Genomic DNA, 54,364 nt, shown 5'->3' with positions numbered 1-54,364 from the left:
CGTCCACCAGGCGCACGGTGACGCCCTTGTACTGGCTCATCACGACCAGCCCGGTCCCGGCGAGGGTCTTGAGCGCCTCGCGCACCGGGGTCTTCGACACCCCGAACTGCGCGGCGAGCTCGGTCTCGACCAGCGCCTGACCGGGCGTCAGCTGCCCGGTGAGGATGCGGTGTTTGATCCCCTCCAGCACGTACTGCGTGCGGGAGGGGATCGGCGTGGGCACAGAGGTCATGCGCGCCTCTCGGATCTCGCGTCTCGCTGGATCGCGTATCGGATCTCGCGTATCGCGTCTCATATATGACGTATGAAGTACGACGCGATGACGGTAGGAGGGCGCGTGGGGTTCGTCAATGCTTTCGACCAAGAAACAGCAATCGCTTTCTACCCCCTGCTGGGCCACCCCGGGTCCCGGCCGCTCAGTCCCACCGCCCTGGCCAGCAGGGACGCGTCCGCGTCGACGCTGACGACCGGCCCGAAGATGGCACCGCGCTGGGGGTCGTCGGCGGAAGCGGCGAGGAACGCGTGGCAGGCCCGGAGCGCGGCCGGATCGGGAAGGTAGGACCGACCGGTGGCGCGGGCCAGGTCCCAGCCGTGGATCACCAGTTCGTCGACGGCGACCAGGCCCGCGATCTCGCCGGGGAGGTCGACGCCCCCGGCCCGGGTCATGCCGGTCCAGGCGGCCGGGTCGCGCCAGGCCTCGGCCAGTTCGGCGAGGACCTTGGGCAGGTCCTCGCGCCAGCCGGGCGCGAGGTCGGGGCGTGCGGAGTCCGGGCTGGTGTCGGTCGTGGCGCCGAGATCCTTACGGGCGGCGTCCCTGAAGGCGGCTGCCAGCCCGGCCAGGTGGCCGAGCAGGTGGCGCACCGCGTACTCGGGGCAGGGTGTCGGGCCGTCCAGCTGTTCGTCACCGACACCGGCCACGAGCTGCGCGAGGGTCTCCGTCTGCGGTCCGAGGTCGAGGGCCGGGCCGGTCGGGCCGGTGGTGCTGTCGGTCATGGGGCTGCTCCTCCGGGTGTCCTTTGGAAGGCAGACCGCCGCCGACCGCGGAACTCATCGCCCACCCGACGTTTTCCCGCTCTCCGCCTCCGGCCCCGCGTCGCACGGGCCGGCCGGTGTGACGCGCGTGCCGCGACGGCCCACCGGCCGGGATGACGCCCCCGGAGGCCCGGGCAAGATGTGCGTCGACCCGCCCACCGGCTGCCGGGCGCTCATCGGCGTTGCCGGCCCGGAGGTGCCTCAGCGGTAGCGGACGACGTGCAACCGATGAACTCCCGCCGGGTCCAGGACGGCCGGCTCGCCCGACGCGCCGTCGACCAGGACGACGCCGTCCTCCAGGCGGAGCGCGTTCACCAACTGGCCGACGGCCTCGCGGCCCCGGCCGTCCGTACGGCGGGCCCAGATCAAGGCGCGGGCCGCGACCGGCAGCGCGGAAGCCGCCTCGACCGCCGCCGCCCAGTCCTGGTGCTCCGACACGGACAGCACCGGACCGAGCTCGGCGAGCGTCGAGGGGAACCACGCGGCGCGGGCGGGGGGCGGTGGCTTCGGAAGGCCCGCACCTCCGAGGGTGCCGCCCGCGTCCCAGCGGGCAAGCCAGCCCCACGGGTCGATGTTGGGCAGGCCGAAGGGCGCGGTCTCGTCCTTCGGGACCACGACGGTCGCGTCGAGCATGCAGTCCTGCCAGTGACCCTCTCGCAGGAAACGGCTCGTGTTGCAGGAGAAGACCCAGCCGCGAGTGGTCTCGTCGCGCGCCGTCGGGGCGTGCAGTTCCACTTCCCCGTGGTAGGTGTCCTGAAGCCAACGGCGTGCCTTGTCGACCGCGGAGGCGAAGTCGGGTGCCGCGTGCTCCCACGGGGTGAGGCCCGGCGTGAACGCGCCGGGCAGCGCGCGGAGCAGCACGAGCTCACGGACCTGGGACGGGTCGAGGCGGGCCAGGGAGGAGGTCAGTGCGTCGAGGAGGACCACCTGCCCCTTGTGGTTGTGCGCGTAGAGCAGGTTGCCGGTCGCCTCGTGGCCACCGACCTCCCGGCGGACCCAGACCAGGCCACGGGTGTCCGGGCCGGTCTCGGTGACCGCCCGGATCACGTCGTCCCAGCCGCCGGCCTCGACGCGCGTGAACTCGGGGAAATAGCGGCGCGTCAGCCGTTCCCACCAGCCCGGCGCCTCGTCCGACGGCTGCCAGGGCAGGGGTGTGGACGGGGCGCCGTTGATCGCGGAGTGCAGAGTCACGACACATCCGCGGATGTTGATCCGGCGGGGCTGCGTCTCGACCCGGCGAGCCGCGTCCTCCGGTGCCACGGGCTCCAGATCCGCGAGTGGGGCACTGGGCGCCGGGTGGAACGGGGTCCCACCGTCCTTCGGCACGACGACCGACGCCGCCATCATCGGCGTCTCCGGAAACCCCGGCTGCGGCAACGGCCGGCAGGCCATCAGCCACGCGGCGGCCGTCTCGTGCACGGGGTGCCCCACGGCCAGCCGCACGAGGCCACCGTAGGTGGCGTTCAGCCAGGCGGTTGCCCGCGCGTCAGGCCCCGGCATGTCGGTTCCCCTTGTTCGGAGGCCAGTTGCCGGATGCCCGCATCTCCATGTACTGCTCGGTCGGCGGAAACGTCGGCGCCATGTGGGCGGGTGAGCCGTCGTGCGGAACAACGACGACGGGGCTGAACGGCTTCTTGGTGAAATCCCCGGTCTCGATGTGTTCCTTCAGGTCGAAGCACACTGTCCAGCCGTATGGAAATTCGACCGCTGTATCCGGGAGCATGACCACGGATTCCGCTTGCTCTCGGTACGGACCCGACTTCACGAACTCGGCGGCAGAAACGACTGCCTCATCCTTGGTCACCATCCTATTTGACTCCATCGCGATACGGAATGTGCCCGATACTCGAGACGTTCTTTTCCAAAAGTCCCAAAGTGCCACTTTGTCCATCCAGGAATACAACGCCGTGTGGGGTGTTCACCGCGTTGAACACGTGTGCCGTGTTGTTGGGGCGACTGATATAGACGACGCTTCTGGACCCTTCTCCCCGGTTCTGAAGATCCTTGATGATGTCATCGTAGCTGTCCACCCAGTCATAGTGACCTGCGGCCCTGTCCTTCATGCCCAGTTGCTCGGGCGGAATGTGACCGCCGGCTTGCTTGGGAGCGGCGCTCGCCTCGATTCCATCCATCCTGCGGTCCACCGTGACGGAGTTGTGGCTGCAGTTGTCCGTGTACCCGGGCATGCCGGTGTTGTTTACGTCCTTGAGCCACGGATACTGGTCGTCCAGGAACTCCTGGGCCTTCTTCGGGTCAACGGAATCGGCGTGAATTGCCTTTTCCTTGACATGGTCCGTCGACCGGGCGAGGTCGCTCCAGTCCTTCGGCGCCGCGCCGGCGGCCTCGTCCGCGACCTTCGCACCGTTGGGTACGGCTTTCGCGGCTCCGGCTCCCGTCTCCATTCCCTCCTTCATCGCGGCCCGCAGACCGCCCCGCGCCAGCCCGGCGCCCTTCGTGCCGATGAGCTCGGGTACCAGGCGGCCGATGAACTCCGACGGGTCCTTCTTGAAACCGTCCACCGCGGCGTTCAGCGCACGCTCGGGCTGGGCCGCGGTCGAGACCAGGCCGGAGAGCGTCAGGGAGATGTTCTGGAGGTACTCCGCCGGGTGGGTCAGGTTGTACGGGTCGACCGGATTCAGGCCGCGGGCGAAACTGACCAGGCCCGCCGTGCCCTTGACGACACCGCCCACGACGTGGTTGAGCTCGACGCCGGTCGCCACGAGTCCGTCGACCACGTTGCCGGTCAGGCGGTCCAGCGGCGGCGGCTCCGCCGGAGCGTGGGCGAGCGCCTTCTTGATGCCCGCCTCGGCGTCACCGGCGGCGGTGTTCCGCTGAGCACGGGCCCTGGCCAGCTTCTCCCGCGCCTGCCGGATGGTCTCCCTGCCGGGGTCGTGGAACGGCCCGGGAATGGGGCCGGGGTCCTGGTCCGCCCGCACCTTGGCGTTGTAGGCGTCGACCTTCTGGTTGTACTCCCCGATGGCCTTCTCTGACGCGCTCTTGCCCCGTGCGTACAGCTCGATGGCCTCCTGCGCCTGCTGCTGCGCCCACTTCACCGTGCCCGCGTAGGCGTCCAGCGCGGTGGCGGCGGTTTCGCATGCGTCGGCGGCCCGGAGCCACTTCGAGGGGTGGACGCCGAACTTCTCACGGAAGGTGTCCCCGGCTTCGCCGCGCCAGGCGGAGGAGTCGACCTTCTTCATCCCCGAACCGACCTTGTCAAAGGCGGCGGAGAAGTCCCGCAGGTGCTTGGCACTGCTCTGGATCTTCTCGGGGCGGCCGTGGATCAGCTCGTCGGCGTCCTCCGTCTGGCCGAGCTGCTGCTCGCCCGGTGTGGCGCCGAGGTCGGACGCGACCTCGTCGCCCCAGTCCTCCACGGCGTCCGCGGCACCCTGCAGGCCGACCCGGTCGAGGCCGTCACCGAGCCGGTCGGTCCCCCAGTCGATGCCCTCGCCGACGACTTTCTTGCCGGCGTCGACACCGTCCTCGAGAGCGTTCAGGCCGTCGTTGACACCGTCCTTCAGCCTGCCCAGTCCGCTGCCGAGGTCGTCGAGGACGCCCATCAGCCCTCACCTCCGCCGCCCTGCGTACGGGCGCGCTCCTCCGGCGAGGGGCCGAACTGCTCGTCCAGCACCTGCTCCCATGTGGCATCCGAGACCCCCGCGCGCTCGCGGATGTTCTCGGGCGCCAGCGACCCCATGCCGGCCAGGTTCTCGGACGTCATGATGTCCCGGCCCGCGTCGCGCCAGCCCTGGGCGCTGGTCTCCCAGGCCCGGTCGAAGGACTCCTTGCTGTAGTCGGCGTCCCTGACCTGGGTGACCGGATTGTTCGCCCAGACCTCGCCCCAGTCCTTGCCGGTGATCTCGTCCTCGGAGGCGTGCGGATTGCCGATCACCGAGTTGACGCCGACCTTCATCGCTCCTTCGACGTACTGATCGGTCTCGTAGTACGTCCCGGCCGCGAGCCCCGTCTTGAGCGCGAACAGGTTGCCCTCCTGGACCAGTGAACGGACGCCCCATTCCCACCGCTCACAGAAGGAGCCGAAGGTGCCGGTGAGGCCCTCCGCCCCCAACTCCAGTCCGGACAGCGCGATGTCGCCGAAACCACGGCCCGCGCCGGCCTCACCGACCATGCCGAGCTCTTTCAACTCGCCGAGCGCCGCGGTCAGTCCCTTGGCAATCTCGTCGAGACCGGTCGCCGTCAGATCCTTGCCGTCACCGCCCCCCGTCATCGAGGCGTCCCTCCTTGCTGTACACGGTCCACTGCGAACGCGTCGGGCACGATTCCGGTCAACGGGGGCAGCAGCAGCGCGTGTTCGGCACCGTCGGCCGCGTCCAGAGCCACCCCGCACGGCACACCAGCCTCCGGTACCGCCACGTCCAGCAGCCGGGCGCCGAGAACCGTCTGGTACGTCCACTCCCGATCGGCCTCGTCCCGGGCGAGCGCGTACCGGGACAGCGCCGACTCGTCGGAGAAGGCCAGGATCCAGCGGATGCCGCCGAAGTCGGCGGTGAGCCAGCCTCCGTCGCGCAGCGGCACCAGCACTGCCGTGTCCCGGAACGCCTCCAGCAGCACGGCGAACTCACGGGTACGGGCAGCCACTTCTTCCTCGGCGGGCTCCGGCATCTCCTTGAACAACGGTCCCTCGGCGTTGCCCGGTGTCACGGGTGGCCTCGGGGCACCATCCGGTTCAGCCGGCCGAGTCCCCTCGCCGGGGCCGGACTTGTCGGCGACAGGCTGCCGACCGGGTGACTCGGGCCGTTGGGTCATCTCTGCGTACTCGGCAAGTCGGGAACGCCGTAACGGCGTCTCCGTGCCGCCCCCGAAATCTGTCACGACGCAACCTTTGCATATGACGCACCCACGGTTCTCCTCGGCCTCGTGGGCCACTTGAGCCACGCGCGAGATCGATGCCTGGCGGTCACGGTTCTCGGTCCGGTCGTGGCGTGGAGGACAAGCCGACATGGCGGGGCCCACGAACAGGCAGCCCGGTCCGGCGGAAACGGCTCATAAGGCACCTGCCCGATCCGCTCCCCAGGGCCTTAGCGCCACGATGGCCGGACATGACGACCAAGAAGACCTGGCCCCTCGTGCGCGTCCTGCGGGACCGCGACGCCGGGCTCTGCCTCTCCGGCGTGGTGGTATCCGGCTTCGGGACCTCCGCCCTGTGGCTGGCGTCCGGCGTGTGGGTCAAGGACCTGACCGGCTCGGACGGCCTGGCCGCACTGTGCATGCTCGCCATGTGGCTGCCGGCCCTGGCCGGACCGCTGCTGGGCCCCCTCGCCGACCGGGGCCGCCGCAAACCGCTGCTGACGGGTATGAACCTGGTGCTCGCCGCACTGCTGCTCACCCTCGTGAGCGTCGACGACCCGGGGGATCTGTGGCTGCTGTACGCGGTGCTGTTCCTGTACGGCGCGGCGGGCGTCGTGCATGACGCGGCCGAGTCCGCGCTCGTGGCGACCGCGATCGAGCCGTCCCTGCTCGGTGACTTCAACGGCCTGCGCATGACCGCCACCGAGAGCATGAAGCTCCTGGCCCCGACGGCCGGCGCCGGCCTCAGCGCGGCGTACGGCGGCGCGAGCGTCGCCCTTCTGGACGCGGCGACGTTCGTGCTGGCCGCGGGGCTGTACGCGCTGCTGCGGGTGAGGGAGGAAAGGCCGCCCACGCCCCCGGCCGGCGGCCGTGGGCAGCGGACCACCGAGGGCGTCCGGATCCTGTGGGAGCATCCGGTGCTGCGCCCCCTGGTGCTGGCGGGCGGCGCCACGATGCTGTGCGCCGGCCTGAACGGGACGATGGTGTACGCCGTGGTCGACGGCCTCGGGCACTCCCCCGCGTACGCCGGCGTGCTGTACGCCGTGCAGGGCGCCGGTTCGGTCGCGGCCGGCCTGCTCGGCGGTCCCGCCCTGCGCCGGCTGGGAGCGGGGCGCTTCGCGGCGTCGGGCATCGCCCTGCTGGCTCTCGGGGTGGCGCTTCGGGCCGTGCCGTCCGACCCGGTGGCGCTGGTGTGCAGCGCGGCGATCGGCCTGGGGCTGCCCGCGGTGCTGATCGCCGCGCTGACGTCCGTGCAGCGCGAGACGCCCGGTGCGCTGCTGGGCCGGGTCACGGCCACAGCCCACACCACGGTGTACGCGCCGAACGTGGTCGGGCTGGCCGCCGGAGCGGCCCTGGTCGAGCTGGTGAGCCACCGGCTGGTGCTGGTGGCCCTGGGCGTGGCCCTGCTGGTGACGGCCGTCGCGCTGGGTCAGAGCCCGGCGAGGGCGGAGCGGACCGCCGCCAGGTCGTCGTCGGACGCCAGCCCGGCGTGATACAGCCGCAGCTCGGTGGCGCCCCGCCGGCGTGCCTCGGCGGCGTCGGCGGCGAGGGTGCCGGGGCTGCCGCCCATCCCCGAGACGACGGGGAAGTTGGCGGCGACGACGGCGCCCTCGCGACCCTGGCGCGCGAACGGCGTCAGCGTGCCGGTGCCGCCCGCGCACGGCACGACCACACCGTCCGCGACGGACAGGATGTGCGCCGGGTCGACCCCGGGATTGGCGCCGACGTGGTAGGACACGGGGTCCGCGTGCAGCAGCACCTGGAAGCCGTCGGGAGCGGCCGCCCGGACCGCCGCGACGGCCTGCTCCTGGAGGGTGCGGGCGGTTTCGTCGCGGTACGCGCGCGTGGTGGTGGCGAGCGTCTCGCCTAGGAGCTTCTCGATGCCCGCCCAGCCGCCGTCGGAGGGCGCCCCTTGCCAGACCGGCTCCAGCGCGGTCCGTACCGCGGCCGCCAGCTCGTCGGCGTCCAGGCCGTGCCGGCCGTAGCCCTCGCGGCAGGACGGGCAGAAGCACAGCGCCATCAGGTACTGCCCGGCCTCCCCGAGGCCGACGCCGCCGGTCTTGTCGTGGGCGTGCAGATGCTCCAGGCCGTACCAGCCGAGGGACTCCAGCTCGGTGCCGCTCGCCCCGGGCCGCACGGCCGCCTCGGCCGCCAGATCGACGAGGTACGCGCGCGTGGCGGGCTGCGCGATGCACGGCGCCCAGGGGTAGCGGTCGCCGTAGGCGTTGACGACCGAGGTGCCGGGGTGTTCGGCGCCGAGGCGGGAGTTGTGCGCGAGGACGACCCAGGTGTGCACCTCGAGGCCCGCCCCGGCGAGGGCGGTGGCGGCCTCGCCGAAGGCGTCCCCCGGGGCCCAGGGGCCGGCGGCGTAGGGGCGCAGCTCGCGACCGGTCCAGCGGTCGTCCGCGGGGTACAGCACGGCGGCGTGCTCGGCGGTGACGATGCGGTGGCGCGGGTGGCGGGGTGTGAGGGCGCGCGTGGAGTGGTAGGCGGCGGCGAGCGTCACCTGCTCCACGCCGAGCGCGGCGATCCTGGCGGGTGCCTCCGGATCCCCGTCGACGTCCCAGGGGTAGACGAATGTCGACGCCTTCACTTGGTCTCCTCCAGCAGCGCGTAGCCGCGCTCGATCACTTCGGCGAGCTGCTTGACATGATCCTCGCTCGGCTCGTGCAGCGGTGGCCGTACCTCCCCTACGTCCAGGCCGCGCAGCCGTACACCGGCCTTGACCAGCGAGACCGCGTATCCGCGGCCCTGGGCGCGCAGTTCGACGAACGGGCGGTAGAAGCCGTCCAGCAGCTTCGCCACCAGGGCGTCGTCACCGGCCCTGAGGGCCTGGTGGAAGGCGAGGGCGATCTCCGGCGCGAAGCAGAACACGGCGGACGAGTACAGCGTGACACCGAGGGCGCGGTAGGCGAGCTGGGTCTGCTCGGCGGTCGGCAGGCCGTTGAAGTAGAGGAAGTCGCCCGGGGCCTCGGAGCGGACGGCGCTGACGACGCGCTGCATGAGGTCGAGGTCGCCGAGCCCGTCCTTCAGGCCGATGATCCCGTCCGTGCGGGCGAGTGCGACGACGGTCTCGGGGGTGAACACGGCGTTGTCGCGCTGGTAGACGATGACCGGCAGGGCGGTCGCGGCGGCCACCTCGCGGTAGTGCCGCAGGAGCCCCTCCTGCCCGGCGACGACGAGGTACGGCGGCATGGCGAGCAGCCCGTCCGCCCCCGCGGCCTCGGCGAGGCGGGCGTAGCGCACGGCGAGCGCGGTGCCGTACCCGGCACCGGCGACGACCGGCACCCGCCCCTCGGCGGCCTCGACGGCGGCCCGCACGCAGGCTTCGAACTCCTCGGGCGTCAGGGCGTGGAACTCGCCGGTGCCGCAGCAGGCGAACACGGCGGCGGCTCCGGCCTCCACCCCGCGCCGGACGTGGGTCCGGAAGGTGTCGAGGTCCACGGAGCCGTCGGGGCCGCAGGCGGTGACCGGGAAGAACAGCGGCCCGCTGGGAATGTCGAGTCGAGCGGCGAGAGGGGCTGGCGTCACAAGCTCTCCCGGTTCCATATTCATGATTGGCGTCTATATTTCTGAACGAGTCCACGCTAAGGCGCCCCCTTGGTGCCGGTCAAGCACGCGCACCCCCGACGCACCTGCGGATTCACCCCCTCCGCGGCATACTTGACGGGCTCCGTCCCGGATCCTTAGCGTGTCCACGCATATGAATGCCGTGCGCTCATGTGCACGGTTGGCGATCAAGGAGACCCGAGGATGCCCGCTCCCCGCACCGTCCTGCTCACCGGCGCCGCCGGGGGCCTCGGCACCCTGATGCGGGAGCTGCTCCCGGCCTACGGCTACGACCTGCGCCTGCTGGACCTGCGCCCGATCGAGGGCGAGCCCGACGCGATCGTCGCCGACCTCGCCGACCGGGACGCCGTGCGCGAGGCGGTCCGGGGCGTCGACGCGATCCTCCACCTCGCCGGCATCTCCCTGGAAGCCCCCTTCGAGAAGATCCTCAGGGCGAACATCGAGGGCACCTACCACCTGTACGAGGCCGCCCGCGAGGAGGGTGTGGGCCGGATCGTCTTCGCCTCCTCCAACCACGCCGTCGGCTACACCCCGCGCCCCCGCGGCGACGACCCCCTCATCCCGGTCGACACCCCCCGCCGCCCGGACACCTTCTACGGCCTGTCCAAGTGCTTCGGCGAGGACCTCGCCCAGCTCTACTGGGACAGACACGGCCTGGAGACCGTCTCGGTACGGATCGGCTCCTGTTTCCCCGAGCCGACCAGCGTGCGCATGCTCTCGGTGTGGATGAGCCCCGCCGACGGCGCCCGCCTCTTCCACGCGGCCCTGACGGCCGAGCACGTCGGCCACACCGTCGTCCACGGCTCCTCCGCCAACACCCGGCTGTGGTGGGACCTCGGAACCGCCCGGGCGCTCGGCTACGAGCCGCAGGACGACTCCGAGCCGTACGCCGAGAAGCTCATCGCCGAGCAGGGCGAACTGCAGGAAGGCAACGAGGCGCACGCCTACCTGGGCGGCCAGTTCGTGACGGACCCGCCGATCTGGCCGTACTGACCGGAACCAGTCGCCACCGAGGCGGGCGGGCAGAGAACGGGCCCGCCCGCTCGGGCATTCGGGCACGGTCCGGAGCAGTCGGGCAACGCCGCCAGGGGCGCGGGGAACTGCGCGACCAGCCACAACGCACCCGCAGACGGCCACGGCCACCCCGCGGCGCCCCGCGTATCCGCACGACCGAACGGGCACACCCGGGCAGGATCGCGCCCGCAACAGACCTGGCCACCGCAGAGCACCCCCTGTAGAACTTCCCCCAAGGCCCGACCAAGGGCCCGAACGGGCAGCAGAGCAGGAAGGCGGGTGACGGCCATGAACAGGACCGCGGAAGAACGCCAGCGCGAGATCGTGCTGGCCGCTCGCCGGGACGGCGCCGTCGACGTCACCGCCCTCGCCACCGAACTGGGCGTCGCCAAGGAGACCGTACGGCGGGACCTGCGCGTCCTTGAGGACCACGGCCTGCTCCGCCGCACCCATGGCGGCGCCTACCCCGTGGAGAGCGCCGGCTTCGAGACCACGCTCGCCTTCCGCGCCACCAGCCACGTCCCGGAGAAGCGCCGGGTCGCGGCCGCCGCGGCCGACCTGCTCGGCGACGCCGAGACCGTCTTCGTGGACGAGGGCTACACCCCGCAGCTCATCGCCGAGGCGCTCCCCCGTGACCGGCCGCTGACCGTGGTCACCGCGTCCCTGCCGGTCGCCGGCGCCCTTGCCGAGGCCGAACACGTCTCCGTCCTGCTGCTCGGCGGCCGGGTGCGGCGCGGCACCCTCGCCACCGTCGACCACTGGACGACGAAGATGCTCGCCGGCTTCGTCCTCGACCTGGCGTTCATCGGCGCCAACGGCATCTCCCGCGAACACGGCCTCACCACTCCCGACCCGGCCGTCAGCGAGGTCAAGGCACAGGCGATCCGGGCCGCCCGGCGCGTGGTCTTCGCGGGCGTGCACACCAAGTTCGGAGCGGTCAGCTTCTGCCGGTTCGCCGAGGTCGGCGCGCTGGAGACGATCGTGACGAGCACCCTGCTCCCGGCCGCCGAGGCCCACCGCTACTCACTACTCGGACCCCAAATCCTGCGCGTCTGACCCCGTCCCCCCTTCCACCGGGCGCAGCCGCGCCTTGCCATGCCCTTTATCTCCCCATACATCCCAGGAGCGATCCATGCGAACCCAGAGCCGACGACGGCCACCGCGAGCCCCGCTCGCCCTGGCCGCCGCAGGGACGCTGCTCGCCCCGCTGCTGTCCGGCTGCTGGGTCGGCGCGGGCGGGGCCGGATCCGGCGGTGACGCCATCAACGTCCTGATGGTCAACAACCCGCAGATGGTCGAACTGCAGAAGCTGACCCGCGCCCACTTCACCGCGAAGACGGGCATCAAGGTCAACTTCACGGTCCTGCCCGAGAACGACGTCCGAGACAAGATCAGCCAGGACTTCGCCAACCAGGCCGGCCAGTACGACGTCGCCACGCTGTCCAACTACGAGATACCGATCTACGCCCGCAACGGCTGGCTGCACGAGATGAACGGCTACGTGGCGAAGGACCCGGCCTACGACGAGCAGGACGTGCTCAAGCCGATGCGCCAGTCCCTCACCGCGGACGACGGCAAGCTCTACGGCCAGCCCTTCTACGGCGAGTCGTCGTTCCTCATGTACCGCAAGGACGTGTTCGGCAAGAAGGGCCTGACGATGCCCGCGCACCCCACCTGGCAACAGGTGGCGGACCTCGCGGCCCGGGCCGACGGCGCCGAGCCCGGCATGAAGGGCATCTGCCTGCGCGGCCTGCCCGGCTGGGGCGAGGTGATGGCGCCCCTCACCACGGTCGTCAACACCTTCGGCGGCACCTGGTTCGACAAGGACTGGAAGGCGCGGCTCGACTCCCCCGCCTTCGAAAAGGCGACGAAGTTCTATGTCGATCTGGTGCGCGAACACGGCGAGTCCGGTGCCGCCCAGTCCGGCTTCGCCGAGTGCCTCAACAACATGACCCAGGGCAAGGTCGCCATGTGGTACGACGCCACCTCCGCGGCCGGTTCCCTGGAGGCGGCGAAGTCCCCGGTCAAGGGCAGGATCGGCTACGCCCCCGCCCCCGTCGAGAAGACGAGGTCATCCGGCTGGCTCTACACCTGGGCCTGGGGCATCCAGAAGGCCTCCCGCAACCCGGACGACGCCTGGAAGTTCGTCTCCTGGGCCTCCGGCAAGGGCTACGAGGAGCTGGTGGGCGACACGGCCGGCTGGTCGAACGTCCCCGCCGGCAAGCGGGCGTCGACGTACGCCAACGCCGACTACCGCAAGGAGGCCGGGGCCTTCCAGGAGATGACCAAGGAGGCCATCGAGAAGGCTCGGCCGAACGATCCCGGTGTCCAGCCGCGGCCCGCTCCCGGCATCCAGTTCGTCGGCATCCCCGAGTTCACCGACCTCGGCACCAAGGTCTCCCAGGAGATCAGCGCGGCCATCGCCGGACGCCAGTCCGTCGAGTCGGCCCTGAAGACATCACAGGCGCTCGCCGAGAAGATCTCCGAGGAGTACGAGGGACGATGACCGCCACGACCACGGCCCCCGTGGCCTCCCCCGGGATACCCGCCCCGGCCCGCCGCCCGTCCGCCCGGCTGCGCGCCTGGACCACCCGGGCTCCGCTGCTGCCCGCCCTGATCTTCATGATCGTCGTCACCCAACTGCCCTTCGTGGCGACGCTGGTGATCTCCTTCTTCGACTGGAACGCCCTCTATCCCGACGCCCGGCACTTCACCGGGCTCGACAACTACCGGGAGGTTCTCACCGACGCGGACCTGCGCCACTCGGTGTGGACGACCGTGCTGCTGACGGTGTCGGTGGTGCTGGCCAGCCTGGTGCTGGGACTCGCGCTCGCCCTGCTGCTGGACCGGAGGTTCCGGGGCCGGGGCATCGTCCGCACCCTGCTGATCGCTCCGTTCCTGGTGGTCCCCGTCGCGGCCGCCCTGCTCTGGAAGCATGTGCTCTACAACCCTGAATACGGCCTTTTCAACGGGCTGTTGCACTATGTGGGCGGCCCACAGCCCGACTGGATCTCCAGCACCCCGCTGCTCGCGGTCGAGGCATCCCTCGTCTGGCAGTGGACACCGTTCATGATGCTGATCCTGCTCGCCGGTCTGCAGAGCCGCGACCACGAGCAGATCGAGGCCGCCCGGGTCGACGGCGCGAGCGACTGGCAGATCTTCGTCCACCTGACGCTGCCGCACCTGCGCCGCTATCTCGAACTGGGCGCTCTGCTGGGCTCGATCTACATCGTCCAGAACTTCGACGCGGTCTTCACGATCACCTCCGGGGGCCTCGGCACCGCCAACCTCCCCTACACCGTCTACCAGAGCTTCTACCAGGCCCACGAGAACGGCCTCGCCTCGGCCGCGGGCGTCCTGGTGGTCATCGGCTCGATCGTCATCGCGACCTTCGCCCTGCGCGTGGTGTCGTCCCTGTTCCGCGAGGAGGTGTCCCGCGCATGACCGCCCTGCGCCGCAACAGCACGGGTCTGCTGGCCTGGCTGGCCGGGATCGTGTTCTTCCTGCCCATCGCGTGGATGGCGCTGACGTCGTTCCACTCGGAGTCCGACGCCGCGACCAACCCGCCGTCCTTCACCGCCGCCCTCACGCTGGACGGCTACCGCGAGTTCTTCGGCGCGGGCGGCGGCGCGAGTCCCTGGCCGGCTCTCATCAACTCCACGGTCGCGTCCGTGGCCTCCACGCTGCTGGTCCTGCTGCTGGCCTTCCCGGCGGCGTACGCCCTGTCGATCAACCGCGTCCGCAAGTGGACGGACGTGCTGTTCTTCTTCCTCTCCACGAAGATGCTGCCGGTCGTGGCGGGTCTGCTGCCGATCTACCTGTTCGCCAAGAACGCCGGGATGCTCGACAACATCTGGCTGCTGGTCGTCCTGTACACCTCCATGAATCTGCCGATCGCGGTGTGGATGATGCAGTCCTTTCTGGCCGAGATCCCGGTGGCGGTGATCGAGGCGGCGAAGGTGGACGGGGCCCCGCTGCCCACGATCCTCGCGCGCGTGGTCGCTCCGATCTCCCTCCCGGGTATCGCCGCGACGGCGCTGATCTGCTTCATCTTCAGCTGGAACGAGTTGCTGTTCGCCCGGGTGCTCACGGGTGTGGTCGCCGAGACCGCTCCCGTCTTCCTGACCGGCTTCATCACCAGCCAGGGTCTGTTCCTGGCGAAGGTGTGCGCCGCGTCGCTCGTCGTCTCCCTGCCGGTGCTCGCCGCGGGGTTCGCCGCCCAGGACAAGCTGGTCCAGGGTCTGTCGTTGGGAGCCGTGAAATGAAGGCCGCCGTCATCGAGTCCGTGGGCAAGGCCGTCGTCGCCGAGGTCCCGGACCCGGCGCCAGGGCCGCGCGAGGTCGTCGTCGAGGTCGCCGCCTGCGGGCTGTGCGGAACCGATCTCCACATCCTCCAGGGCGAGTTCGCCCCCGAGCTGCCGATCGTGCCCGGGCACGAGTTCGCGGGCGAGGTGGTAGGAGTCGGCACCCGGGTCACGGAGGTGGCGGTCGGCGACCGGGTCGCCGTCGACCCGTCCCTGTACTGCTACGAGTGCCGCTACTGCCGTACCGGCCACAACAACCTCTGCGAACGCTGGGCGGCGATCGGCGTGACCACGGCCGGAGGCGCGGCACAGTACGCCGTCGCCCCGGTGGCGAACTGCGTGAAGCTCCCGGACCACGTCCGCACCGAGGACGCCGCCCTCGTGGAACCGCTGTCCTGCGCGGTGCGCGGCTACGACGTGCTCCGCTCCCGCCTCGGCGCGCACGTCCTGGTCTACGGCTCCGGCACCATGGGCCTGATGATGCTGGAGCTGGCCAAGCGCACGGGCGCGGCGAGCGTGGACGTCGTCGACGTGAACCCGGCCCGGCTGGAGACGGCCCGCCGCCTCGGCGTCTCGGCGTCGGCGGCGACCGCCGACGAACTGGACCGCCCGCAGGGCTGGGACCTGGTCGTCGACGCCACGGGCAACGCGGCGGCGATCCAGGACGGGCTGGACCGGGTGGCCAAGGCGGGTACGTTCCTGCAGTTCGGCGTGGCCGACTACGCGACGCGCGTGACGATCGACCCGTACCGCATCTACAACCAGGAGATCACCATCACGGGTTCGATGGCGGTGCTGCACAGCTTCGAGCGGGCGGCGGAACTCTTCGCGGGCGGTGTTCTCGACCCGGAGGTCTTCATCAGCGACCGCATCCCGCTGGAGCGGTACCCGCAGGCCCTGGAACAGTTCGCGGCGGGGGTCGGCCGGAAGATCGTGGTCGTGCCGTAGGCCCTGCGGGTGCGGCGGGGGCGGACGAAAATCGGTGGGGCAGCCGCCCCCTCCCCCCTACGCTCACGGCATGCCACGACCCCATGGATTCACCTTCGAGCAGCACGCGGGCGGAAGCGTCCGCATCAGCCACCACGGCCGCCCCGCGACCACTCTGAACGGCCCGCGGGCCGAACAGTTCCTCGCCGAGGTCGAGGCCTCCGACCCCCAGCTGGTCATGGCCCGCTGGACCGGCAACTACAAACGCGGCAACGAGCGCACCGCCCGGAACCACCCGCGCAATCGCCGGTGACCCGATTGGCCCGAAGGTAAGGGAACGGCAAAACCGCCTCGCTCGTTCACCCGGCATGACAGCTATGACCCCCGGCTCGAACATCCCCCTGTCCGCCGCCCGCGTGACGGTGGACGTCGCCGCACCGGTGCGGCTCGACGTATCGGGCCTGCTGCTCACCGCCGACGGCAAGGTGCGCTCCGACGACGACTTCATCTTCTACAACCAGCCGTCGGGCCCGGGCGTGACGTACCGCTCGGGCGGCGGCAGTGCGCCGGACGCGATCGTGGTCGACACGACCGCCCTCCCGCCCGGCATCGAGAAGATCGTCGTCACCGCCAGCCCGGACGCCGCGGGCCAGACCTTCCAGGGCATCGAGCCGACGGCCACGATCCGCAACGCGGACGACGGCTCCGTCCTGGCCACGTTCACCCCGCCGCAGCTCGGCAGCGAGACAGCCCTGGTGATCGTGGAGGTCTACCAGCGCAACGGTCAGTGGAAGGCCCGCGCCGTCGGTCAGGGATACGCCAACGGCCTCGCAGGCATCGCCACGGACTTCGGGGTCACGGTGGAGGAGCCGGCCGCCGCCCCGCCCCAGCCGGTGACCCCGCCGCCGGCCCCGGTGCAGCCGCCCGCGGCCCCGCCGGTCGCCGCGCCCGCCGCTCCCCCGGCCCCGGCCACACCGCCCCCTCCCGCGCCCGGCGCCGGGAAGATCAACCTCGACAAGGGCCGTGTCAGCCTCCAGAAGAACCAGACGGTCTCCCTGATCAAGGGCGGCCGCCCCCTGCTCTCCCAGGTCAGGATGGGCCTCGGCTGGGAGCCGGCGTACCGCGGCAAGGACATCGACCTGGACGCCTCGGTCATCGCCTACGGCCCGCAGCGCAACCACATCGACAGCTGCTACTTCGGCAAGCTCCAGATCGTGGGCGGCGCCATCCGGCACTCCGGCGACAACCTCACGGGCGAGGGCGGCGGTGACGACGAGACCATCATGGTCGACCTCGGCCGCCTGCCGCAGGAGGTCACGGGCCTGGTCTTCACGGTCAACTCCTTCTCCGGCCAGAAGTTCACCGAGGTCGCCAAGGCCTACTGCCGCCTCCTGGACGGCACGACCGGTGAGGAACTGGTCCGCTTCGACCTCACCAGCGCCGAACCGCAGACGGGCGTGCTGATGGCGAAGCTGATCCGTCAGTTCTCCGGCGAGTGGGAGATGACGGCCATGGGCGACTTCGTGAAGTCCCGCACGGTCAGGGGCATGGTGAAGCCGGCGGCACAGGCCCTGTAACTCACGCTCCGGCGGCCGGGGACGCCCCCGCACCAGGGGGCGTCCGGCTCGCCGGGTCAGCGGCGGCCCGCCTCCAGCCCCTCCAGAAGCAGTGTCAGGTAGCGGCGGAGGTGCCGGCCCTCCCCGTCCGCCAGCTCCGACGCCGTCGCCATCCCGTGCGCCAGCCGCAGCACGTCGACCGGCTCGACGTCCGCCCGGAGTGTCCCCTCTTCCTGCGCCGCGCGGACCAGCCGCCCGGCCGCGACCTTGACCGCGTCGCCGCACGCCGTGGTCACGAGGGAGCCGGAGTCCGTGACGGCCGGTCCCAGCAGCGCCTTCAGTCCCCGCATCCGGATCATCCCGGCGCCCAGCTCGTAGAGCCACTCCGCCAGCGCCTCACCCGCGGGCAGTGCCCCCGCGAGCACAGCGGCCCGCGCCGCGATCGCCTCGATACGGTCCAGATAGGCGGCCTCCAGCAGGGCCCGCCGGGTCGGGAAGTGCCGGTACAGCGTGCCGGAGCCGACCCCGGCCCGCTTGGCGATGTCGTCGAGGGACGCACCCTCCCCGTGCTCGGCGAACGCCTCCACGGCGACCGTCAGCAACCGCTCGTAGTTGCGCCGGGCATCCGCCCGCATGGGCCTGACCTGCGCCACGCGACCACTCCTCACCACCGGGGACTCTCCGCGCACCTTACCGAGAACGGCCCGGCCCCCCCGCCGGCCGGAAGGAAGGAAGGAAGGGGCACGCCCACGCCGGCCCGCCCCCGCCCGATCCGCCGAGGAGAGGCGGGGCGACCGGGACGTCAGGCGGATGCGCGCACCACGAGTTCGGGTGTCACCCACGCGTCCGCGCCCCGCAGCGGCTCCTCGCCCGCGCGCAGCCGGACCACCTGTTCCACGGCAAGCCGCCCCAGGCGCCGCTTGTCGATGTGCAGGGTGGTCAGGGCGGGTTCCACCAGCTCTCCCAGGGCAAGACCGTCGAAGCCCAGCACGGCCAGCCCGTCCGGAACGCTCCGGCCGTGCCGGCGGGCGGCGCGCATCGCGCCGATCGCGATCAGATCGTTGAAGCCGAACACGGCGGTGATCCCGGGCCGCTCGGTCAGCAACCGCTCCATGCCCGACTCGCCGCCCGCCACGCTGTGCTCGGGACACACCACGACCCATCCCTCGTCGACGGGCAGGCCGAGCCGCCGCGCCTGCTCGAGGAAGGCCTGTCTTCGGGGGCTCGGGCCGTGCACCCCGTCCAGCATGCCGATCCTGCGGTGTCCCGCGCCGAACAGATGGGTCATGCCCTGCTCGACACCGGTGGCGGCGTCGATGCCCACGGCCGCGAACCGGGTCTGCTGCGGGCCGCGCTCCAGCAGCACCAGCGGTACGCCCCCGATGTGCCGCGCGAGGATGTCGTCGGGGTCCGTGAAGTAGCCCACGACCGCGTCCGCCTGGTGGGAGAGCACGTCCAGCGCCTCCCGTTCCCGGGCCTCGTCGATCCGGGAGTCCCACACGACGACCTGCCAGCCGCGTTGCTCGGCCGCCTCCAGCACCCCGGCGGCCACCTCGGGGAAGAAGGGGTTGCGCAGGTCCGGGATGACCAGGCCCGCCGTCACCGCGCCCTTCTGGACGAGCCCGCGCGCGAAACGGCTGGGCCGGTAGTCCAGGAGCCGCGCCGCCTCCAGGACCCGCTCCTTGGTGCCGGGGTCGATCTCACCCTTGTCGTTGACCGCGCGGGAGACGGTCTGCCGTGACACCCCGGCCAGGCGGGCGACGTCGTGGATGGTGGCCCGGCGCCGGGCATCGTCGGCCCGCTCCGCACGCTGGTTGTCCGTCGGCACGCTCAGCACTGTATCCGGCACGAGAGCCGCCCCGTCAGGGACGGCAGGACGGGTGCCCGGCCCCCGCCACGGCCGGCCCACCGCCCCGCACCCGCGTACGGCACCCCGTCAGTCACCCAGCTCGGTGAACAGCGTCAACTGGAGAGCGCCCGGCGCCTCGAGCCGGGAGTTCAGGGAGTTCCAGGGAGTGCGCGTCGGCTCGGCGACGACCTCCGCTCCGGCGGCGGCCAGCTTCGCCGTCGTGGCGGCGGAGTCGTCCACCTCGAAGGCGACCCGGATGTGCCCGGCGACCCGCCGCCCCACCTCGACGTCGTCGATGAACGCCGCGTGGTTCGGGTCGGTCAGCTCCAGGGTGGCCCGCCCGGCCTCCAGGATCGTGACCCGCCCGTCCTCCGAGGCGAACGCCCCGCGCTCGGGCAGGCCCAGCACGTCCCGGTAGAAGTGCAGCGCGGCGTCGTAGTCCTCGGCGGTGACCACGAGGCGGAGTTCGCGAACGGCTGGCTCGTCGGACATGACTGCTCCTCCACAGGGGTCGGCTGACCGCGACAACCCGACGGCGGGCCGGAAGATTCCCCTGGGCATGCCGCCCCGGCGGTCAGAACAGCGCGCTGTACGCGTTCAGAGCCGGCTGCCCGCCCAGGTGGGCGTAGAGAACCGTGCTGTCGCGGCCGATCCCGCCGCTCGACACGAGGTCGATCATCCCGGCCATGGACTTGCCCTCGTAGACGGGGTCGGTGACCATCCCCTCCGTCCGGGCCGCGAGCCGCATCGCCGCCAGGGTGGAGTCGTCGGGGATGCCGTAGACGCCCGCGTGGTACCGCTCGTCGAGTTCGACGTCCGCCTCGGTCAACTCCCGCCGGACGCCGATCAGCTGCCCGGTGCCGTGCGCGATCCGGGCGATCTGGCCGCGGGTCGCAGCCGGTTTCGCCGAGGCGTCGATGCCGAGCACGCGCCGGGGCCGCCCGCCCGCCTCCTCCAGTGCGGCGAACCCGGCGACCATGCCGGCCTGGGTCGACCCGGTCACCGAGCACACCACGACGGTGTCGAAGAAGACGCCGAGCTGCCGCTCCTGTTCGGCGACCTCGTACGCCCACCCGGCGAAGCCGAGCCCGCCCAGCGGGTGGTCGGAGGCGCCGGCCGGGATGGCGTACGGCTTCCCGCCGCCTTCCTCGACCTCCCGGAGCGCCTGCTCCCAGCTCTCCTTGAAGCCGATGCCGAACCCGGCCTTCACCAGTCGCACATCGGCCCCGGCGAGCCGGCTGATCAGGATGTTGCCGACCTTGTCGTACACGGCGTCGGGCCAGTCCACCCAGCTCTCCTGTACGAGTACGCAACCGAGCCCGGCCCGGGCGGCGACGGCCGCGACCTGGCGGGTGTGGTTGGACTGCACGCCACCGATCGACACGAGGGTGTCGCAGCCCTGGGTGAGGGCGTCGGCGACCAGGTACTCCAGTTTGCGGGTCTTGTTGCCGCCGTAGGCGACACCGGAGTTGCAGTCCTCCCGCTTGGCCCACAGGGACGCGCCGCCGAGGTGCGCGGTGAGCCGCTCCAGGGGGTGGACGGGCGAGGGCCCGAAGAGGAGGGGGTAACGCTCGTACGAGGAAAGGGACATGGGGTCGTCCTCCCTGGGTGGGGGTCGGTTCAGTCGGCGAGCTCCTCGAGCCCCCGCCAGATCTCCGCCGTGACGAGGACCGCCGCGGCCGTGTCACCGGCCGCGCAGGCCTCGATCAGCCGCTCGTGCAGCCCGGCGGACCGGCAGCTGCCTCCCTCACCGAAGCGCCTGCGCTCCAGGCGGCGGATCAGCGGGGTGTAGCGGGCGACGGTCGCGGCGGCGGCGCGGTTGCCGCTCGCCCGGACGAGGACGTCGTGCAGTTCGTCGTCGGCCCGCAAGGCCCCGTCCACGTCCCCGGAGTCCACGGCAGCGGCGAACCCCTTGTTGGCGGTCCGCATCGCCGCGATGTCCGCGGGGCCCAGCCGGGGCACGGCCACCCTCGTCACCAGTTCGTGCAGGGCGCCGACCACGGCGGCGGCGTCCCGCACGTCGGCGGTCACCAGCGGGGTCACCCGCGTGTAGCTCTGCGGCTTGCTCTCCAGCAGCCCCTCGTCCACCAGCCGGGAGAACGCCTCCCGCACCGGCGCCCGGGACAGCCCCAGCCGCTCCGCGAGGTCGGCGTCCCGCACCACAGCGCCCGGCTCGATCTCCCCGGCCACGATGGCGTCCCGGATCGCCGCGTACGCCCGGTCCCTGAGCAGGGTGCGGGGCACGGGCCGGATGGCGTTCATGAACTGAAATGTTAGATGTCAGTTTGCGGCCATGACAAGGGTGCGTACCGGGCCGTGGTCCGGTACGCCCACTCACGGCGAGGGCGGCGCGTCCACGCGGTGTACTACCGCTTCTGCCGCTTCTGACGCTTCCAGGGCCCGGTGATGGCGAGCATGATGCCCGGCGTCTGGATGTTGGCGTAGAGCGTCCGCCCGTCGGGCGAGAAGGTGACCCCGGTGAACTCGCTGTACTCCGGCTCCTGCGGAGTGCCGATGTTCAGCTCGTTGCGGGCGATCGGGTACGTGCGTCCGCTGTCGGTGGCGCCGAACAGGTGCTGTACGCCTTCCCCGTCCTCGGCGATGACGAGGCCGCCGTACGGGGAGACGGTGATGTTGTCGGGGCCGTCGAACGCTCCGTCCTTCGACGGGTCGGGGTTCACACCGAGCAGGACCTTGAGCGTCAGCGTGCGGCGCTTGGGGTCGTAGAACCAGACCTGGCCGTCGTGCCGGAAGGGGCTCTCCTCCCGGGCGTAGGAGGAGACGATGTAGGCCCCGCCGTCGCCCCACCACATGCCCTCCAGCTTGCGGGCGCGGGTGACCTGGCCGTCGGTGAACTGCTTGCGCACGGGCGTGGTGCGGGCGTCGCGGTCGGGGACGTCGACCCAGTCGACGCCGTAGACCGTGCCGGTCTTCGTGGCGCGTGACAGGTCGTCGACGAACGTGCCGCCGGAGTCGAAGCACCTCGGCGCCTGGAGGACACCGGCGTCGTCGGCGAGCCCGCGGAACTTCCCGGGGCCGTACTCGAAGCCCTTGGGCGGGGTCCAGCGGAAGAAGAGGCCGTTGGGGCCCGCGGCGTCCTCGGTGAGGTAGGCGTGGCCGCGCTTGGGGTCGATGACGACGGCCTCGTGGTCGTAGCGGCCGAAGAACTTCAGCGGCTTGGGGACGCGGTTGGCGCGCCGGTCGCACGGATCGACCTCGAACACATAACCGTGGTCCTTGGTCATGCCGTTGACTCCGGCCTTGTCGGAGTTCTCCTCGCAGGTGAGCCAGGTGCCCCAGGGGGTGCGGCCGCCGGCGCAGTTGGTGGAGGTGCCGGCGATGCCCACCCACTCGGCGACGCGTCCGTCGGGGCGCACCTCGACGACCGTGCAGCCGCCGGCCGCCGCCGGGTCGTAGACGAGGCCCTCGGCGAGCGGCACCGGGTGCTCCCACTTGGCGCGCGGGCCCTTCAGCTCGTGGTTGTTGACGAGCAGGGTGGTGCCGCGGGGGCCGTCGAAGGCGGCGGTGCCGTCGTGGTTGGAGGGCGTGAACTCGCCGGACTCCAGCCGGGTTCTGCCGCTGTAGGTGATGATCTCGTACGTGAATCCGGCGGGCAGCGCGAGGAGCCCTTCGGGGTCCGGGACGAGCGGCCCGTAGCCGACGGTGTGCCGGGCGTCCGCCGCCCCGTCCCCCGCGCTGACGCTGTCGTCGGACGCCAGGGCGTTCGGCGCGGTGGCGAGGGCGCCGACACTGCCCGCCAGCGCGACACCGGCACCGGTGATCGCGGAGTTCCTGGCGAAGTCCCTGCGGGTGAGCGACATGGTGTCTCCTGAGACGGTGAGAATGCCGTGGGAGGTGGCGGACCTCGTTCGGCGAAACCGTCCCGCTCACATGTGAACGCGAGTTGAACACCGCCCTAAGGGGCGCGGGGAACTGCGCGACCAGCCACAGCGCACCCGCACTCGCGGGCCGAGTTCAGCCCCCCTGCTGCGATCGCGCCTTGAACGCGGCCTTCCGCGCTTCCTTCGCCACCTTCTTGTCGGGATGCAACCGCCCCATCGCTTCCAGCACATCGGCGGTCGCCGGATGGTCGACCCGCCACACGGCCTCGAAGAACCCGCCGTGCTGCCGCGCGAGCCCCTCCACCAGCGCCCGCAGCTCCTCGGAGTTCCCCTCCGCGGCCAGCTGCGCGGCGACCGTGTCGATGGTCAGCCAGTACACCATCGCCTCGGACGGCGCGGGCACGTCCGCCGCCCCGTGCTCGGTCAGCCACACCCGGGCGAGCCCGCCCAGCTCGGCATCGTCGAGCACTTCCCGCAAGGCGGGCTCGGCCGAGGCGCCGACGAGCGAGAGGGCCTGTTGACACCGCAACCGCCGCAACGGCGCCCCGGCGTCGGCGCCCCGGGCCGCCGCCAGCAACTCCCGTGCGGCGGCCAGTACTTCCCGCCGCTGAAGCCACTGCTCGGTCTCCGCCTGCGCGGCACCGGGCGGGAACCCGGCCGTGCCGTCGAGCAGCGCGTCGGCCCCCTTGTCGGCGAGGTCCCCGACGGCCGGTGCCTCGAACCCGGCCTCCAGCAGCCGCGCACGCATGCCGTACAGCCCGAGCGGGGTGAGCCGGACCATGCCGTACCGGGAGACGTCGGTGTCGTCGACGGGCGCCGCGGGCTCCTCGTCGGCGTCGGCCATGAGCGCCTCGTCCACGGGCTGGTACGCGACGAATCCCACCGGCTCCAGCATCCGGAACTGGTCGTCCAGCCGCATCATCGCGTCGGACACCTGCTCCAGGACGTCGTTGGTGGGCTCGCCCATGTCACTGGGCACGATCACCGAGGCGGCCAGCGCCGGCAGCGGGACCGGGGCGCCCTCGGGCGCGTCCTCGCCGGCGGTCAGCAGATAGAGGTTGCCGAGCACGCCGTCGAGGAACTCGGCCTCACCCTCGGGGTCCCAGTCGAGGGCGGAGAGGTCGACCTCACCGTCCTCGTCCACGAGCCCGTCCAGGTCGGGCACGCTCGCGTCGGCGAGCACGGTCTCCAGGGCGGCGAGCCACACGGCGAGCACGTCCTGCGGCGAACCGCCGGTGAGCAGGGCCAACTCCCCGCCGGCCGTCACGGTGCCCTGCTCCTCGTCGACGACCTCGACGAGCCCGGCGTCGACGGCGACCCGCCACGCCTCGCCGGCGTCGGCGGCGGCGTCCTGGCCGCTCAGCCCGAGCGCCTCCGCGGCCGCGGGCAGCTGCTCGTCGACGAGCCCTCCCCCGGCGTCGACGCGGGTGTCCGGCCCGGCCCAGCGGGCGAGCCGGGCGGCCCGGGACAGCAACGGCGTGGACAGCGCGTCGCGCGCCAGCTCCGCTTCGGGGTGCAGCCGCACCGGCGGCAGGGGGGAGCGGTCTGACATCGGCTGTTTCTCCTAGCGCGCCTCAGGTGACTCAACCGCTCAGCCTAGACGGATTTCCACCCATGCCGCCCACTTCATCTCCCCGTCAGCCGCCATACATGGCCGAAACCTTGACAAGTGCCGTGGCCAGGCTGGAGATTGACGCGCGTAGAAGTCGGCGGACACTTGTTCACCGGGCCGGCCCCACCAGGCCCTTCCGTCCACCACGGTCTACGCGCGTCACCGCATCCGCCCCACAGGTAGCGGCAGTCCAGCCTTTCCACATGTCTCCGCCCTCGTCCCGGCGCCCTGTCACGTCCCCGGAGGGAATCCCGTTGCCGAGCAAGTCGTCCGCGCGTCTCGCCGCGCTCACCGTCGCCGCCGCCTGTTCCGCGGCCTCCACGATCGTCCTCACCAGCCCCGCGCACGCGGAGTCGGTCCGCATTCACGACATCCAGGGCAGCACCCGGACGTCCCCGTACGCCGGCAAGCAGGTCACGGACGTGGCCGGAATCGTCACCGGCATTCGGACCTACGGCTCGTCCCGCGGCTTCTGGATCCAGGACCCGACCCCGGACGCCGACCCGGCGACCAGCGAGGGCGTCTTCGTCTTCACCGGCTCCGCCCCGAAGGGCGTCGCCGTCGGTGACTCCGTCACGGTCGGCGGCACGGTCACGGAGTACGTCCCCGGCGGAGCGACCTCCGGCAACCAGTCGGTCACGGAGATCACCAAGCCGACGACCACGGTCGTCTCCAGCGGCAACGCGCTCCCCGCCGCCACGGCGATCACCTCGCGCTCGGTCCCCGCCGCCTACGCGCCCACCGGTGACACCGCCGCCGGCGGCTCGGTCAACGCGCTCCCCCTCCAGCCCGCGCAGTACGCCCTGGACTACTACGAGGCGCTGGAGGGCATGTCCGTCCGGGTCTCCGACGCCCGAGTCGTCGGCGCCACCGACCCGTACACCGAGCTGTGGGTGACGGTGAAGCCGCACGAGAACCGCAACCGCCACGGCGGGACGGTCTACGGCTCCTACGACGACCAGAACACGGGCCGCCTGCAGATCCAGTCCCTCGGGGCGACGGCGGACTTCCCCAAGGCGAACGTGGGCGACACCCTCACCGGCACCACCGCGGGCCCCCTGGACTACAACCAGTTCGGCGGCTACACCCTGGTCGCGAGCGAGCTCGGCACGCTGAAGAGCGCGGGCCTGGAACGTGAGACGACCCGCAAGCAGCGCTCCTCCGAACTCGCCGTCGCCACCTACAACGTCGAGAACCTCGACCCGTCCGACGACACGTTCGCCGCGCACGCGGCGGCGATCGTGAACAACCTGAAGTCGCCGGACATCGTGTCGCTGGAGGAGATCCAGGACAACAACGGCGCGACGAACGACGGTACGGTCGCCGCCGACCAGACCCTCACCAAGCTGATCGACGCGATCGTCGCGGCCGGCGGACCGAAGTACGACTGGCGCTCGATCGACCCGGCGAACAACACCGACGGCGGCGAGCCGGGCGGCAACATCCGGCAGGCGTTCCTGTTCAACCCCGAGCGCGTCTCCTTCGCGGACCACGCGGGCGGCGACGCCACGACGGCCACCGCCGTGACGAAGATCCGTGGCAAGGCCCACCTCACCCTCAGCCCCGGACGCATCGCCCCCGCCGACGAGGCCTGGAAGAACAGCCGCAAGCCGCTGGCCGGCGAGTTCGTCTTCCGCGGCCGCACGGTCTTCGTGATCGCCAACCACTTCAACTCCAAGGGCGGCGACCAGGGCCTGACCGCCCAGTACCAGCCGCCGTCCCGCAGCTCCGAGACGCAGCGCCACCGGCAGGCCACCGTGGTGAACGCCTTCGTCAAGGACATCCTCGACACCCAGAAGAACGCGGACGTCGTCACGCTGGGCGACATCAACGACTTCGAGTTCTCACAGACCGCGAAGCTCCTCGAGGGCCGCGGCGAACTCTGGTCCGCGATCAAGTCGCTCCCCCGCAACGAGCGTTACTCCTACGTCTACCAGGGCAACAGCCAGGTCCTCGACCAGATCCTGATCAGCCCGTCGATCCGCCGCGACTGCGACTTCGAGTACGACAGCGTGCACGTCAACGCGGAGTTCAACGACCAGATCAGCGACCACGACCCGCAGGTCCTGCGCTTCCGTCCGTGACACCCCGTGGGCCCGGCCGGACGTCCCTCCGGCCGGGCCCACGCGTCGATCACTCCGGAACCAGCCCCAGCGTGTGCTCGTACGAGCTGCCGGTGACTTTCCGCAGCCCCGGATACGCCCGCACCCGCTCCCAGGAGTCCGTCGACGGCGCGGCCATCGCCGCCTCATAGGCCCCGGCGCTCTCCCACTCCGCGTAGTTCAGCACGTGCCCGCCGTCCGTGCTGAGGTGGAAGTGCGCGGACACCAGCCCGGCATGCCCCACCGGATCGTCGCCCAGTGCCTTGACCGCGAGGTCGACCCACTCCTCCCGGCGCTCCCGCGCCCCGTCCTCGAAGTCGATCCGCACCGTCACGATCAGACCCGGCACGCGCGTGTCCCCGGCGGCGCGCTCCCGGCTCCGGTAGCGCCGGTACCGCACGAGCCCGACCCGGTCGATCCCCGGCACGGCCGTATCGATCTCGTCGACCCGCTCCTGCCGGTGGGTGCCGACGAAGGACTCGTACGCCCGCTCGCCGGTCCACTGCGAGTAGTGCATCAGCGTGGACCCGTCCCGGCCCGCGTAGACGTGATAGCCCAGCAGATCCCTGGTCGGCCAGGGCCGCCGCTCCCAGACCCGCCCGATCACCTCCCCGGTCTGCCGCTGCCGCTCGGAGGTGCCGACCCGCCAGGTACTGAACAAGGCAGCACCGATCCGGGGGTCGGTGGGGTCGGGGTGCTGCTCGGTTCGACGGGTCATGAACACTCCAGTCGTAGCGCCGGTCGCGAACAGACCCCACTCTTCAACCTCGACCGAGCTTGAGGTCAAGGGGGTCGGTGCGACTCGGCGCCGTCGCTGGACCCGGCGGGACACGCTGCCCGCAGCCAGGTGAGCCACGACGCGCCCGCACCCGCGTACGACGAGAAGGGGCCGTGTCGGGGGGTGTCCGCCCGCAGCGGTTGGCGCGTCAACGAACAGTCAGTCGGCGTGCAAGCCCATCGCGCCGTTCCGAGGACGGACACCCCCCGGCGCGGCCCCGACCCGCCACCCCGCGGCACGCGAAACGCGCACCCCCACCCGGCGCAGACGAACACCCACCGCCGCCAAGCCCTCAATGCTCAGCGCAAGCACTCAACGCTCAGCGATGCCCGTGCGCATGCCTCCACCTCAACACCCCGACAGCCACCACGGCCCCCGCCGCCCCGGCCACCAGCACCGGCTTGGGATGCCGCATCCCCGCCTGCACAACGGTCCGCACCGGACGAGGCCCCGCATGCGTCGCCCGATCGTGCACGGTGTGCCCCGCCTGCGCGGCACTGCTGCGCAACTGCACCGTCATCGCCCCGGCCTTGTCCCGCAGATCGGCGGCCCGCGCCCGCGCGCGCCCCTTCACATCCGCCTTCCCGGCCAGCTCCTCCACCGTGTTGCCGAGTTCCGTCCGGGTCCGCTCGATCTGCCGCCGCAGCTCATCGGGGCCCTTCGCCCCACCCGTCGCCTCCGTCATCGATGCGCCCTCTCCTTGATCTCCTCCACGTCCGCCCTGACACTGCCGAGCGCCTGCTCGGGCGTGGGCGGCGTGGCCTTCCGCAGCTGCGCCCGCCCCGTCGCCGCCAGCACGGCCGCGATCACGAACAACACCCCGGTCACGATCAGCGCCGCGGCCCACACGGGCAGCACCAGAGAGAGTGCGGCCACACCCGCGCCGGACAGCACGAGCAGCCCGGCGTACGCGACGGCGCCCGCCGCCCCGAGCAGCCCGCCACCGCGCCCCGCACGCCGCCCCTTCTCGGCGAGTTCCTCCTTGGCGAGCGCCACTTCCTGCCGCATGAGCGTGGAGAGCTGCTCCGTGGCCTGCCCGACGAGTTCACCCACGGAGCGGCGCTCGTCGTGCACGGCCCGATGATCCATGGTCCCGGTCACGGTGCCTCCTCTCGACGTCAGGAACACCCGGGTACCCGGACGGGCCCGCCGCTACCCAGCGGACGCACCTTGAAGCATCGCTTAGAGATATTCGGTAACAGAATTAAGTGGAGCTACATGAACGGCGGGCCGAGACTACCCCCATGACCCCACCGCCTCCCGTACCTCCGCCTCCCGTACCACCGCCACCCACACCCCTCACCCCACCCCTGGGCCGCACCCTCTGCGCCATGATCACCCCCTTCACCCCGTCCGGCGCCCTGGACCTCGACGGCGCCCAGCAGCTCGCCAGCCACCTCGTGGCGAGCGGCTGCGACGGCCTGGTCCTCTCCGGCACCACGGGCGAATCCCCGACCACGACGGACGCCGAGAAGTCCGACCTCGTCCGAGCCGTCCGCGAGGCGGTCGGCGACCGCGCCAGGGTCATCACCGGCATCGGCACCCCCGACACCCTGCACACCACCGAACTGGCCCGGGAGGCCGAGAAGGCGGGAGCGGACGGCCTGCTGGTGGTGTCGCCGTACTACAGCAGACCCCCGCAGGACGCGATCGAGGCCCACTTCCGTCGAGTCGCGGACACGGCCGGACTCCCACTGATGCTCTACGACATCCCCGCCCGCACCGGCACCCGCATCGCACCGGAGACGCTCCTCCGCCTCGCCGAACACCCCCGGATCGTCGCGGTCAAGGACTGCTCCCACGACTTCCTGGGCGCCCAGAAGGTGCTGGCCCGCACCAACCTGGCGTATTACGCGGGCTGCGACGAACACAACCTCGCGTTGTACGCCGTGGGCGGCACGGGCTACGTCAGCACGGTCGCGAACGTGATTCCGAACCACCTGCGGGCGGTCCTGGAGGCGTTCGACGCGGGCGACACGGCCCGGGCGGCCCGCCTCCAGCAGCAGGCCACCCCCCTCATCGAGGCGATCATGTCGGCGGGCCTGCCGGGCACCGTCACGGCGAAGGCAGTGCTGAACGCCCTGGCCCTGCCGGCAGGCCCGGTCCGCAGCCCCCTTCAGCCGGCCGGCCGCAGGACGGCCGGCGAACTGCTCGCACTCCACGACGACCTGATCAGCCCATGATCACGCCGCCGCGAACGGAGAACGGGACGGCCCGTACCGCAGGGTCACCTGCGGTACGGGCCGTCCCGTTGCTCCGCCCGCTCAGTTCCAGGCGTACCCGTCACCGAACAGCAGGGTGTGCTCCAGCACGTCCTCCGCCGGGTCGTCGATCTGACCGGTGTTCACGTTGATCAGACCGACCCGGTGGCCGTTGTGCGAGCCGGTGTTGGTCTCGTCGGCGTGCGCGGCCCCCGCCGGCAGCCAGCACACCGCCAGCACTGCGGCCACCCCGGTCAGCCCGCGCACCACGGCCCGCCCCCGCTCGTTCCTCATGCCCCGGTCCTCGTTTCGTCGGTTCGGCGTCTGATCGGACACTGCGTCCACCCGTTCATCTGCCGAAACCACCGCGAGGTCACGCAGGGTCATCCGTACGGGATCGTGCCGGGGCCGTCAGTTGTGGCTGTTCTGAATCATGAGCAGGTCAGACGATCAACCGGCCTCAGGGGCCGTTTCGGGGCCGTCATCGGTGCTCTCCTGGTCCCGGAAGACGCGATCCACGGCGGCCCGGGTGCGCGCCTCGCTGTTCGGCATCAGGTGCGTGTACGTGCGGAGGGTGAAGCTCGGGTCGTGGTGACCCAGGTACTCGCTCAGGGCCTTGATGCTCTCCCCCGCGTCCAGGAGCACGGAGGCGTAGAAGTGGCGGAGGGCATGCATGCCGTTCTCGCGTCCGAGGGGTATGCCGGCCGAAGTGAGAGCCGGACGCCATACGGACCGGTTGAAGCGGAACCGGTGGAGCCATTGGCGTCGGGCGTTGACGAAGAGCAGCGAGGCGGTGACGGGTGGGCCGTCCGGGCTCTTCCACGGCAGGGTGACCTCTACCGGCTCGTGCTTGGTGATCTGCGCCGCGAGCGCGAAGGCGACCGTCTCGGGGAGCGGTACGTGGCGCTCCTTGCCACCTTTGGGCGGGCCGAAGACCGCCTGCACGCCACGTATGAGCTTGACCTGGCGGACGACGTGAACCGTGCCGCTCAGAAAGTCGATGTCCTCCAGAGCGAGGCCGAAGATCTCGCCCTGCCGGAGCCCGCAGCCTGCCCCCAGGGAAACCATCTCCTGGTAGGCGTCCGGCAACGCCTCATGCATGGCCATCACGCGATCGAGGGACCACGGCTTGACCTTGCGGCCGTCGAGGGAGGGCGCCCGTACGGAACGGGCCCGGCACGGATTCTCCGCGATGATCCGGTCTTCCACGGCAGCCGTGAAGACGGCCGACACGTTGGCGAAGATCGACCGTCGGTAGGACGCCGCGCGGCCCGTCTCCTCCAGCTGTCGCATCCATGCCCGCAGGTGCGAGGGCCGGAAGGACGCCATGGGCCGATCGCCGAGGTACGGAAGGGCGTGGACCCTGAGACGAATCTCGACGCTCTCTCGAGTCACCGGGTCGATGGTCAGCGCCGCCATCCATTCCTTGGCGTACTGCGCGAAGGTCACCGAGCCCGCAGCCGGGTCGATGTACCGACCCTGGGACATGTCCGCCTCGATGTTGGACAGCCAGGCTTCGGCCTTGCGCTTCTGCTTGTCTGGGAAGCTCTTCGACTTCTCCGAGCCGTCCGGCGCGGTGTACCGGGCGCGGTAGCGGTGGCCGACGCCGAAACGGTCGGTCTTGACCCTGACCGTCTTGCCGTCCGGGCCCGGGAGGGCCTTGTACCAGCGATCCTGAACGTGTCCGGCCATCAGGCAGCGGCCCCTTCCATTCGGGACTTGACCCATGCCTGTACGTCCTGCGGGTCGAACCTGAGATGCCGACCGACCCTGAAGCCGCGGGGCCCTATGTGCTTCCTCCGCCACTGGTAGACGGTCTCGACGCTGGGCAGCTCGAAGAGCTGGACCAGGTCCTCAGGCGTGAGATACCGATCGGGCAGCCGGGTCGGCATGGTCACCACTCCCTTTCATCTGGCAGCGCGGCGAGCGCTTCGCGGGCGGTTTCGCGGTTGAGCTGGAGGTCGCGGGCGATGGTGGCGGCGAGGGCGGATTCGCCGGGGGTGTGGCCGTGTCCGGCGTACTGCCAGTCGGCCAGGACCAGGACGGTGTCCGGCTCGCGGTCGTCCAGGCCGAGGGCGGCGTGTTCCTGGGCGGCGCGGTAGTCAGCGCGTGCTTGGCGCAGGGCGCCGAGGGTGGTGGAGTAGCGCCGGGACTTGGAGGAGAAGTGGCCGCGAAATCCGAGCATGTGAGCCCAGGCCCACAGGCGCCGGTCGGGGTAGAGCGGGTCGAGCTGCTTGCAGGCCTCGATGAGGCGGCGGGTGTGGTCCGGGACCTGGTGGCGGTCGAGCTCGGCGAGTTCGCCGATGCGCCGGTCGAGGGTGCCGGTGTTCTCGGCGGCTTTGGTGGCGTACTTGGCCACGTAGGAGGCCACGGCCTGCTCGGTGATCTGAGAGCCGTCGCCGAAGGCCTTCACGGGCCGGACGTCGAGCTGAGTGCCCCAGCGGAAGGTACGGGCCGGTTGGTCCTCAGCGCCCGGGACTGAGACCGAGGTGTAGGAGTGCGCGGCAGCTGCACGGATCGAATCGGCGAGGAGATCGACCGTCGCCCAGGCGGGCGCGGTGGTCTCGGGTCCTTCTGGGCCGTCGATGCGGATGACGGCGTGGAAGTGCACGGCGCCACGCTTCTGGAACTCGGCGACCTTGCCGTACGACAGCCGGGCGCACTCCTTCAGCTCCCGCTGAGTGATGCCGGCGCGAGCGGCGATCTCACGGCGAAGGCGGTTGGTGAAGCGCTGCCAGAGCTGTCCGGCGTGGTTGTTGAACAGCACGGCGCCCGCGTAGTCGTACGTCGCCGGGTCCAGGGCCGTTCCCAGGTCAGGGTCATCGGAGCCGTGGCGGATACCGCAGCGGCAGCGGCCATGGTCGGGCCGGTTGTGGACCCGACCGAAGGAGGGGGCGGTGAGGGTGGCAAAGACGCGCGGGTGGTCTCGGACGGTGGCGGGGATGTCGCGTCGGTCGTCGCCAGCCAGGCCCGCGCGGATGAGGTGGTAGGTGTCGCCCGCGTACGTCCAGGCGCAGGACGGGCAGCGCGAAGCGCGTCGGTTTCCGCAGGCGACACGGAGACGGCCGCCCGGCTCGTTGGCGGTGGTGTAGTGGTGCAGGGTCTCGCCGGTGGTCTTGTCCTTGGCAAGGGTCCAGCCGGTGAGGTGGATGGGGTCGGCGCAGCCGCCGGTGCGGCGGATCTGCTCGTGCCAGCGGTCGAAGTCGGATGCCGAAGCCACCCTCAGCAGGTCGCCGAGGGTGGTCGGGTCGAGCAGCGTGTCAGGCACCGGCACCCTCCCGGACGCGACGGGCGGGGACGGTGCCCAGGCCGTCGCAGGCCGGGCATTTGGCGGTGATGATGCGCAGGTGGCCGTGCCGGTCGCGGCCGCCGCTGGTGATAGCGGCGGAGGCGAAACCGTCGCAGTTGGGGCAGATACGGGGCGCGGGTGCGGTGCGGTCGGTCATGCTGGGGGTCCTTCCGGTTGTGAGATCGGACAGGGGCGCGGCTCCCGGGCGGCGGATGCTTGGCGGTATCGGTGCCGCCCGGGGGCCGGTCAGCGTTGCTTGACGTCGGCGTTGATCAGGGAGCGGATCACCAGGGCGCTGATGGCGACCGAGGCGCCGGTGATGGCGACCGCGAGAAGCATGGAGACCAGGACGGCGCCGACGACCAGGACCACGGCGGTGCCGCCGCCGACGAGGGCGAGAGCGGTGCCGGGGGTGAGCTGCACCGTGGGCCGGGCGGGAGCCGGGGCCACCGGGGCGGGCGGCGGGGTCTGGGAGGCCGGGACGATGGTGGTCGGCTCGACCACGACGGGCGGCGTGACTTGGCCGGTCGGGGTAGGCATGGTCGGGATCTTGGGGCGGAGCATCAGCGATCTCCTCTACTTGACGAAGGGGTCGATGGCGGGGGCCAGGACGCTGTCGGCGAGGAGGAAGCCGCCGAGCAGCAGGACGGCGATGAGCCAGGCGGGCGGGCGGATGAGCTTGACGCCGAGGTAGCCGACGGCGAGCAGCGCGAGCCAGAGCGGTACTTCCATGGCGGAGGGCCTCCTAACGGACCTTGCAGCGGTGGGTGCGGGCGGCGAGCTGGGCGGCGGACTGGCTGGTGTAGTCGGCAGACCAGCCGCAGCCGTCGGAGCTGCACACGGCGGCGTGCTTGGTCCGGCCGTGCCGGTCGCGGTGGGTGCCGATCTGCACCGGTCCGATCCGCATCACGGAGTGGAAGAAGTCGCGGGCAGGCATGACGGGTGTTCTCCCTTCGGGTCAGGCGAGTTGGGCGGCGATGGCGTGGGCCAGCTGGGGCGGGACGCCGAGTCGGGCGCGCAGGGTGTCGGTGTCGATCGGCGAACCGGTACGGGCGCGGTGGTCGTCGGCGACCTTGCGGGCGTGGTCGACGAGCGCGGCCGGGACCGGCACAGCCGGAGCAGCGGCGGCCGGGGCGGGCTCGGCAGCCGGAAGGGCCGGGGTGTCGTCGACTGCCGAGACCGGCTCAGCCTCCGGTTCGGTCTCGGTAACCGGCTCAGTGACCGGGGTTGCGGGTGCCGGCGGATCCGGCACCCGGTCCTCGGCGGACTTGGGCGCGTGGGCGAGAAGCGTGCCGCCGAGGAAGGCCACGGCGGGCCACCCGGCGACGCCGAGCCGGAGCAGGGCGGGCGGGTGTTCCAAGTCCAGGAACCCGGCAGTGGCGACGTTGGCGCCCAGCGAGGCGAACAGGGCGACGATGAACCAGCACCAGGCCAGCCGGGACGGCCCGTCATTGCGGAGCCGTCGCCACGCGGCCACCAGGAGCAGGTCGACACTGACCGGGTAAGCCCATGCCTTCCAGCCCGTCTGTCCAGCAGCGGCGGCCAGGTCATGCAAGTGGGCGAAGGACAGGGCTCCGGCGATCACGGCCTGAACCAGGACAGCATCGGGGCGGATCGAGCGGGTCATGTCGTCACCTCCTTCGCGAGGTTGGGCAAGGGACGAGGCGGGATCAGGCAGCGGCCGGGGCGGACTCGACGGCCGGGGCCGGGATCGGCTTCGGACCGCCGAGTGCGGGTCGGAAGGGAGCCAGGGCGGGCAGGTCCGGGGCCAGGTCGGCGTACCGGTTGCAGGTGTTGACGGCCTGCCGAAGCGAGGTGTGCGGGGCGCGGATCCGGGCCCAGCCACCGGTCGAATCGCCCGTGATGGCGACACCGGGCATGTCGGTGGAGATCTGGATCGCGGCCAGCACGGCATCCGGCGCGATGTCACCGAAGGCCATGTTCGCGCTGGACTCGTCGTTGACGCGGTGCGCGGTACGGCCGGTGAGCTGGGCGCGGAGCATCGTGATGCCCTTGCCGAGTTCGGAGCCGAAGCGCTGCCCGCAGATCTCCAGGTAGATCCCGGCCGCCCGGCCGAGCTGGGCCAGCCGCGCGAGGGCGGTGATGATCCGGTCCCGTCGCTTCTCCTCCTCCTTGGTGGCGAAGAGAGCGAGTTCGGCGACCTCGTCGACCAGGACCACGATGGGCACGGGCCGCAGGTCATCCGGCAGTTTCCAGATGTCGGCGGCGATCTCCGCATCCGGTACGTCGGCGGTGATCCGCTGCTCGGCGCGGATGAGCTGGTAGACGTCTTCCATGTGCGCCACCAGCGCGTCGAGGAGTTCGGCGGCGGTGTCAGGGTTGTCGGCCAGCGCGGAGAACCGACGGGCCAGCGGGAAGAGTTCCACTCCCTGCTTGCAGTCGATGCCCACCAGGGCGACCCGTTGCGGGGCGAGCGCGGCCACCAGGTTGCGCTGGTAGACGGACTTGCCGGACTCCGTGGCTCCGAGCGTGAGCGCGTGGGGAACAGCCCGGTAGTCCCGGAAATGAACGGCGCCGTCCTCGCGCAGGGCGACCGGCACCCGCATCGGCCGGGTGTCGCACTTAGCAGGCATCTGCACCCGCTTGAGCACGTCATAGCCGGTCATCCGCACCTCGACCACGCCGGAGCGCAGCTCGCGGGAGGTGACGCCGTACATCGCGAACGAGTGCCGCAGCCGGTCACACGAGGCCGCCACGTCGAAGGCGTCCTGACCGGGCCGGAGTTTGAGCCGCAGCACCAGACCGGTCCGGGTCGGCCGTACCCGCAGGATGCGCGGGGCCCGGGGGCCGGGAATGGCCCGGTTGGTCATCCGCGCCAGGGTCAGGCGCCAGCGGGGAGCCGGGACGGTCAGGCCGCAGGCGTCCATCACGGACGGGTACCGGAGCAGGACCCGCAGAGTTGCCAGGGTGACGCCGAAGGTCAGCCAGTACCAGGCGGGGCGCCGCCACCGCAGGAGACCCGCAGCGGCGACGACCAGCACCAGGGCGACGGTCAGCCAGGTCATGGCTCAGGCCGCCTTCGGCTGCTCAGCACCGGCAACGAGCGAGGTGACTGCGACCGCACGGAACGCGATGCCGTGCCGCTTCTGGCCGTTGAACTCGTTCTCCCACGGCCGGGCGATCAGCCCCGTCAGCGCGACCGGGGTACCCATCGCCAGCTCGCCCGAGATGCCGCTCTCCGGCACGGTGACGTTCAGGATCTCGACCTCGCCGTTGAGGGCGAACATCACGCTCACCGTCATCAGCTTCGCGCCCGTCTCGGCGTCCGTGGCGATCTCGCCGGTCCGGCGGTCACGGACCTTGGGCTCCGGGGTCTGGGCGACCATCACGGTCGCGGTGGAGGTGTCGACGGGGATCTGACGCATCGTCTGTTCTCCTGATCTGAGGGAGATTTGGAACCGGCGTTCATCGCCGGTGAGATCAGGAGACCGCGAGAGGTGGTGGACGCATCACGGTCCGTATGGACGTTTAGGGACGTCTGAGCTATCGTCAAAACGTCCCCGATACGTCCCACGAGAGGACACGCCATGGCGAACGAGCGTCTGCGCGCGGCGATTTCAGCGAAGGGCGAGACGATCCAGTCGGTAGCCCAGCACGTGGGGGTCGACCCCAAGAGCGTGGAACGCTGGATCACGACCAACCGCACGCCGCACCGGGGGCACCGCTGGAAGGCCGCGAGCTTCCTCGGCGTCGACGAGGTCTACCTGTGGCCCACCGTCGAGAAGCAGGCAGAGTCCGCGAGCACCTCTGAGCTGATCACGTACTACCCGCACCGGGGCGCCGTACCGGCCGCGCTGTGGTCATCGCTCATCGAGAAGGCGAAGGACCAGGTGGACATCCTCGTGTACGCGGGTCTGTTCCTCTTCGACAACCACCCGGATCTCCCTTATGAGTTGGCGGACAAGGCCAAGGCCGGTGCCCAGGTTCGGGTCCTGCTCGGCGACCCCGACTCGGAGATGGTCCGCCAGCGCGGCGAAGAGGAAGGCATAGGTGACGACCTGGCCGCGCGTGCCCGGATCACCCGGCGCTACCTCGAACCGGCGATGAAGACCCCGGGCGTAGAGGTCCGGCTGCACGACACGATCCTGTACAACTCGATCTATCGGTTCGACGACGACGTGTTGGTGAACCCGCACGTGCTCGGAGCACCGGCCGGGCAGAACCCGGTGCTGCACTTCCGGTACATCCCCGGCGCCCGCACCTTCCGGCACTACATGCGGAGCTTCGACTACACCTGGGAACGCGGACGCCCCGCGTAGCAACGGCACGGCGTCTTCGAGGGTCGGGGCTGCGGGCGCCGGCGGAACCGGCACCCGGTCCACGGTCGACTTCGGTTCGTCTGCCAGACATGCGAGGCTGGAGGCATGGCCCGAGTCGACTACTTCAACGATCCGAACGCCCCGAAGGCGAACAGCATCGTCCCGTCCGTAACCGCGGTGGCGCTGAACGACGCCGGGGAAATCCTGCTGATCCACAAGACGGACAACGACCTCTGGGCCCTGCCCGGCGGCGGGGTCGACGTCGGCGAGTCAGCGCCCGACGCAGCCGTACGGGAGACGAAGGAAGAAACCGGCTTCGACGTCGAGATGACCGGCCTGGTCGGCACCTACACCAACCCGGCCCACGTCATGGCGTACGACGACGGCGAGGTACGCCAACAGTTCTCCATCTGCTTCCGAGCCCGCATCGTCGGCGGCGAGCTGCGCACCAGCAGCGAGAGCAAGGAAGTGGCGTTCGTCCATCCCAGTCGGCTGGACAGCCTGAACATCCATCCGTCGATGCGGATGCGGATCGATCACGGACTCCAGGAACGGCCCGAGCCATACCTTGGCTGAGGCACTCGGCCCAGGCAGCGCATCACTTGAAGATGAAGTCCGCGCACGCGACGATCGCCGAAATGACCCCGACGGCGACACCCAGGGTCGCACTCATCTGCTGCCGATCCTGCATGAGCGCTGCGTGGGGCCCTTGCGCTTTGCCTCCCGCTCCACGCAGTGCTTTCAGGCCTTGCCACTTGTGCTCACGGATCCAACACCCTCGCAAGAGGCCTTGAGCGTTGTTGCGGCACCTTCCTTGCCGTCCCAGGGCGATGCACCTGAGCGGCGCTTGGAGGAGGAAGTACAGGACAGCTACGGAGGCTACGAGGATGAGAATCCCCGGCCCGATGATGTCCGAAGCCCATGCCAAGATCCCCAGTAAGAGGATCACGACGCCCCAACGCTTCTTCAGTAAGTCCCCCAGGCCACCCATGCGACGGACCGTAGAGCATTCAACGCACCTGCGGTAGATCGCCTGTCGGCCATGCGCCCAGACCCGGGCCTCAGCCCAAGCGCCCTCGAACCCGCTGGACCGCCTCGCCCAGGTAGGGCCGCGCCTTGCTGATCGCGTTGTGCACCTCGCTGCCCGGCTCGTATCGCTTCAAGATCTCGTCGATGCGGTGGTCGAAGTCGAAGGACTGCCCGGCCGGGCCGGTCGTCATGTCGGCATAGATCAACGCGTCCAGGACGGGAGAGTCCTCCCGCTCATACACAGCCAACTCATCGATGAGCCCACGCTGTTCAGCCTCGTACACCGCACCAGAGTGGTGGGCGACCAGTCGGACGAGTCGTGATGGCGCCCCTTGCGTCTCCAGGTAGCGCGCTCCGTCAAGCGGATGAAACCCCGTGTCCCGCAGCTCCGGGGCGTAGCCGATGTCATGCAGCCACGCGGCAGCGATGAGCAGATCCCGGTCCTCTGCGGACACAGCCGCCGAAGCCTCAGACGCACGCGCCGCCACGGCCTGAGTGTGCAGCCAGCGGTTCCCGAGCGGAGGCAAGAGCGACTCGGCCAGCTCGGCCGCACCTTGGGGCGTATCCAATCCAGAGGTCATAGATCGCACGGTAGCCGAACAGGGCACCCCGCTGAAGCCGGAGACCGGCCGCTCCCGATCACTGGACGCGGTAAGACTTTCCCTACTTCATCAAGGCCCGCGCACGGCGCGGGCGCGCGCCGCCTCTGCGGCGCGGCCTGCCTCCTGTCTGCGCCCCGGCTGGCCGCGCCCGGCGGCGCGCTGGCGAGCTGCGGGCATGAGGTGGGAGACACCCTCTGTGGCTGGGGCGGTCGGCTCCACGGCTTTAGGCAGCCACTTTGGGGCGAGCCTCTAAGATCATGGCCCCAACGTCGTGCTTTAACGGGCAGGTCCACAGACTGCCCGACTCGCCGGAAGCTTACGGGGCCATGATCACTCGCCCCAAAGCAGCTCCAGCCCAAAGCCGCTCCACCGACCTAGCGTGATCGAGGCTACTCGGCGTCGTAATCAGGCGGCAGTTGAGCCGACATAGCCGTAATAGCAGTCAAGAAGAAGCTCTCACCCAATGCTTGCAGCCGCGCGATTGCCTCTTCGGTCGAAATCTCATACTCCTGCTTAAACCTCTTTTCAAGCTCCGCACCTGCAGCCTTGATCTTCTTGACGGCCTCTTCCGCCGCAGCATCCTGTTCCACCTGACGGCGATTAATGAGGAACTGGGTAACGAGTGCAGTAATAAACAACGGAGCGACTACATTCGTCGCGATCTTGACCGCTACAGCCACCCCAGAAACCGGAGAGAGTGCAGAACCGGCACCGTGAAACAGAGAATAGTACGCCACCTGCAGAAAGGCAGGATCCCCAGAGTACGAGAAGGCTGCAGGATCCATCTTAAGGATCGCCCAATTGATCACCGAGAATACAACGATCCCCTGCACGTAGAGGCTCGCGTACGCGATGGCACTCAGAATAAGCGAAGCAGCACTGGTCCGATACTTCTCCAGCTGGTACGCCCAGTAGTAGGTGGCTCTGCTGACCAGAACAGCCATGCCGAGGTTCGACTGAAACGTAGTCAACTGTGCAGCACTGAACTTCTGCAGAGCTGAATCCCGCAACTCGGGACTGACCGTGGTGATCTGAGTAACGAAGGAGGCGCTCGAAATCTTATCGATTAGCGTTTGCTGCGATTTCAGAAAATGCGACGGCTTCACCGAGAACCAGATCGTTCGAGCCATCAGCAGGACGAAGTAAACGCCGAGATAGGAAGCGCAAACTCCAAGGATGACATGGTTACCTGATACAGCCACACCAACGAGAGAAAGTATCGCACAGAATCTCGTTGTAGCATTCCATTTCAAATGCCTGACCGCCATGGATACCACATTAAGAAAGGTAAATACGGCAACCCAGCTCTTGGCCTTGTAGAACCACTTAGGAATTTTCCAGAACGCGACCACGAGCGGAAAGAGGCCGACGTACATATACTTCAGTCGTCGACCCCCAGAAAACAAAACAAGCAGGACAAAAATTCCCCCAACAAAGAGGAATCGATAGTCCAGGACAGATGTGGCCCCGGGAAGGAATCGCTCAACCAGATAATTATCGAAGTCGAAAATGAAAAGCTTGACACTAATGTAGAGCCAGACAAGGGAACCAATCGTATCGAGAAGGCGTACCTTCCACTTCGGCCACGCCTTCGCAGTACTCTCATCCTTGGGCTCTTCGGCGTTGTTGGTCGTTCCTTGGTCTGGAGTGCCCTTAACCGAGAGGTCGATCTTGGACCACAGGCTGTCCACACTCATTGTTGCCTCCGCTGCACTACGTACTTCCGCGCGGGTGGGGGCGAACGTGACATGTCCGGGCCTGCGCATTACTAGCGTATCTGCCGGGTCTGACAGTTGAGGCTCCGTCAGGCACTTCTCCCCCGGTGGCCACCTGACACCCATCCGCCCTCGTAGCAGCTGATTGCCACGGAGCGCACCGGCCCGCCGGATGACGCCGCCAATACAGAAGCGCCCTCCCGGGCCGTCCTAGGGCCGTGGAAGGGCGCTCAACGATGACCAACGTCGACAGCTGCCGACAGCTCAGCAGCAGGTCAGGACGTTGATCGATTCGACGGCCGCAGGTCACGGCCGACGATGATCAGTTGTGGCTGTGCAGGATCTCGTTCAGCCCGCCCCACACCGCGTTGTTCGGCCGGGCCTCGACCGTGCCGGTGACCGAGTTGCGGCGGAAGAGGATGTTGGAGGCGCCGGACAGCTCGCGCGCCTTGACGATCTGGCCGTCGGGCATCGTGACGCGGGTGCCGGCGGTGACGTAGAGGCCGGCCTCCACGACGCACTCGTCGCCGAGGGCGATGCCCACGCCCGCCTCGGCGCCGATCAGGCAGCGCTCGCCGATGGAGATGATGACGTTGCCGCCGCCGGAGAGGGTGCCCATGGTGGAAGCGCCGCCGCCGATGTCCGAGCCGTCGCCGATCACGACACCGGCGGAGATCCGGCCCTCGACCATCGACGTGCCGAGCGTGCCGGCGTTGAAGTTGACGAAGCCCTCGTGCATGACGGTGGTGCCCTCGGCGAGGTGCGCACCGAGGCGGACCCGGTCGGCGTCGGCGATCCGGACGCCCTTGGGGGCCACGTAGTCCGTCATGCGCGGGAACTTGTCGACGGAGGTCACCTGCAGGTGCAGGCCCTCGGCCCGGGCGTTCAGCCGGACCTTCTCGAGGTCGTCGACGGCGACCGGGCCGAGCGAGGTCCAGGCGACGTTGGCGAGGAAGCCGAAGATGCCGTCCAGGCTCTGGCCGTGCGGCTTGACCAGGCGGTGGGAGAGCAGGTGCAGGCGCAGGTAGGCGTCGTGCGCGTCGATCGGCTTCTCGTCGAGCGAGGCGATGACCGTACGGACCGCGACCACCTCGACGCCGCGGCGGGCGTCCGGGCCGATCGCCGCGGTCGCGCCACCGCCGAGCAGCTCCGCGGCACGTTCGGCGGACAGCCGCTCGGTGCCGGACGGGCCGGGCTGGTCGGCCAGCTCGGGCGCGGGGAACCAGGTGTCGAGAACGGTACCGTCGGCGGCGATCGTGGCGAGGCCGGCGGCCACGGCGCCGGTGGTGCGAGAAGCAGTCGTGTCGGTCATGAGGGCAACCTAACCGGCGGACGCCGATCGATGCGAACCGGTGCGAGGGCGTCTCACGGGACGGGCGGTATCCGTTCGGCGAAGACGTCCCTCAGCAGCACGGACGGTCCCCGAGGGCGCCCGGCCCCGGGCCGGCACCCCGTGCACGGCGCGGCATCACTCCGACGTCCTTGCCTGCGGGCCTCACCCCCGCGCCCCCGCCAGCACCCGTCCCAGCACGTCCCGGGCGTACTCCGCGTCGTAGGGCACCCCGGTCAGCAGGACCTGGAGGCAGATGCCGTCGACCACCGCCACCAGGGCCCGGGCCGTCTCCGGATCGGTGCGGCGGGACAGCAGCTCGGCGATGCCCGCCGCCCACTCGGCGGCGACGGGCCGCAGGGCGGGCCGGCGCAGGGCGGCCAGGTACAGCTCGTACTCCAGCTCCACCCCGATGCGGTCGCCCGCGAGCCACTCCGCCATCCAGGCGGCGAGCTCGGCGGCCAGGTCGGTGCTGGGGTCCTCCAGGCCGCCGCGCGAGGCGACCACCTTGGCGAAGCCCTCGTTGGCCTGCCGCAACGCGGCGACCAGCAGTTCGTCGAGGGTCTTGAAGTGGTACGTCGTCGAGCCGAGGGGCACATCGGCCTCGGCGGCCGCGCTGCGGTGGCTGAGCCCGGCGATCCCCTTCGCCCCGACGACCCGGATCGCCGCGTCGATGATCCGCTGCCGCCGCTCGGGGTCGTGACGCCGGGCCATCAGTGGGCCCCGCCCAGGTTCAGCACCACGACCCCGGCGATGATCAGCGCGATACCGGCGGCCTTGGCGGCCGTCATCCCCTCTCCCAGGAACGCGAACCCGATCGTGGCGATGGCGGCGGTGCCGACACCGGCCCAGATCGCGTAGGCCGTGCCGACCGAGACGGTCTTGAGGGTCTGCGCGAGCAACGCGAAGGAGACGACGTATCCGAGGACCGTGAGCAGTGACGGGCCGAGCCTGCTGAACCCGTCGCTGTACTTCATGGCGGTGGTCGCACCGACTTCGGCGGCTATGGCCCCGGCCAGCAGCAGATATCCCATATGTACAAGCGTACACACCATGTGTACACCCGTACACAAAGGCGTTCGGATCACGGGAAGAATCCACTCTCGCAACAGAGGGAAACCGCTCTCACCAAACGCGTCACAGGCGCCCCAGACGTCCACTACGGTGTCACCGATCACACACCGGGTCACCACAACTGCGCCGCCGTCAAGAGTGCCCCGCTGGAGGAACAGCGCATGTCAGAAGAGAAGTCCCGGCCGCCTCAGGACCGCCCCTGGGAGAGCGGCTGGGCCCCGGACACCACCCGGGCACCGGGGACGCGACGGCTCTGGCTGGCGGGTGCGCTGGCCCTCGCGACGATCACCGCGTGCGTCACGGCCATCACCGTGATGAACAGCGAGGCCGAGGAGGCCGAATCCCGCGCCGCGGAGCCGACCACCCTCAGCGGTTCGGCCCCGGGCGGGCTGATCTCCTTCGCGACCCCCTCCGAGTCCGGCACGTCCAAGCCCGGTACGCACCGCCGTCATCCCTCGCCCACCCCCACCACCAGCGCGTCCACGGCCACCCCGAGCCCGAAGCCCGAGAAGAAGGCCCCGAAGCCGCCGAAGGCGTCCCCCACCTCTTCCAGGCACCCGAAGCCCCCGGCCTCCACCGGCATATCCATACGCTCGGTCAACTTCCCCGACCGCTACTGGCGGGTGCGTGACGGCTACGTGCGCCTGGACCAGACCGGCTCGGGCTCCGGGCAGCGCGAGGACGCCACCTTCCAGCGCGTCGCCGGTCTCTCCGACCCCTCCTGCTACTCCTTCACCACGGCGGACGGCCGCTACCTCCGCCACCGCAGCTTCGTCCTGGTCGCCGACAAGAACGACGGCTCGGCCCTGTTCCGCCAGGACGCCACGTTCTGCCCCCGGGTCTGGTCCCGCTCGACAACCGTCTCGCTGGAGTCGGTCAACTACCCGGGCCGCTTCCTGCGTCACCGCAACTTCCAGCTCCGCCTGGACCCCTTCGAGAACAGTCACCAGTACTACTCGGACGCGTCGTTCCAGATCGTGTCCGCACGGGGCTGAGCACGCGTGAGGGCGGCACCCCGACAGGGTGCCGCCCTCCGTCGCGCCGGCGGATCTCAGACGTTGAAGCCGAGAGCCCGCAGCTGCTCGCGTCCGTCGTCCGTGATCTTGTCGGGGCCCCACGGGGGCATCCAGACCCAGTTGATGCGCAGCTCGCTCACGAGGCCGTCCGTGGCGGACTTGGCCTGGTCCTCGATGACGTCCGTCAGCGGGCAGGCCGCCGACGTCAGGGTCATGTCGAGCGTCGCGATGTTCGCTTCGTCGATGTGGATGCCGTAGATCAGGCCGAGGTTGACGACGTCGATGCCCAGTTCGGGGTCGACGACGTCGTACAGCGCCTCACGGACCTCTTCCTCCGAGGCCGGCTTCATCTCAACGGTCTCGCTCATGCCGTCGTCTCCTTCTCGGCGTCGGCTCCGCCCAGCACCTGGGCCGTCGCGTCCTTCCAGGCCATCCAGCTCAGCAGGGCGCACTTCACCCGGGCCGGGTACTTGGACACCCCGGCGAACGCGATCGCGTCCTCCAGGATGTCCTCCATCGCGTCGTCGGGTTCGAGCTTCCCCTTGGACTGCATCAGCTCCAGGAAGGTCTCCTGGATCTTCCGCGCGTCGGAGAGGTCCTTGCCGACGAGGAGGTCGTTCAGTACGGACGCGCTCGCCTGGCTGATCGAACAGCCCTGGCCTTCGTACGAGACGTCCTCGATCGTGGTGCCGTCGTACTTCACGCGCAGCGTGATCTCGTCACCGCACGTCGGGTTGACGTGGTGCACCTCGGCGTCGCCATCCCGCAAGCCCCGCCCGTGCGGGTTCTTGTAGTGGTCCAGGATGACTTCCTGGTACATGGAGTCCAGCTTCATGCGATCGCTCGTCCCGTCAGCCGAAGAAGTTCCGTACGTGCTCCAGGCCGTCGACCAGTGCGTCGATCTCGGCCGGCGTGGAGTACAGGTAGAACGACGCTCGCGTGGTCGCGGGAATTCCGTAGCGCAGGCAGACCGGCCGCGCGCAGTGGTGGCCGACCCGGACTGCGATGCCCTGCTCGTCGAGCACCTGGCCCACGTCGTGGGGGTGGATGTCGCCGAGGGTGAAGGAGATCGCCGCGCCGCGCTCCTCGGCCGTGGTCGGGCCGATGATGCGCAGGTCGGGGACCTCCAGCAGCCGCTTGACCGCGTACTCGGTGAGGGCGTGCTCGTGGGCGAGGATCTTGTCCATGCCGATCGACTCGAGGTAGTCGATCGCCGCCCCGAGGCCGACCGCCTGGGCGATCGGGGGCGTGCCCGCCTCGAACTTGTGGGGTGCCGGGGCGTAGGTCGAGGAGTGCATCGACACCGTCTCGATCATCTCGCCGCCGCCGAGGAACGGAGGCAGGTCCTCCAGCAGCTCCTGGCGGCCCCAGAGGACGCCGATGCCGGTCGGGCCGCACATCTTGTGGCCGGTGAAGGCCACGAAGTCGGCCTGCAGGGCCTGCACATCCAGGGGCATGTGCGGCGCGGCCTGGGAGGCGTCGATGCACACCAGCGCACCGACCTCCTGGGCGCGGCGCACGATCGCCTCGACCGGGTTCTGGGTGCCGAGGATGTTGGAGACCAGCACGAAGGAGACGATCTTCGTCTTCTCCGTGATGATCTGCTCTATGTTCGACAGGTCCAGACGGCCGTCGTCGGTCAGGCCGAACCACTTGAGCTTCGCGCCCGTGCGCTGCGCGAGCAGCTGCCACGGCACGATGTTGGAGTGGTGCTCCATCTCCGTGATGACGATCTCGGTGTCGGAGTCCACGCGGTAGGGCTCGTCGGCCCAGCCCAGCATGTTCGCCACGAGGTTGAGCGACTCCGAGGCGTTCTTGGTGAAGATCACCTCGTCGCGGCTGGGCGCGTTGATGAACTCCGCGACCTTGTCGCGCGCGCCCTCGTACAGCGCCGTGGCCTCCTCGGCGAGCACATGCACACCGCGGTGGACGTTGGCGTTGTAGCGCTCGTAGTACTCGCTCAGGGCGTCCAGCACCTGGCGCGGCTTCTGGCTGGTCGCCGCGTTGTCCAGGTACACGAGCTTCCGGCCGTCGTGGACCTGGCGGTCCAGGATGGGGAAGTCCTTGCGGATCGCCTCTGCGTCGAGGAGGCCCGGCAGCAATGTCACGCGGATGCGCCACCCTTCTGGTATGCCTCGTAGCCCTCGTTCTCCAGCTTGTCGGCGAGCTCGGCGCCGCCGGATTCGACGATCCGGCCGCCGGAGAAGACGTGCACGTGGTCGGGCTTGATGTAGCGCAGGATGCGCGTGTAGTGGGTGATCAGCAGGGTGCCGACCTCGCCCGTCTCGCGGACGCGGTTCACGCCCTCGGAGACGACGCGCAGGGCGTCGACGTCGAGGCCGGAGTCGGTCTCGTCGAGGATCGCCATCTTGGGCTTGAGGAGCTCCAGCTGGAGGATCTCGTGGCGCTTCTTCTCACCGCCGGAGAAGCCCTCGTTGACGTTGCGCTCGGCGAAGGAGGGGTCCATGTTGAGGCGCTCCATGGCCTCCTTGACCTCCTTGACCCAGGTGCGCAGCTTGGGGGCCTCGCCGCGGACGGCGGTGGCGGAGGTGCGCAGGAAGTTCGACACGGAGACACCCGGGACCTCGACCGGGTACTGCATGGCGAGGAACAGGCCGGCGCGGGCGCGCTCGTCGACGGACATCTCCAGGACGTCCTCGCCGTCGAGGGTGACGGTGCCGCCGGTGATCGTGTACTTCGGGTGACCCGCGAGGGAGTAGGCGAGGGTCGACTTGCCGGAGCCGTTGGGGCCCATGATGGCGTGCGTCTCGCCCTGCTTCACGGTGAGGTCGACGCCCTTGAGGATCTCCTTCGTGGCGTTGTCGGCCTCGACGGTGACGTGCAGGTCTCGGATTTCAAGCGTTGCCATGGGTGCCTCAGGACTCCTGGGTGAGGGAGACGAGCACGTCGTCCCCTTCGATCTTTACGGGGTATACGGGGACGGGGCGCGTCGCCGGTAGGGCGTCGGGCTTGCCGGAACGGAGGTCGAAACGCGAGCCGTGCAGCCAGCACTCGATGTGGCAGTCGTCGACCTCGCCCTCGGCCAGGGAGACGTTCGCGTGCGAGCAGATGTCGTGGATCGCGAACACCTCGCCCTCGGTCTGCACGATGGACAGGGGCGTGCCGTCGAGTTCCACCCGTTTCGGGGTGTCCTCCTCCAGCTCGCCCAGTCCGCAGGCGCGTACGAAGGTCATGCGACCGCCGCCTCCAGCTCCTCCTCGATCTTGGCGATCAGGCGCTCCTCGATGTCGGGGAGGCCGATCTGCTGCACCAGCTCGGCGAAGAAGCCGCGGACCACGAGGCGCCGGGCCTCGTGCTCCGGGATGCCGCGGGCCATGAGGTAGAAGAGCTGCTCGTCGTCGAAGCGGCCGGTCGCCGAGGCGTGGCCGGCGCCGACGATCTCGCCGGTCTCGATCTCGAGGTTCGGCACGGAGTCGACCCGGGCACCGTCGGTGAGGACGAGGTTCCGGTTCATCTCGTAGGTGTCGGTGCCCTCGGCCTTGGCCTCGATGAGCACGTCACCGATCCACACCGCGTGCGCGTCCTCGCCCTGGAGCGCGCCCTTGTACACGACGTTGGACTTGCAGTGCGGGACGTTGTGGTCGACCAGGAGGCGGTGCTCCTGGTGCTGGCCCTGGTCGGTGAAGTACAGGCCGAACAGCTCGGCCTCGCCGCCGGGGCCGGCGTACTGCACGCGCGGGTGCAGCCGGACGACGTCGCCGCCGAAGGTGACGACGACCGACTTGAAGGAGGCGTCGCGGCCGACGAGCGCGTTGTGCTGCGCGACGTGGACGGCCTTCTCGTCCCAGTCCTGGACGGAGACGACGGTGAGCTTGGCGCCGTCGCCCAGGAGGTAGTCGACGTTGGCGGCGAGCACCGCGTCACCGGTGTGGTCGATGACCACGACGGCCTCGGCGAAGGCGCCCAGCTCGATCACCTGGTGGCCGAAGGCGGTGCCGCCCTCGCCGTGCACCGAGATGCGGACGGGCTCGGTGAGGACGGTCTCCTTGGGGACGGTCACGACCGAGGCCTTCTCGAACGCCGAGTAGGCCTGGGCGGCGACGCGGTCCACCGGGGTGCCGGCCTTGCCGAGCCGCGCGTCGTCGCGGCCGACGGCCTCGACGGTGACGCCCTCGGGGGCCTTGACCTCGACCTTCACGCCGTTGCCGGTGGTGACGGCGGTGCCGTCGTGCAGACCGCGCAGCCGCTCCAGCGGGGTGAACCGCCACTCCTCCTCCCGGCCGTGCGGGACGGGGAAGTCCGCCACGTCGAACGAGGGGGGCGCGCTCATGCGGGTGGCGACGGTCGACTCCGCGGCGACCGCGATCGAGCCGGCGGTGGTGGACCCCACCGGGATGTTCTGGGCCTCAGCCATGGCTGTCGTAGTGCTCGCTTTCTTACGGGAGGGGCTTGATGGGACGGCGGTCGGGCGTCAGCCGACCGCGCCCTCCATCTGCAGCTCGATCAGCCGGTTGAGCTCCAGCGCGTACTCCATGGGGAGCTCCTTGGCGATGGGCTCGACGAAGCCGCGCACGATCATCGCCATGGCCTCGTCCTCGCTCAGGCCGCGGCTCATGAGGTAGAAGAGCTGGTCCTCGGAGACCTTGGAGACGGTCGCCTCGTGGCCCATGGACACGTCGTCCTCGCGGACGTCCACGTAGGGGTAGGTGTCCGAGCGGGAGATGGTGTCCACCAGCAGCGCGTCGCACAGGACGTTCGACTTGGAGCCCGGGGCGCCCTCGCCGATCTCGATGAGACCGCGGTAGGAGGTGCGGCCGCCGCCTCGCGCCACCGACTTGGAGACGATGTTGGAGGAGGTGTTCGGGGCCATGTGGACCATCTTGGCGCCGGCGTCCTGGTGCTGGCCCTCGCCCGCGAAGGCGATGGACAGGGTCTCGCCCTTGGCGTGCTCGCCCATCAGGTAGACGGCCGGGTACTTCATCGTCACCTTGGAGCCGATGTTGCCGTCGACCCACTCCATGGTCGCGCCCTCGTAGGCGACGGCGCGCTTGGTGACCAGGTTGTAGACGTTGTTCGACCAGTTCTGGATGGTCGTGTAGCGGCAGCGGGCGTTCTTCTTGACGATGATCTCGACGACCGCGGAGTGCAGCGAGTCCGACTTGTAGATCGGGGCCGTACAACCCTCGACGTAGTGCACGTAGGCACCCTCGTCGACGATGATCAGGGTCCGCTCGAACTGGCCCATGTTCTCCGTGTTGATGCGGAAGTAGGCCTGGAGCGGGATCTCCACGTGGACGCCCGGCGGCACGTAGATGAAGGAGCCGCCCGACCACACGGCCGAGTTCAGCGACGCGAACTTGTTGTCACCGACGGGGATGACGGTCCCGAAGTACTCCTTGAAGAGCTCCGGGTGCTCCTTCAGCGCGGTGTCGGTGTCCAGGAAGATGACGCCCTGTTCCTCCAGGTCCTCGCGGATCTGGTGGTAGACGACCTCCGACTCGTACTGCGCGGCGACACCGGCGACGAGGCGCTGCTTCTCCGCCTCGGGGATGCCGAGCTTGTCGTAGGTGGCCTTGATGTCCTCGGGCAGGTCCTCCCAGGACTCCGCCTGCTTCTCCGTGGAGCGCACGAAGTACTTGATGTTGTCGAAGTCGATGCCGGAGAGGTCGGAGCCCCAGTTCGGCATGGGCTTCTTCTCGAACAGGCGCAGGCCCTTGAGGCGGAGCTTGGTCATCCACTCCGGCTCGCTCTTCTTGTCGGAGATGTCCCGGACGACGTCCTCGTTGATGCCGCGCTTGGCGGAGGCGCCGGCCGTGTCGGAGTCGGCCCAGCCGTACTCGTACTTGCCCAGGCCCTCCAGCTCGGGGTGGGCAGTCTCCGTGGGGAGAGTCATGCGGGTTTCCTCCCGGCCGTGCTTGCAGATGCGTTGTGGGAAATCTTGGGGATGAACGTCGTGCAGACGCCGTCGCCGTGCGCGATGGTGGCGAGCCGCTGTACGTGCGTACCGAGCAGCTCGGCGAAAAATTCCGTCTCCGCCTCGCACAGTTGCGGAAACTGCTCGGCGACGTGCGCGACCGGGCAGTGGTGCTGGCAGAGCTGCTCACCCCGCTGTGGGTGGGGCGCGTTGCGCGCCGTAGCAGCGTACCCGTCGGCGCTCAGGGCCTTGGCCAGCGCTTCGGCCCGCTTCTCGGGTGGCACGCCCTCGACCGCGCGGCGGTAGGCGCCCGCCTGCGCGGCGATCCTGGCACGGGCGAAGGCGGCGATCGCCTCGTCGCCGCCCTCACGGTCGGCGATCCAGCGCAGCGCGTCCGTGGCGAGCGTGTCGTACGACTGGTCGAAGGCGTCCCGGCCGCAGTCCGTCAGGGCGAACACCTTGGCGGGCCGGCCGCGGGTCCGCGCGCCGTACACCCGCTGCTCGCGCGCTTCCACGACATTGTCACCCGTGAGGGCGTCGAGATGCCGGCGCACGGCCGCCTGGGTGAGACCCAGCCGCTCGGCGAGTTCGGCGACGGTCGAGGGGCCGTGGTCCAGGATGGACCGGGCGACTCGGTTGCGGGTGGACCGCTCCCCGGTCGCCAGCTCCTCCTGGGGTGCCTCGCCGACGTTTTTCACAACGCCATTGTTGCGTAATTCCTCCGGACCGGGCAAGCCGCGCCCGCCGCACCCGACGGTGCCCTGCGTCACTTAGGTATACCTAATCTGACCTGCGGAAACGATCTCTGATCGATCAAACCGGTGGCATGCGACAGCCGTATCGGGGACACTCCACAACCATGCCCACACCCCCTCCGACCGGCCCTCTTGTCACCCGCGAGACGCTCCGGACCCAGCTGGGCGAACTCGGCGTACGGCCCGGCGAGACCCTCCTCGTGCACTCCTCGCTCAGCGCCCTGGGCTGGGTCAACGGCGGCGCCGTCGCGGTGGTGGAAGGACTGCTCGACGCGCTCGGCCCGCAGGGCACGCTCGTCGTCCCCACGCAGACCGGCGACCTGTCCGACCCGGCCCTGTGGAGCAACCCTCCCGTGCCGCCGGAATGGTGGGCGGCCATCCGCGCCACCATGCCCGCCTACGACCCGCGGATCACACCCAGCCGCGGGGTCGGCGTCGTCCCCGAGACCGTGCGCACCTGGCCCGGCGCACGGCGCAGCGCGCACCCGCAGACCTCGTTCGCCGCGCTCGGCCCCCGCGCGGCGGAGGTGCTCGACGGGCACGCGCCCGACTGCCGGCTCGGTGAGCGCAGCCCGCTGGCGAAGCTGGAGGCGATGGGCGCCCGGGTGCTGCTGCTCGGTGCCGGCTACGCCTCCTGCACGAGTTTCCACCTCGCCGAGTACCGGATACCGTCCCCGCGCGTCGCCGTGGGGCGGCCAGGGCCTCAGGGCTGGGAGACCGTCACGGAGGTGTCGATCAGCTCGGACCGTTTCGACGAGCTGGGCTACGACTTCGAACGCGACCGGCCCGTCGTGCGCGGAAAGGCCGGCGCGGCCGAGGTGCGGCTGTTCCCGGTGGCGGACGCGGTGGCCTACGCCGAACGGTGGCTGGCGGTCCACCGGCCCCGGGACGACGAATTCCGCCACCCGCCCATCTGAGCTCCGGCCCGCCTCCCTAGACTCTGGACCCATGCGAAGTGAGCCCGTGATCCAGGTCCAGGCCCTGGTGAAGCGGTACGGCACGAAGACCGCGGTGGACGGGCTGGACCTGGTGGCCCGGACCGGCGTGACCGCCGTGCTCGGCCCCAACGGGGCGGGCAAGACGACCACGGTCGAGACCTGCGAGGGGTACCGGAAGCCGGATTCCGGCACGGTGCGCGTCCTGGGCCTCGACCCGGTGAGACAGTCCGGGGACCTTCGGCCCCGGATCGGCGTGATGCTCCAGTCCGGCGGCGTCTACTCGGGCTCCCGGGCGGACGAGATGCTCCGCCACGTGGCGAAACTGCACGCGCACCCCTTGGACGTGGACGCGCTGATCGAGCGGCTGGGTCTCGGCTCCTGCGGCCGTACGACGTACCGGCGGCTGTCCGGCGGGCAGCAGCAGCGGCTCGCGCTGGCCATGGCCGTGATCGGACGACCGGAACTGGTCTTCCTCGACGAGCCGACCGCCGGACTCGACCCGCAGGCCCGCCGCGCCACCTGGGACCTCGTGCGGGACCTGCGCGCGGACGGCGTGTCGGTGATCCTCACCACCCACTACATGGACGAGGCCGAGCAGCTCGCGGACGACGTGGCGATCATCGACTCCGGCCGGGTCATCGCCCAGGGCTCCCCCGAGGAGCTGTGCCGGGGCGGCGCCGAGAACACGCTGCGCTTCACGGGCCGGCCCGGCCTCGACGTCGGCTCGCTGCTGAAGGCCCTGCCCGCCGACTGCTCGGCCGCCGAGCTGACGCCGGGCTCCTACCGGGTCGTCGGCAAGGTCGACCCCCAGCTGCTCGCGACGGTGACCTCCTGGTGCGCACAGCACGGCGTGATGCCGGAGAAGATCTCCGTCGAGCGGCACACCCTGGAGGACGTCTTCCTGGAGCTCACCGGCAAGGAGCTGCGCTCGTGACCGCCACCGGCACGGGGACGTACACGCCGAAGCCCGGCGCGGCGCCCCTCCCCCGCATGATCGCGGCCCAGGCCGCGCTCGAGACGAAGATGCTGCTGCGCAACGGCGAGCAGCTGCTGCTGACCGTCGTCATCCCGACGCTGCTCCTGGCGCTCTTCAGCACCGTGGACATCGTCGACACCGGCGCGGGCGAGGCGGTCGACTTCCTCGCGCCCGGCATCCTCGCGCTCGCGGTGATGTCCACCGCGTTCACGGGCCAGGCGATCGCGACCGGCTTCGAGCGCCGCTACGGCGTGCTGAAGCGGCTCGCCTCCTCGCCCCTGCCCCGCTGGGGCCTGATGACGGCCAAGACGCTGTCCGTGCTGGTCACCGAGGTGCTCCAGGTGATCCTGCTGACGGTGATCGCCTTCGCGCTCGGCTGGTCGCCGCGGGGCAACCCGGTCGCCGTCCTACTACTCCTGGTCCTCGGCACGGCGGCCTTCTCCGGCTTGGGCCTGCTGATGGCCGGGACCCTGAAGGCCGAGGCGACGCTGGCCGCGGCCAACCTGGTGTTCCTGCTGCTGCTCGTGGGCGGCGGGGTCGTCGTGCCGCTCGACAAGTTCCCGCCCGGCGCGCAGGACGTACTGGGCCTGCTGCCGATCTCGGCACTGTCCGACGGGCTGCGGGACGTCCTGCAGCACGGCGCCGGGATGCCCTGGGGCGACCTCGGGATCCTGGCCGTCTGGGCGGTCGTGGGGCTGGCGGCGGCCGGAAAGTTCTTCCGCTGGGAGTAGGGAGGGTGTCCTGTGACGGACCCTCGTGAACGCATGCACAAGCGTCGGCCTACGATGGTTCGCGTGCCACACGTGACCCGCGCCGACGCCCAGGCCGCCCTGCGCAACCCGCTCGCCTTCATCGCCGAGCGCTGGACCCCGGAACCCCGGACGGTCCGGCGCGCGGCCCTGACCGCACTGCTGATGTCGGTGATCATCGTCGTCACCGGCGGCGCCGTCCGGCTGACCGGCTCGGGCCTGGGCTGCCCGACCTGGCCCAAGTGCACCGACGACTCGCTCACCGCCACCAGTGCGATGGGCTTCCACGGCGCCATCGAGTTCGGCAACCGCATGCTGACGTACGTGCTGTGCGCCGCCGTCGGCTGGGCGATCATCGCCGCGCGCTCGCAGAAGCCGTACCGGCGGGGTCTCGTGCGGCTGGGCTGGGCTCAGTTCTGGATCGTGATGAGCAACGCGATCCTCGGCGGCATCGTGGTGCTGGTCGGTCTCAACCCGTACACGGTCGCGGCCCACTTCGTGGCGACCTCGGCGCTGATCGCGGTGGCCACGGTGATGTGGCAGCGCACCCGTGAGGGCGACGCGGTGTCCCGTCCGCTGGTCGGCAAGGCCGTGCAGCAGCTGGTGTGGTTCCTGGTCGCGGCGGCCGTCCTGCTCATCCTGGTCGGCACGGTCGTCACCGGCGCGGGCCCGCATGCGGGCGACTCCAGTGAGGTCGAGCGGATGCCGGTCGACTGGGAGACCGTGAGCAAGCTGCACGCCGTGCTGGCGTGGATCGTGGTAACGCTGACCTTCGCCCTGTGGTTCGTCCTCAAGGCGGTCGACGCGCCGCGCAACCCGCTGCACCGCACCCGCGAGCTGTTCCTGATCCTGCTCGCGCAGGGCGTCATCGGCTACGTCCAGTACTTCACCGACCTGCCCGAGATCCTGGTCGGCCTGCACATGCTGGGCTCGGCCGTGATGTGGATCTGGGTGCTGCGGGTGGTGCTGTCGCTGCGCGAGCGGCCGGAGGACGTCGTGGACCTGCCCGGGCCCGCCGCCGAGGCCACCCTGACCAAGGCCTAGTTGTATTGATCACGAGCGTTGTTGACAGGGCCGGGGTCTTGATCACGGCGAAGACCTCCGGTGTGGTGGAGGTGTCTAAGCTGCACCGCACACGGAGGTC

The 54,364-nt window shown here is 70.3% G+C and carries 61 protein-coding genes (1 of these 61 cut by a window edge); 18 read left to right on the top strand and 43 right to left on the bottom strand.

The genetic code is table 11. The features are described 5' to 3' along the window. From ADK65_RS15465 to ADK65_RS15435, 7 genes are all read right to left on the bottom strand, one after another. Positions 1-232: the 5' end (the start) of a GntR family transcriptional regulator gene (locus ADK65_RS15465; protein WP_053670714.1), read on the bottom strand. 428 nt of this gene lie to the left of the window's left edge; the window shows 232 of its 660 coding nt (coding positions 1-232); it begins with the start codon at positions 230-232; its stop codon lies off the left edge, out of view. 149 nt (positions 233-381) lie between these two features. Next, positions 382-993, bottom strand: a complete 612-nt coding sequence (locus ADK65_RS15460) for a TIGR03086 family metal-binding protein (protein WP_053670713.1) — start codon at positions 991-993, stop codon at positions 382-384. 240 nt (positions 994-1,233) lie between these two features. Next, the gene (locus tag ADK65_RS36635; RefSeq protein ID WP_063788018.1) at positions 1,234-2,532 is read right to left on the bottom strand and encodes a YrhB domain-containing protein; all 1,299 of its coding nucleotides are present in this window, start codon (positions 2,530-2,532) and stop codon (positions 1,234-1,236) included. Further along, positions 2,519-2,839, bottom strand: a complete 321-nt coding sequence (locus ADK65_RS15450) for a YrhB domain-containing protein (RefSeq protein ID WP_053670712.1) — start codon at positions 2,837-2,839, stop codon at positions 2,519-2,521. The genes ADK65_RS36635 and ADK65_RS15450 overlap by 14 nt, the downstream gene beginning before the upstream one ends. Position 2,840: 1 nt before the next feature. Further along, positions 2,841-4,589, bottom strand: a complete 1,749-nt coding sequence (locus ADK65_RS15445) for a putative T7SS-secreted protein (RefSeq protein ID WP_053670711.1) — start codon at positions 4,587-4,589, stop codon at positions 2,841-2,843. Next, positions 4,589-5,257 (bottom strand): hypothetical protein, encoded by a 669-nt coding sequence (locus ADK65_RS15440; protein ID WP_053670710.1) that lies wholly within the window; start codon positions 5,255-5,257, stop codon positions 4,589-4,591. Before ADK65_RS15440 ends, ADK65_RS15445 begins: the two co-directional genes overlap by 1 nt. After that, positions 5,254-5,652, bottom strand: coding sequence for a hypothetical protein (locus ADK65_RS15435; RefSeq protein ID WP_053670798.1), 399 nt, complete (start codon positions 5,650-5,652; stop codon positions 5,254-5,256). Before ADK65_RS15435 ends, ADK65_RS15440 begins: the two co-directional genes overlap by 4 nt. Positions 5,653-6,089: 437 nt before the next feature. Here ADK65_RS15435 and ADK65_RS15430 point away from each other — a divergent pair, with 437 nt between their 5' ends. After that, the gene (locus ADK65_RS15430; protein ID WP_053670709.1) at positions 6,090-7,331 is read left to right on the top strand and encodes an MFS transporter; all 1,242 of its coding nucleotides are present in this window, start codon (positions 6,090-6,092) and stop codon (positions 7,329-7,331) included. Here ADK65_RS15430 and ADK65_RS15425 read toward each other — a convergent pair. Next, a complete protein-coding gene (locus ADK65_RS15425) occupies positions 7,268-8,431 on the bottom strand; it encodes a hypothetical protein (RefSeq protein WP_053670708.1) in 1,164 nt (387 codons plus the stop codon). The genes ADK65_RS15430 and ADK65_RS15425 overlap by 64 nt on opposite strands. Continuing rightward, on the bottom strand, positions 8,428-9,369 hold the full coding sequence (locus tag ADK65_RS15420; RefSeq protein WP_053670707.1) for a 5-dehydro-4-deoxyglucarate dehydratase: 942 nt from the start codon (positions 9,367-9,369) through the stop codon (positions 8,428-8,430). Before ADK65_RS15420 ends, ADK65_RS15425 begins: the two co-directional genes overlap by 4 nt. A 222-nt stretch (positions 9,370-9,591) precedes the next feature. Here ADK65_RS15420 and ADK65_RS15415 point away from each other — a divergent pair, with 222 nt between their 5' ends. From ADK65_RS15415 to ADK65_RS15380, 8 genes are all read left to right on the top strand, one after another. Further along, positions 9,592-10,401, top strand: a complete 810-nt coding sequence (locus tag ADK65_RS15415; protein WP_053670706.1) for an NAD-dependent epimerase/dehydratase family protein — start codon at positions 9,592-9,594, stop codon at positions 10,399-10,401. A gap of 309 nt (positions 10,402-10,710) precedes the next feature. Continuing rightward, positions 10,711-11,478: a DeoR/GlpR family DNA-binding transcription regulator gene (locus ADK65_RS15410; protein ID WP_053670797.1), complete on the top strand. Its 768-nt coding sequence runs from the start codon at positions 10,711-10,713 to the stop codon at positions 11,476-11,478. A gap of 76 nt (positions 11,479-11,554) precedes the next feature. Further along, positions 11,555-12,928 (top strand): ABC transporter substrate-binding protein, encoded by a 1,374-nt coding sequence (locus ADK65_RS15405; RefSeq protein ID WP_053670705.1) that lies wholly within the window; start codon positions 11,555-11,557, stop codon positions 12,926-12,928. Beyond that, positions 12,925-13,866, top strand: coding sequence for a carbohydrate ABC transporter permease (locus tag ADK65_RS15400; RefSeq protein ID WP_053670704.1), 942 nt, complete (start codon positions 12,925-12,927; stop codon positions 13,864-13,866). Before ADK65_RS15405 ends, ADK65_RS15400 begins: the two co-directional genes overlap by 4 nt. Beyond that, positions 13,863-14,687 carry a carbohydrate ABC transporter permease gene (locus ADK65_RS15395; protein WP_053670703.1) on the top strand — a complete coding sequence of 275 codons (825 nt, stop codon included), beginning with the start codon at positions 13,863-13,865 and terminating at the stop codon, positions 14,685-14,687. The genes ADK65_RS15400 and ADK65_RS15395 overlap by 4 nt, the downstream gene beginning before the upstream one ends. Further along, positions 14,684-15,673, top strand: a complete 990-nt coding sequence (locus tag ADK65_RS15390) for a zinc-dependent alcohol dehydrogenase family protein (protein WP_053670702.1) — start codon at positions 14,684-14,686, stop codon at positions 15,671-15,673. Before ADK65_RS15395 ends, ADK65_RS15390 begins: the two co-directional genes overlap by 4 nt. A 70-nt stretch (positions 15,674-15,743) precedes the next feature. Then, a complete protein-coding gene (locus tag ADK65_RS15385) occupies positions 15,744-15,965 on the top strand; it encodes a hypothetical protein (RefSeq protein WP_053670701.1) in 222 nt (73 codons plus the stop codon). Between the two features lie 64 nt (positions 15,966-16,029). Further along, the gene (locus ADK65_RS15380; RefSeq protein ID WP_107092299.1) at positions 16,030-17,229 is read left to right on the top strand and encodes a TerD family protein; all 1,200 of its coding nucleotides are present in this window, start codon (positions 16,030-16,032) and stop codon (positions 17,227-17,229) included. Between the two features lie 56 nt (positions 17,230-17,285). On the opposite strand, the gene ADK65_RS15375 is transcribed toward ADK65_RS15380, so the two are convergent. The 7 genes from ADK65_RS15375 to ADK65_RS15345 form a co-directional block, all read right to left on the bottom strand. Beyond that, positions 17,286-17,861 carry a TetR/AcrR family transcriptional regulator gene (locus tag ADK65_RS15375; RefSeq protein ID WP_053670699.1) on the bottom strand — a complete coding sequence of 192 codons (576 nt, stop codon included), beginning with the start codon at positions 17,859-17,861 and terminating at the stop codon, positions 17,286-17,288. A gap of 149 nt (positions 17,862-18,010) precedes the next feature. Then, entirely contained in the window at positions 18,011-19,036 is a 1,026-nt protein-coding gene (locus ADK65_RS15370; protein WP_053670796.1) for a LacI family DNA-binding transcriptional regulator, read from the bottom strand. Positions 19,037-19,144: 108 nt separating this feature from the next. Then, on the bottom strand, positions 19,145-19,549 hold the full coding sequence (locus ADK65_RS15365; protein WP_053670698.1) for a VOC family protein: 405 nt from the start codon (positions 19,547-19,549) through the stop codon (positions 19,145-19,147). An 82-nt stretch (positions 19,550-19,631) separates the two neighbouring features. After that, positions 19,632-20,648, bottom strand: a complete 1,017-nt coding sequence (locus ADK65_RS15360; protein ID WP_053670697.1) for a 1-aminocyclopropane-1-carboxylate deaminase — start codon at positions 20,646-20,648, stop codon at positions 19,632-19,634. 29 nt (positions 20,649-20,677) lie between these two features. Beyond that, a complete protein-coding gene (locus tag ADK65_RS15355) occupies positions 20,678-21,319 on the bottom strand; it encodes a GntR family transcriptional regulator (RefSeq protein WP_053670696.1) in 642 nt (213 codons plus the stop codon). A gap of 104 nt (positions 21,320-21,423) precedes the next feature. Beyond that, positions 21,424-22,878, bottom strand: a complete 1,455-nt coding sequence (locus ADK65_RS15350; RefSeq protein ID WP_053670695.1) for an alkaline phosphatase PhoX — start codon at positions 22,876-22,878, stop codon at positions 21,424-21,426. A 154-nt stretch (positions 22,879-23,032) separates the two neighbouring features. After that, a complete protein-coding gene (locus tag ADK65_RS15345; RefSeq protein WP_053670694.1) occupies positions 23,033-24,451 on the bottom strand; it encodes a hypothetical protein in 1,419 nt (472 codons plus the stop codon). A gap of 314 nt (positions 24,452-24,765) precedes the next feature. Between ADK65_RS15345 and ADK65_RS15340 the strand changes: the two genes are divergently transcribed. Then, complete coding sequence (locus ADK65_RS15340) at positions 24,766-26,595, top strand: endonuclease/exonuclease/phosphatase family protein (protein WP_053670693.1); 1,830 nt, start codon at positions 24,766-24,768, stop codon at positions 26,593-26,595. A gap of 49 nt (positions 26,596-26,644) precedes the next feature. Here the strand turns inward: ADK65_RS15340 and ADK65_RS15335 are convergent, their stop codons facing one another. From ADK65_RS15335 to ADK65_RS15325, 3 genes are all read right to left on the bottom strand, one after another. After that, entirely contained in the window at positions 26,645-27,331 is a 687-nt protein-coding gene (locus ADK65_RS15335) for an antibiotic biosynthesis monooxygenase (RefSeq protein ID WP_053670692.1), read from the bottom strand. Between the two features lie 379 nt (positions 27,332-27,710). After that, positions 27,711-28,076 carry a DUF3618 domain-containing protein gene (locus ADK65_RS15330; protein ID WP_053670691.1) on the bottom strand — a complete coding sequence of 122 codons (366 nt, stop codon included), beginning with the start codon at positions 28,074-28,076 and terminating at the stop codon, positions 27,711-27,713. Next, positions 28,073-28,492, bottom strand: coding sequence for a phage holin family protein (locus ADK65_RS15325; protein WP_053670690.1), 420 nt, complete (start codon positions 28,490-28,492; stop codon positions 28,073-28,075). The genes ADK65_RS15330 and ADK65_RS15325 overlap by 4 nt, the downstream gene beginning before the upstream one ends. Positions 28,493-28,635: 143 nt before the next feature. Here ADK65_RS15325 and dapA point away from each other — a divergent pair, with 143 nt between their 5' ends. Continuing rightward, entirely contained in the window at positions 28,636-29,574 is a 939-nt protein-coding gene (dapA, locus tag ADK65_RS15320) for a 4-hydroxy-tetrahydrodipicolinate synthase (protein WP_053670689.1), read from the top strand. Between the two features lie 81 nt (positions 29,575-29,655). On the opposite strand, the gene ADK65_RS15315 is transcribed toward dapA, so the two are convergent. The 11 genes from ADK65_RS15315 to ADK65_RS15270 all read right to left on the bottom strand — a co-directional run bounded on the left by ADK65_RS15315 (position 29,656) and on the right by ADK65_RS15270 (position 36,267). After that, complete coding sequence (locus ADK65_RS15315; RefSeq protein ID WP_053670688.1) at positions 29,656-29,886, bottom strand: hypothetical protein; 231 nt, start codon at positions 29,884-29,886, stop codon at positions 29,656-29,658. 156 nt (positions 29,887-30,042) lie between these two features. Beyond that, a complete protein-coding gene (locus tag ADK65_RS15310) occupies positions 30,043-31,284 on the bottom strand; it encodes a tyrosine-type recombinase/integrase (protein ID WP_053670687.1) in 1,242 nt (413 codons plus the stop codon). Continuing rightward, entirely contained in the window at positions 31,284-31,484 is a 201-nt protein-coding gene (locus ADK65_RS15305) for a helix-turn-helix transcriptional regulator (protein WP_053670795.1), read from the bottom strand. Before ADK65_RS15305 ends, ADK65_RS15310 begins: the two co-directional genes overlap by 1 nt. A gap of 2 nt (positions 31,485-31,486) precedes the next feature. Continuing rightward, on the bottom strand, positions 31,487-32,860 hold the full coding sequence (repSA, locus tag ADK65_RS15300) for a replication initiator protein RepSA (protein ID WP_053670686.1): 1,374 nt from the start codon (positions 32,858-32,860) through the stop codon (positions 31,487-31,489). Next, a complete protein-coding gene (locus ADK65_RS15295; RefSeq protein ID WP_053670685.1) occupies positions 32,853-33,038 on the bottom strand; it encodes a hypothetical protein in 186 nt (61 codons plus the stop codon). Before ADK65_RS15295 ends, repSA begins: the two co-directional genes overlap by 8 nt. An 89-nt stretch (positions 33,039-33,127) precedes the next feature. After that, on the bottom strand, positions 33,128-33,445 hold the full coding sequence (locus ADK65_RS15290) for a hypothetical protein (RefSeq protein WP_053670684.1): 318 nt from the start codon (positions 33,443-33,445) through the stop codon (positions 33,128-33,130). 12 nt (positions 33,446-33,457) lie between these two features. Continuing rightward, complete coding sequence (locus ADK65_RS38065; protein ID WP_107092298.1) at positions 33,458-33,613, bottom strand: hypothetical protein; 156 nt, start codon at positions 33,611-33,613, stop codon at positions 33,458-33,460. Between the two features lie 13 nt (positions 33,614-33,626). Beyond that, positions 33,627-33,818, bottom strand: a complete 192-nt coding sequence (locus ADK65_RS15285) for a mobile element transfer protein (RefSeq protein WP_053670683.1) — start codon at positions 33,816-33,818, stop codon at positions 33,627-33,629. A 21-nt stretch (positions 33,819-33,839) separates the two neighbouring features. Then, positions 33,840-34,508, bottom strand: coding sequence for a DUF2637 domain-containing protein (locus ADK65_RS15280; RefSeq protein WP_053670682.1), 669 nt, complete (start codon positions 34,506-34,508; stop codon positions 33,840-33,842). A gap of 43 nt (positions 34,509-34,551) precedes the next feature. Next, positions 34,552-35,907 (bottom strand): FtsK/SpoIIIE domain-containing protein, encoded by a 1,356-nt coding sequence (locus tag ADK65_RS15275; protein WP_053670681.1) that lies wholly within the window; start codon positions 35,905-35,907, stop codon positions 34,552-34,554. A gap of 3 nt (positions 35,908-35,910) precedes the next feature. Beyond that, on the bottom strand, positions 35,911-36,267 hold the full coding sequence (locus ADK65_RS15270) for a hypothetical protein (protein WP_053670680.1): 357 nt from the start codon (positions 36,265-36,267) through the stop codon (positions 35,911-35,913). A 162-nt stretch (positions 36,268-36,429) separates the two neighbouring features. Here ADK65_RS15270 and ADK65_RS15265 point away from each other — a divergent pair, with 162 nt between their 5' ends. Both ADK65_RS15265 and ADK65_RS15260 read left to right on the top strand, forming a co-directional pair. Then, a complete protein-coding gene (locus tag ADK65_RS15265; RefSeq protein WP_053670679.1) occupies positions 36,430-37,161 on the top strand; it encodes an XRE family transcriptional regulator in 732 nt (243 codons plus the stop codon). A gap of 105 nt (positions 37,162-37,266) precedes the next feature. Next, complete coding sequence (locus ADK65_RS15260; RefSeq protein ID WP_053670678.1) at positions 37,267-37,737, top strand: NUDIX hydrolase; 471 nt, start codon at positions 37,267-37,269, stop codon at positions 37,735-37,737. A gap of 485 nt (positions 37,738-38,222) precedes the next feature. On the opposite strand, the gene ADK65_RS15250 is transcribed toward ADK65_RS15260, so the two are convergent. The 5 genes from ADK65_RS15250 to ADK65_RS15230 form a co-directional block, all read right to left on the bottom strand. Next, positions 38,223-38,771: an HDIG domain-containing metalloprotein gene (locus ADK65_RS15250; RefSeq protein WP_053670676.1), complete on the bottom strand. Its 549-nt coding sequence runs from the start codon at positions 38,769-38,771 to the stop codon at positions 38,223-38,225. Between the two features lie 410 nt (positions 38,772-39,181). Next, positions 39,182-40,489 (bottom strand): hypothetical protein, encoded by a 1,308-nt coding sequence (locus ADK65_RS38570; protein WP_159038788.1) that lies wholly within the window; start codon positions 40,487-40,489, stop codon positions 39,182-39,184. Between the two features lie 340 nt (positions 40,490-40,829). Next, a complete protein-coding gene (gene dapD / locus ADK65_RS15240) occupies positions 40,830-41,819 on the bottom strand; it encodes a 2,3,4,5-tetrahydropyridine-2,6-dicarboxylate N-succinyltransferase (protein WP_053670674.1) in 990 nt (329 codons plus the stop codon). A 183-nt stretch (positions 41,820-42,002) separates the two neighbouring features. Beyond that, positions 42,003-42,551 carry a TetR/AcrR family transcriptional regulator gene (locus ADK65_RS15235; protein ID WP_053670673.1) on the bottom strand — a complete coding sequence of 183 codons (549 nt, stop codon included), beginning with the start codon at positions 42,549-42,551 and terminating at the stop codon, positions 42,003-42,005. Continuing rightward, complete coding sequence (locus ADK65_RS15230; protein ID WP_053670672.1) at positions 42,551-42,871, bottom strand: DMT family transporter; 321 nt, start codon at positions 42,869-42,871, stop codon at positions 42,551-42,553. Before ADK65_RS15230 ends, ADK65_RS15235 begins: the two co-directional genes overlap by 1 nt. Positions 42,872-43,072: 201 nt before the next feature. Here ADK65_RS15230 and ADK65_RS15225 point away from each other — a divergent pair, with 201 nt between their 5' ends. After that, entirely contained in the window at positions 43,073-43,906 is an 834-nt protein-coding gene (locus tag ADK65_RS15225) for an AbfB domain-containing protein (protein WP_053670671.1), read from the top strand. Positions 43,907-43,962: 56 nt separating this feature from the next. On the opposite strand, the gene ADK65_RS15220 is transcribed toward ADK65_RS15225, so the two are convergent. The 8 genes from ADK65_RS15220 to ADK65_RS15185 are packed head-to-tail and all read right to left on the bottom strand — an operon-like array spanning position 43,963 to position 50,500. Then, positions 43,963-44,295, bottom strand: a complete 333-nt coding sequence (locus tag ADK65_RS15220; RefSeq protein ID WP_053670670.1) for a metal-sulfur cluster assembly factor — start codon at positions 44,293-44,295, stop codon at positions 43,963-43,965. Further along, positions 44,292-44,762: a Fe-S cluster assembly sulfur transfer protein SufU gene (sufU, locus tag ADK65_RS15215; RefSeq protein ID WP_053670669.1), complete on the bottom strand. Its 471-nt coding sequence runs from the start codon at positions 44,760-44,762 to the stop codon at positions 44,292-44,294. The genes ADK65_RS15220 and sufU overlap by 4 nt, the downstream gene beginning before the upstream one ends. 16 nt (positions 44,763-44,778) lie before the next feature. Continuing rightward, the gene (locus ADK65_RS15210) at positions 44,779-46,035 is read right to left on the bottom strand and encodes a cysteine desulfurase (protein ID WP_053670668.1); all 1,257 of its coding nucleotides are present in this window, start codon (positions 46,033-46,035) and stop codon (positions 44,779-44,781) included. Further along, positions 46,032-46,796: a Fe-S cluster assembly ATPase SufC gene (gene sufC, locus ADK65_RS15205; protein ID WP_053670667.1), complete on the bottom strand. Its 765-nt coding sequence runs from the start codon at positions 46,794-46,796 to the stop codon at positions 46,032-46,034. Before sufC ends, ADK65_RS15210 begins: the two co-directional genes overlap by 4 nt. A gap of 7 nt (positions 46,797-46,803) precedes the next feature. Beyond that, positions 46,804-47,121, bottom strand: coding sequence for a non-heme iron oxygenase ferredoxin subunit (locus tag ADK65_RS15200; RefSeq protein ID WP_053670666.1), 318 nt, complete (start codon positions 47,119-47,121; stop codon positions 46,804-46,806). Beyond that, positions 47,118-48,302, bottom strand: a complete 1,185-nt coding sequence (gene sufD / locus ADK65_RS15195) for a Fe-S cluster assembly protein SufD (RefSeq protein ID WP_053670665.1) — start codon at positions 48,300-48,302, stop codon at positions 47,118-47,120. Before sufD ends, ADK65_RS15200 begins: the two co-directional genes overlap by 4 nt. A 57-nt stretch (positions 48,303-48,359) precedes the next feature. Continuing rightward, complete coding sequence (gene sufB, locus ADK65_RS15190; RefSeq protein WP_053670664.1) at positions 48,360-49,781, bottom strand: Fe-S cluster assembly protein SufB; 1,422 nt, start codon at positions 49,779-49,781, stop codon at positions 48,360-48,362. Then, a complete protein-coding gene (locus ADK65_RS15185) occupies positions 49,778-50,500 on the bottom strand; it encodes a helix-turn-helix transcriptional regulator (protein ID WP_053670663.1) in 723 nt (240 codons plus the stop codon). Before ADK65_RS15185 ends, sufB begins: the two co-directional genes overlap by 4 nt. A gap of 161 nt (positions 50,501-50,661) precedes the next feature. Between ADK65_RS15185 and ADK65_RS15180 the strand changes: the two genes are divergently transcribed. Genes ADK65_RS15180 through ADK65_RS15165 form a run of 4 tightly spaced genes read left to right on the top strand, consistent with a single transcriptional unit; the run spans position 50,662 to position 54,264 of the window. After that, positions 50,662-51,474: an aminoglycoside N(3)-acetyltransferase gene (locus ADK65_RS15180; RefSeq protein ID WP_053670662.1), complete on the top strand. Its 813-nt coding sequence runs from the start codon at positions 50,662-50,664 to the stop codon at positions 51,472-51,474. Positions 51,475-51,505: 31 nt separating this feature from the next. Next, entirely contained in the window at positions 51,506-52,429 is a 924-nt protein-coding gene (locus ADK65_RS15175) for an ABC transporter ATP-binding protein (protein ID WP_053670661.1), read from the top strand. A gap of 56 nt (positions 52,430-52,485) precedes the next feature. Further along, positions 52,486-53,202, top strand: a complete 717-nt coding sequence (locus ADK65_RS15170; protein ID WP_234352887.1) for an ABC transporter permease — start codon at positions 52,486-52,488, stop codon at positions 53,200-53,202. Between the two features lie 54 nt (positions 53,203-53,256). Beyond that, positions 53,257-54,264 carry a COX15/CtaA family protein gene (locus tag ADK65_RS15165; RefSeq protein WP_078955984.1) on the top strand — a complete coding sequence of 336 codons (1,008 nt, stop codon included), beginning with the start codon at positions 53,257-53,259 and terminating at the stop codon, positions 54,262-54,264. Positions 54,265-54,364: the final 100 nt, after the last annotated feature.

The organism is Streptomyces sp. NRRL B-1140, assembly GCF_001280065.1.
Classification (GTDB): Bacteria; Actinomycetota; Actinomycetes; order Streptomycetales; family Streptomycetaceae; genus Streptomyces.
The sequence above is the reverse complement of the archived record's forward strand: the minus strand, read 5'-3'. Positions and strand labels throughout refer to the sequence as shown.

Bases quoted from the DNA above. Each gene is read 5' to 3' on its own strand.
- ADK65_RS15460 (WP_053670713.1), bottom strand. From the start codon at position 993: ATGACCGACAGCACCACCGGCCCGACCGGCCCGGCCCTCGACCTCGGA.
- ADK65_RS36635 (WP_063788018.1), bottom strand. From the start codon at position 2,532: ATGCCGGGGCCTGACGCGCGGGCAACCGCCTGGCTGAACGCCACCTAC.
- ADK65_RS15450 (WP_053670712.1), bottom strand. From the start codon at position 2,839: ATGGTGACCAAGGATGAGGCAGTCGTTTCTGCCGCCGAGTTCGTGAAG.
- ADK65_RS15445 (WP_053670711.1), bottom strand. From the start codon at position 4,589: ATGGGCGTCCTCGACGACCTCGGCAGCGGACTGGGCAGGCTGAAGGAC.
- ADK65_RS15440 (WP_053670710.1), bottom strand. From the start codon at position 5,257: ATGACGGGGGGCGGTGACGGCAAGGATCTGACGGCGACCGGTCTCGAC.
- ADK65_RS15435 (WP_053670798.1), bottom strand. From the start codon at position 5,652: ATGCCGGAGCCCGCCGAGGAAGAAGTGGCTGCCCGTACCCGTGAGTTC.
- ADK65_RS15430 (WP_053670709.1), top strand. From the start codon at position 6,090: ATGACGACCAAGAAGACCTGGCCCCTCGTGCGCGTCCTGCGGGACCGC.
- ADK65_RS15415 (WP_053670706.1), top strand. From the start codon at position 9,592: ATGCCCGCTCCCCGCACCGTCCTGCTCACCGGCGCCGCCGGGGGCCTC.
- ADK65_RS15410 (WP_053670797.1), top strand. From the start codon at position 10,711: ATGAACAGGACCGCGGAAGAACGCCAGCGCGAGATCGTGCTGGCCGCT.
- ADK65_RS15405 (WP_053670705.1), top strand. From the start codon at position 11,555: ATGCGAACCCAGAGCCGACGACGGCCACCGCGAGCCCCGCTCGCCCTG.
- ADK65_RS15400 (WP_053670704.1), top strand. From the start codon at position 12,925: ATGACCGCCACGACCACGGCCCCCGTGGCCTCCCCCGGGATACCCGCC.
- ADK65_RS15395 (WP_053670703.1), top strand. From the start codon at position 13,863: ATGACCGCCCTGCGCCGCAACAGCACGGGTCTGCTGGCCTGGCTGGCC.
- ADK65_RS15390 (WP_053670702.1), top strand. From the start codon at position 14,684: ATGAAGGCCGCCGTCATCGAGTCCGTGGGCAAGGCCGTCGTCGCCGAG.
- ADK65_RS15385 (WP_053670701.1), top strand. From the start codon at position 15,744: ATGCCACGACCCCATGGATTCACCTTCGAGCAGCACGCGGGCGGAAGC.
- ADK65_RS15380 (WP_107092299.1), top strand. From the start codon at position 16,030: ATGACCCCCGGCTCGAACATCCCCCTGTCCGCCGCCCGCGTGACGGTG.
- ADK65_RS15365 (WP_053670698.1), bottom strand. From the start codon at position 19,549: ATGTCCGACGAGCCAGCCGTTCGCGAACTCCGCCTCGTGGTCACCGCC.
- ADK65_RS15360 (WP_053670697.1), bottom strand. From the start codon at position 20,648: ATGTCCCTTTCCTCGTACGAGCGTTACCCCCTCCTCTTCGGGCCCTCG.
- ADK65_RS15355 (WP_053670696.1), bottom strand. From the start codon at position 21,319: ATGAACGCCATCCGGCCCGTGCCCCGCACCCTGCTCAGGGACCGGGCG.
- ADK65_RS15350 (WP_053670695.1), bottom strand. From the start codon at position 22,878: ATGTCGCTCACCCGCAGGGACTTCGCCAGGAACTCCGCGATCACCGGT.
- ADK65_RS15345 (WP_053670694.1), bottom strand. From the start codon at position 24,451: ATGTCAGACCGCTCCCCCCTGCCGCCGGTGCGGCTGCACCCCGAAGCG.
- ADK65_RS15335 (WP_053670692.1), bottom strand. From the start codon at position 27,331: ATGACCCGTCGAACCGAGCAGCACCCCGACCCCACCGACCCCCGGATC.
- ADK65_RS15330 (WP_053670691.1), bottom strand. From the start codon at position 28,076: ATGACGGAGGCGACGGGTGGGGCGAAGGGCCCCGATGAGCTGCGGCGG.
- dapA (WP_053670689.1), top strand. From the start codon at position 28,636: ATGACCCCACCGCCTCCCGTACCTCCGCCTCCCGTACCACCGCCACCC.
- ADK65_RS15315 (WP_053670688.1), bottom strand. From the start codon at position 29,886: ATGAGGAACGAGCGGGGGCGGGCCGTGGTGCGCGGGCTGACCGGGGTG.
- ADK65_RS15310 (WP_053670687.1), bottom strand. From the start codon at position 31,284: ATGGCCGGACACGTTCAGGATCGCTGGTACAAGGCCCTCCCGGGCCCG.
- ADK65_RS15305 (WP_053670795.1), bottom strand. From the start codon at position 31,484: ATGCCGACCCGGCTGCCCGATCGGTATCTCACGCCTGAGGACCTGGTC.
- ADK65_RS15295 (WP_053670685.1), bottom strand. From the start codon at position 33,038: ATGACCGACCGCACCGCACCCGCGCCCCGTATCTGCCCCAACTGCGAC.
- ADK65_RS15290 (WP_053670684.1), bottom strand. From the start codon at position 33,445: ATGCTCCGCCCCAAGATCCCGACCATGCCTACCCCGACCGGCCAAGTC.
- ADK65_RS38065 (WP_107092298.1), bottom strand. From the start codon at position 33,613: ATGGAAGTACCGCTCTGGCTCGCGCTGCTCGCCGTCGGCTACCTCGGC.
- ADK65_RS15285 (WP_053670683.1), bottom strand. From the start codon at position 33,818: ATGCCTGCCCGCGACTTCTTCCACTCCGTGATGCGGATCGGACCGGTG.
- ADK65_RS15280 (WP_053670682.1), bottom strand. From the start codon at position 34,508: ATGACCCGCTCGATCCGCCCCGATGCTGTCCTGGTTCAGGCCGTGATC.
- ADK65_RS15275 (WP_053670681.1), bottom strand. From the start codon at position 35,907: ATGACCTGGCTGACCGTCGCCCTGGTGCTGGTCGTCGCCGCTGCGGGT.
- ADK65_RS15270 (WP_053670680.1), bottom strand. From the start codon at position 36,267: ATGCGTCAGATCCCCGTCGACACCTCCACCGCGACCGTGATGGTCGCC.
- ADK65_RS15265 (WP_053670679.1), top strand. From the start codon at position 36,430: ATGGCGAACGAGCGTCTGCGCGCGGCGATTTCAGCGAAGGGCGAGACG.
- ADK65_RS15260 (WP_053670678.1), top strand. From the start codon at position 37,267: ATGGCCCGAGTCGACTACTTCAACGATCCGAACGCCCCGAAGGCGAAC.
- ADK65_RS15250 (WP_053670676.1), bottom strand. From the start codon at position 38,771: ATGACCTCTGGATTGGATACGCCCCAAGGTGCGGCCGAGCTGGCCGAG.
- ADK65_RS38570 (WP_159038788.1), bottom strand. From the start codon at position 40,489: ATGAGTGTGGACAGCCTGTGGTCCAAGATCGACCTCTCGGTTAAGGGC.
- dapD (WP_053670674.1), bottom strand. From the start codon at position 41,819: ATGACCGACACGACTGCTTCTCGCACCACCGGCGCCGTGGCCGCCGGC.
- ADK65_RS15235 (WP_053670673.1), bottom strand. From the start codon at position 42,551: ATGGCCCGGCGTCACGACCCCGAGCGGCGGCAGCGGATCATCGACGCG.
- ADK65_RS15230 (WP_053670672.1), bottom strand. From the start codon at position 42,871: ATGGGATATCTGCTGCTGGCCGGGGCCATAGCCGCCGAAGTCGGTGCG.
- ADK65_RS15225 (WP_053670671.1), top strand. From the start codon at position 43,073: ATGTCAGAAGAGAAGTCCCGGCCGCCTCAGGACCGCCCCTGGGAGAGC.
- ADK65_RS15220 (WP_053670670.1), bottom strand. From the start codon at position 44,295: ATGAGCGAGACCGTTGAGATGAAGCCGGCCTCGGAGGAAGAGGTCCGT.
- sufU (WP_053670669.1), bottom strand. From the start codon at position 44,762: ATGAAGCTGGACTCCATGTACCAGGAAGTCATCCTGGACCACTACAAG.
- sufC (WP_053670667.1), bottom strand. From the start codon at position 46,796: ATGGCAACGCTTGAAATCCGAGACCTGCACGTCACCGTCGAGGCCGAC.
- ADK65_RS15200 (WP_053670666.1), bottom strand. From the start codon at position 47,121: ATGACCTTCGTACGCGCCTGCGGACTGGGCGAGCTGGAGGAGGACACC.
- sufD (WP_053670665.1), bottom strand. From the start codon at position 48,302: ATGGCTGAGGCCCAGAACATCCCGGTGGGGTCCACCACCGCCGGCTCG.
- sufB (WP_053670664.1), bottom strand. From the start codon at position 49,781: ATGACTCTCCCCACGGAGACTGCCCACCCCGAGCTGGAGGGCCTGGGC.
- ADK65_RS15180 (WP_053670662.1), top strand. From the start codon at position 50,662: ATGCCCACACCCCCTCCGACCGGCCCTCTTGTCACCCGCGAGACGCTC.
- ADK65_RS15175 (WP_053670661.1), top strand. From the start codon at position 51,506: ATGCGAAGTGAGCCCGTGATCCAGGTCCAGGCCCTGGTGAAGCGGTAC.
- ADK65_RS15170 (WP_234352887.1), top strand. From the start codon at position 52,486: ATGATCGCGGCCCAGGCCGCGCTCGAGACGAAGATGCTGCTGCGCAAC.
- ADK65_RS15165 (WP_078955984.1), top strand. From the start codon at position 53,257: ATGGTTCGCGTGCCACACGTGACCCGCGCCGACGCCCAGGCCGCCCTG.